General features: G+C 70.0%; 57 protein-coding genes and 3 pseudogenes (1 of these 60 cut by a window edge). 31 read left to right on the forward strand and 29 right to left on the reverse strand.

From position 1 onward, the window contains the following. Positions 1-208 carry the beginning of a TetR family transcriptional regulator gene (locus AB0L95_RS16655; protein ID WP_365162388.1) on the reverse strand. The gene continues 221 nt to the left of window position 1, outside the view, so the window shows 208 of its 429 coding nt (coding positions 1-208); its start codon is at positions 206-208; its stop codon lies off the left edge, out of view. Between the two features lie 101 nt (positions 209-309). On the opposite strand from AB0L95_RS16655, the gene AB0L95_RS16660 reads away from it, so the two are divergent. The 3 genes from AB0L95_RS16660 to AB0L95_RS16670 all read left to right on the forward strand — a co-directional run bounded on the left by AB0L95_RS16660 (position 310) and on the right by AB0L95_RS16670 (position 2,579). Continuing rightward, positions 310-1,293 carry an aldo/keto reductase gene (locus AB0L95_RS16660; protein ID WP_365162389.1) on the forward strand — a complete coding sequence of 328 codons (984 nt, stop codon included), beginning with the start codon at positions 310-312 and terminating at the stop codon, positions 1,291-1,293. Positions 1,294-1,355: 62 nt separating this feature from the next. Then, the gene (locus AB0L95_RS16665) at positions 1,356-1,481 is read left to right on the forward strand and encodes a hypothetical protein (protein ID WP_365162390.1); all 126 of its coding nucleotides are present in this window, start codon (positions 1,356-1,358) and stop codon (positions 1,479-1,481) included. Between the two features lie 141 nt (positions 1,482-1,622). Further along, on the forward strand, positions 1,623-2,579 hold the full coding sequence (locus tag AB0L95_RS16670) for an SDR family NAD(P)-dependent oxidoreductase (RefSeq protein ID WP_365162391.1): 957 nt from the start codon (positions 1,623-1,625) through the stop codon (positions 2,577-2,579). Positions 2,580-2,690: 111 nt separating this feature from the next. On the opposite strand, the gene AB0L95_RS16675 is transcribed toward AB0L95_RS16670, so the two are convergent. Next, on the reverse strand, positions 2,691-4,208 hold the full coding sequence (locus AB0L95_RS16675; RefSeq protein WP_365162392.1) for a GMC family oxidoreductase N-terminal domain-containing protein: 1,518 nt from the start codon (positions 4,206-4,208) through the stop codon (positions 2,691-2,693). 214 nt (positions 4,209-4,422) lie between these two features. On the opposite strand from AB0L95_RS16675, the gene AB0L95_RS16680 reads away from it, so the two are divergent. After that, entirely contained in the window at positions 4,423-5,313 is an 891-nt protein-coding gene (locus tag AB0L95_RS16680) for an oxidoreductase (protein ID WP_365162393.1), read from the forward strand. 18 nt (positions 5,314-5,331) lie between these two features. Here AB0L95_RS16680 and AB0L95_RS16685 read toward each other — a convergent pair whose 3' ends face one another. The 5 genes from AB0L95_RS16685 to AB0L95_RS16705 all read right to left on the reverse strand — a co-directional run bounded on the left by AB0L95_RS16685 (position 5,332) and on the right by AB0L95_RS16705 (position 12,042). Beyond that, positions 5,332-6,615 (reverse strand): low temperature requirement protein A, encoded by a 1,284-nt coding sequence (locus AB0L95_RS16685; protein ID WP_365162394.1) that lies wholly within the window; start codon positions 6,613-6,615, stop codon positions 5,332-5,334. 250 nt (positions 6,616-6,865) lie between these two features. After that, a complete protein-coding gene (locus tag AB0L95_RS16690; protein ID WP_365162395.1) occupies positions 6,866-7,936 on the reverse strand; it encodes an MBL fold metallo-hydrolase in 1,071 nt (356 codons plus the stop codon). Between the two features lie 91 nt (positions 7,937-8,027). Next, positions 8,028-8,825, reverse strand: coding sequence for an SDR family NAD(P)-dependent oxidoreductase (locus AB0L95_RS16695; RefSeq protein ID WP_365162396.1), 798 nt, complete (start codon positions 8,823-8,825; stop codon positions 8,028-8,030). Positions 8,826-9,073: 248 nt separating this feature from the next. Then, on the reverse strand, positions 9,074-9,571 hold the full coding sequence (locus AB0L95_RS16700; RefSeq protein WP_365162397.1) for a MarR family transcriptional regulator: 498 nt from the start codon (positions 9,569-9,571) through the stop codon (positions 9,074-9,076). Between the two features lie 164 nt (positions 9,572-9,735). Continuing rightward, complete coding sequence (locus AB0L95_RS16705; protein ID WP_365162398.1) at positions 9,736-12,042, reverse strand: polyprenyl synthetase family protein; 2,307 nt, start codon at positions 12,040-12,042, stop codon at positions 9,736-9,738. Between the two features lie 153 nt (positions 12,043-12,195). Between AB0L95_RS16705 and AB0L95_RS16710 the strand changes: the two genes are divergently transcribed. The 3 genes and pseudogenes from AB0L95_RS16710 to AB0L95_RS16720 form a co-directional block, all read left to right on the forward strand. After that, on the forward strand, positions 12,196-12,804 hold the full coding sequence (locus AB0L95_RS16710) for an ABC transporter ATP-binding protein (protein ID WP_365162399.1): 609 nt from the start codon (positions 12,196-12,198) through the stop codon (positions 12,802-12,804). Next, the gene (locus tag AB0L95_RS16715; protein ID WP_365162400.1) at positions 12,801-13,658 is read left to right on the forward strand and encodes an ABC transporter permease; all 858 of its coding nucleotides are present in this window, start codon (positions 12,801-12,803) and stop codon (positions 13,656-13,658) included. The genes AB0L95_RS16710 and AB0L95_RS16715 overlap by 4 nt, the downstream gene beginning before the upstream one ends. Positions 13,659-13,673: 15 nt before the next feature. Further along, positions 13,674-13,809, forward strand: a pseudogene (locus tag AB0L95_RS16720) (VOC family protein); the annotation flags it as partial. Positions 13,810-13,933: 124 nt separating this feature from the next. On the opposite strand, the gene AB0L95_RS16725 reads toward AB0L95_RS16720, so the two are convergent. Next, positions 13,934-14,980, reverse strand: coding sequence for an amidohydrolase family protein (locus tag AB0L95_RS16725; RefSeq protein WP_365162401.1), 1,047 nt, complete (start codon positions 14,978-14,980; stop codon positions 13,934-13,936). Positions 14,981-15,334: 354 nt separating this feature from the next. On the opposite strand from AB0L95_RS16725, the gene AB0L95_RS16730 reads away from it, so the two are divergent. Beyond that, positions 15,335-16,630, forward strand: a complete 1,296-nt coding sequence (locus AB0L95_RS16730) for a phosphatase PAP2 family protein (RefSeq protein ID WP_365162498.1) — start codon at positions 15,335-15,337, stop codon at positions 16,628-16,630. A 21-nt stretch (positions 16,631-16,651) separates the two neighbouring features. Here the strand turns inward: AB0L95_RS16730 and AB0L95_RS16735 are convergent, their stop codons facing one another. The 4 genes from AB0L95_RS16735 to AB0L95_RS16750 form a co-directional block, all read right to left on the reverse strand. Continuing rightward, positions 16,652-17,242 (reverse strand): AAA family ATPase, encoded by a 591-nt coding sequence (locus AB0L95_RS16735; RefSeq protein ID WP_365162402.1) that lies wholly within the window; start codon positions 17,240-17,242, stop codon positions 16,652-16,654. Positions 17,243-18,781: 1,539 nt separating this feature from the next. After that, positions 18,782-18,922: a hypothetical protein gene (locus AB0L95_RS16740; RefSeq protein ID WP_365162403.1), complete on the reverse strand. Its 141-nt coding sequence runs from the start codon at positions 18,920-18,922 to the stop codon at positions 18,782-18,784. Between the two features lie 242 nt (positions 18,923-19,164). Further along, the gene (locus tag AB0L95_RS16745) at positions 19,165-19,842 is read right to left on the reverse strand and encodes a hypothetical protein (RefSeq protein ID WP_365162404.1); all 678 of its coding nucleotides are present in this window, start codon (positions 19,840-19,842) and stop codon (positions 19,165-19,167) included. Continuing rightward, a complete protein-coding gene (locus AB0L95_RS16750) occupies positions 19,833-20,408 on the reverse strand; it encodes a sigma-70 family RNA polymerase sigma factor (RefSeq protein ID WP_365162405.1) in 576 nt (191 codons plus the stop codon). The genes AB0L95_RS16745 and AB0L95_RS16750 overlap by 10 nt, the downstream gene beginning before the upstream one ends. Before the next feature lie 213 nt (positions 20,409-20,621). On the opposite strand from AB0L95_RS16750, the gene AB0L95_RS16755 reads away from it, so the two are divergent. From AB0L95_RS16755 to AB0L95_RS16790, 8 genes and pseudogenes are all read left to right on the forward strand, one after another. Further along, positions 20,622-21,104: an Asp23/Gls24 family envelope stress response protein gene (locus AB0L95_RS16755; protein WP_365162499.1), complete on the forward strand. Its 483-nt coding sequence runs from the start codon at positions 20,622-20,624 to the stop codon at positions 21,102-21,104. Positions 21,105-21,183: 79 nt separating this feature from the next. Continuing rightward, the gene (locus AB0L95_RS16760) at positions 21,184-21,351 is read left to right on the forward strand and encodes a hypothetical protein (RefSeq protein WP_365162406.1); all 168 of its coding nucleotides are present in this window, start codon (positions 21,184-21,186) and stop codon (positions 21,349-21,351) included. A 227-nt stretch (positions 21,352-21,578) separates the two neighbouring features. After that, on the forward strand, positions 21,579-21,761 hold the full coding sequence (locus tag AB0L95_RS16765) for a hypothetical protein (protein WP_365162407.1): 183 nt from the start codon (positions 21,579-21,581) through the stop codon (positions 21,759-21,761). 92 nt (positions 21,762-21,853) lie between these two features. Next, complete coding sequence (locus AB0L95_RS16770; protein ID WP_365162408.1) at positions 21,854-22,510, forward strand: DUF6286 domain-containing protein; 657 nt, start codon at positions 21,854-21,856, stop codon at positions 22,508-22,510. A 27-nt stretch (positions 22,511-22,537) separates the two neighbouring features. After that, positions 22,538-23,146: an alkaline shock response membrane anchor protein AmaP gene (locus AB0L95_RS16775; RefSeq protein WP_365162409.1), complete on the forward strand. Its 609-nt coding sequence runs from the start codon at positions 22,538-22,540 to the stop codon at positions 23,144-23,146. Between the two features lie 134 nt (positions 23,147-23,280). Continuing rightward, the gene (locus AB0L95_RS16780; RefSeq protein WP_365162410.1) at positions 23,281-23,436 is read left to right on the forward strand and encodes a DUF6131 family protein; all 156 of its coding nucleotides are present in this window, start codon (positions 23,281-23,283) and stop codon (positions 23,434-23,436) included. Positions 23,437-23,615: 179 nt separating this feature from the next. Further along, the gene (locus tag AB0L95_RS16785) at positions 23,616-23,966 is read left to right on the forward strand and encodes a transposase (protein ID WP_365162411.1); all 351 of its coding nucleotides are present in this window, start codon (positions 23,616-23,618) and stop codon (positions 23,964-23,966) included. Continuing rightward, a pseudogene (locus tag AB0L95_RS16790) lies at positions 23,942-24,178 on the forward strand (transposase family protein); the annotation flags it as partial. The gene AB0L95_RS16785 and the pseudogene AB0L95_RS16790, both read left to right, overlap by 25 nt. A 166-nt stretch (positions 24,179-24,344) precedes the next feature. On the opposite strand, the gene AB0L95_RS16795 reads toward AB0L95_RS16790, so the two are convergent. From AB0L95_RS16795 to AB0L95_RS16805, 3 genes are all read right to left on the reverse strand, one after another. After that, on the reverse strand, positions 24,345-25,166 hold the full coding sequence (locus AB0L95_RS16795; protein ID WP_365162412.1) for a hypothetical protein: 822 nt from the start codon (positions 25,164-25,166) through the stop codon (positions 24,345-24,347). Between the two features lie 77 nt (positions 25,167-25,243). Then, positions 25,244-25,891 carry an RNA polymerase sigma factor gene (locus AB0L95_RS16800; protein ID WP_365162413.1) on the reverse strand — a complete coding sequence of 216 codons (648 nt, stop codon included), beginning with the start codon at positions 25,889-25,891 and terminating at the stop codon, positions 25,244-25,246. A 952-nt stretch (positions 25,892-26,843) separates the two neighbouring features. Beyond that, a complete protein-coding gene (locus tag AB0L95_RS16805) occupies positions 26,844-27,287 on the reverse strand; it encodes an Lrp/AsnC family transcriptional regulator (RefSeq protein ID WP_365162414.1) in 444 nt (147 codons plus the stop codon). Positions 27,288-27,440: 153 nt separating this feature from the next. Between AB0L95_RS16805 and AB0L95_RS16810 the strand changes: the two genes are divergently transcribed. The 3 genes from AB0L95_RS16810 to AB0L95_RS16820 all read left to right on the forward strand — a co-directional run bounded on the left by AB0L95_RS16810 (position 27,441) and on the right by AB0L95_RS16820 (position 30,196). Next, the gene (locus AB0L95_RS16810) at positions 27,441-28,625 is read left to right on the forward strand and encodes an aminotransferase class I/II-fold pyridoxal phosphate-dependent enzyme (RefSeq protein ID WP_365162415.1); all 1,185 of its coding nucleotides are present in this window, start codon (positions 27,441-27,443) and stop codon (positions 28,623-28,625) included. A gap of 49 nt (positions 28,626-28,674) precedes the next feature. Further along, positions 28,675-28,812, forward strand: a complete 138-nt coding sequence (locus AB0L95_RS16815; protein WP_365162416.1) for a hypothetical protein — start codon at positions 28,675-28,677, stop codon at positions 28,810-28,812. A gap of 85 nt (positions 28,813-28,897) precedes the next feature. Beyond that, on the forward strand, positions 28,898-30,196 hold the full coding sequence (locus AB0L95_RS16820; protein WP_365162417.1) for an amidohydrolase family protein: 1,299 nt from the start codon (positions 28,898-28,900) through the stop codon (positions 30,194-30,196). Positions 30,197-30,561: 365 nt separating this feature from the next. Here AB0L95_RS16820 and AB0L95_RS16825 read toward each other — a convergent pair whose 3' ends face one another. The 7 genes from AB0L95_RS16825 to xylB all read right to left on the reverse strand — a co-directional run bounded on the left by AB0L95_RS16825 (position 30,562) and on the right by xylB (position 38,940). Continuing rightward, a complete protein-coding gene (locus AB0L95_RS16825; protein WP_365162418.1) occupies positions 30,562-31,527 on the reverse strand; it encodes a DUF1152 domain-containing protein in 966 nt (321 codons plus the stop codon). Positions 31,528-31,614: 87 nt separating this feature from the next. Continuing rightward, positions 31,615-31,818 (reverse strand): LamG-like jellyroll fold domain-containing protein, encoded by a 204-nt coding sequence (locus AB0L95_RS16830; RefSeq protein ID WP_365162419.1) that lies wholly within the window; start codon positions 31,816-31,818, stop codon positions 31,615-31,617. Between the two features lie 277 nt (positions 31,819-32,095). Then, positions 32,096-33,619, reverse strand: a complete 1,524-nt coding sequence (locus AB0L95_RS16835; protein WP_365162420.1) for an aldehyde dehydrogenase family protein — start codon at positions 33,617-33,619, stop codon at positions 32,096-32,098. Between the two features lie 153 nt (positions 33,620-33,772). Then, positions 33,773-35,053: a GAF domain-containing protein gene (locus tag AB0L95_RS16840; RefSeq protein WP_365162421.1), complete on the reverse strand. Its 1,281-nt coding sequence runs from the start codon at positions 35,051-35,053 to the stop codon at positions 33,773-33,775. 161 nt (positions 35,054-35,214) lie between these two features. Further along, complete coding sequence (locus AB0L95_RS16845) at positions 35,215-35,829, reverse strand: N-acetylmuramoyl-L-alanine amidase (RefSeq protein ID WP_365162422.1); 615 nt, start codon at positions 35,827-35,829, stop codon at positions 35,215-35,217. A gap of 439 nt (positions 35,830-36,268) precedes the next feature. Next, the gene (locus AB0L95_RS16850) at positions 36,269-37,477 is read right to left on the reverse strand and encodes an ROK family transcriptional regulator (RefSeq protein ID WP_365162423.1); all 1,209 of its coding nucleotides are present in this window, start codon (positions 37,475-37,477) and stop codon (positions 36,269-36,271) included. A 17-nt stretch (positions 37,478-37,494) separates the two neighbouring features. Further along, on the reverse strand, positions 37,495-38,940 hold the full coding sequence (gene xylB, locus AB0L95_RS16855; RefSeq protein WP_365162424.1) for a xylulokinase: 1,446 nt from the start codon (positions 38,938-38,940) through the stop codon (positions 37,495-37,497). 195 nt (positions 38,941-39,135) lie between these two features. Between xylB and xylA the strand changes: the two genes are divergently transcribed. Together xylA and AB0L95_RS16865 are read left to right on the forward strand one after the other, a co-directional pair. Next, positions 39,136-40,302, forward strand: a complete 1,167-nt coding sequence (xylA, locus tag AB0L95_RS16860) for a xylose isomerase (RefSeq protein ID WP_365162425.1) — start codon at positions 39,136-39,138, stop codon at positions 40,300-40,302. A 137-nt stretch (positions 40,303-40,439) separates the two neighbouring features. Continuing rightward, the gene (locus AB0L95_RS16865; protein WP_365162426.1) at positions 40,440-40,853 is read left to right on the forward strand and encodes a hypothetical protein; all 414 of its coding nucleotides are present in this window, start codon (positions 40,440-40,442) and stop codon (positions 40,851-40,853) included. A 105-nt stretch (positions 40,854-40,958) separates the two neighbouring features. Here AB0L95_RS16865 and AB0L95_RS16870 read toward each other — a convergent pair. Beyond that, positions 40,959-42,295, reverse strand: a pseudogene (locus tag AB0L95_RS16870) (esterase-like activity of phytase family protein). A gap of 284 nt (positions 42,296-42,579) precedes the next feature. Between AB0L95_RS16870 and AB0L95_RS16875 the strand changes: the two are divergent. Continuing rightward, positions 42,580-42,762: a hypothetical protein gene (locus AB0L95_RS16875; protein WP_365162427.1), complete on the forward strand. Its 183-nt coding sequence runs from the start codon at positions 42,580-42,582 to the stop codon at positions 42,760-42,762. Here AB0L95_RS16875 and AB0L95_RS16880 read toward each other — a convergent pair. The 4 genes from AB0L95_RS16880 to AB0L95_RS16895 form a co-directional block, all read right to left on the reverse strand. Continuing rightward, positions 42,759-42,920, reverse strand: coding sequence for a hypothetical protein (locus AB0L95_RS16880; protein ID WP_365162428.1), 162 nt, complete (start codon positions 42,918-42,920; stop codon positions 42,759-42,761). The two genes, AB0L95_RS16875 and AB0L95_RS16880, sit on opposite strands and share 4 nt — an antisense overlap. A 428-nt stretch (positions 42,921-43,348) precedes the next feature. Beyond that, a complete protein-coding gene (locus AB0L95_RS16885) occupies positions 43,349-44,212 on the reverse strand; it encodes a hypothetical protein (RefSeq protein WP_365162429.1) in 864 nt (287 codons plus the stop codon). Positions 44,213-44,344: 132 nt separating this feature from the next. Then, positions 44,345-44,605, reverse strand: coding sequence for a hypothetical protein (locus tag AB0L95_RS16890; RefSeq protein ID WP_365162430.1), 261 nt, complete (start codon positions 44,603-44,605; stop codon positions 44,345-44,347). Then, a complete protein-coding gene (locus AB0L95_RS16895; RefSeq protein WP_365162431.1) occupies positions 44,592-45,131 on the reverse strand; it encodes a PadR family transcriptional regulator in 540 nt (179 codons plus the stop codon). The genes AB0L95_RS16890 and AB0L95_RS16895 overlap by 14 nt, the downstream gene beginning before the upstream one ends. Before the next feature lie 138 nt (positions 45,132-45,269). On the opposite strand from AB0L95_RS16895, the gene AB0L95_RS16900 reads away from it, so the two are divergent. After that, positions 45,270-46,031 (forward strand): alpha/beta hydrolase, encoded by a 762-nt coding sequence (locus AB0L95_RS16900; RefSeq protein ID WP_365162432.1) that lies wholly within the window; start codon positions 45,270-45,272, stop codon positions 46,029-46,031. 3 nt (positions 46,032-46,034) lie between these two features. Here AB0L95_RS16900 and AB0L95_RS16905 read toward each other — a convergent pair whose 3' ends face one another. After that, positions 46,035-46,634 carry a class I SAM-dependent methyltransferase gene (locus AB0L95_RS16905; protein ID WP_365162433.1) on the reverse strand — a complete coding sequence of 200 codons (600 nt, stop codon included), beginning with the start codon at positions 46,632-46,634 and terminating at the stop codon, positions 46,035-46,037. A 152-nt stretch (positions 46,635-46,786) separates the two neighbouring features. On the opposite strand from AB0L95_RS16905, the gene AB0L95_RS16910 reads away from it, so the two are divergent. From AB0L95_RS16910 to AB0L95_RS16930, 5 genes are all read left to right on the forward strand, one after another. Then, positions 46,787-47,560 carry an MHYT domain-containing protein gene (locus AB0L95_RS16910; RefSeq protein WP_365162434.1) on the forward strand — a complete coding sequence of 258 codons (774 nt, stop codon included), beginning with the start codon at positions 46,787-46,789 and terminating at the stop codon, positions 47,558-47,560. 49 nt (positions 47,561-47,609) lie between these two features. Beyond that, complete coding sequence (locus AB0L95_RS16915) at positions 47,610-50,114, forward strand: ATP-binding protein (RefSeq protein ID WP_365162435.1); 2,505 nt, start codon at positions 47,610-47,612, stop codon at positions 50,112-50,114. Continuing rightward, a complete protein-coding gene (locus tag AB0L95_RS16920) occupies positions 50,111-50,548 on the forward strand; it encodes a roadblock/LC7 domain-containing protein (RefSeq protein ID WP_365162436.1) in 438 nt (145 codons plus the stop codon). The genes AB0L95_RS16915 and AB0L95_RS16920 overlap by 4 nt, the downstream gene beginning before the upstream one ends. 19 nt (positions 50,549-50,567) lie before the next feature. Continuing rightward, the gene (locus tag AB0L95_RS16925) at positions 50,568-50,981 is read left to right on the forward strand and encodes a DUF742 domain-containing protein (RefSeq protein WP_365162437.1); all 414 of its coding nucleotides are present in this window, start codon (positions 50,568-50,570) and stop codon (positions 50,979-50,981) included. A gap of 194 nt (positions 50,982-51,175) precedes the next feature. Further along, a complete protein-coding gene (locus AB0L95_RS16930; RefSeq protein ID WP_365162438.1) occupies positions 51,176-51,781 on the forward strand; it encodes an ATP/GTP-binding protein in 606 nt (201 codons plus the stop codon). A gap of 5 nt (positions 51,782-51,786) precedes the next feature. On the opposite strand, the gene AB0L95_RS16935 is transcribed toward AB0L95_RS16930, so the two are convergent. Further along, entirely contained in the window at positions 51,787-52,215 is a 429-nt protein-coding gene (locus tag AB0L95_RS16935) for a PPOX class F420-dependent oxidoreductase (RefSeq protein ID WP_365162439.1), read from the reverse strand. A gap of 94 nt (positions 52,216-52,309) precedes the next feature. Between AB0L95_RS16935 and AB0L95_RS16940 the strand changes: the two genes are divergently transcribed. The 3 genes from AB0L95_RS16940 (at position 52,310) to AB0L95_RS16950 (ending at position 54,459) form a co-directional block, all read left to right on the forward strand. Further along, complete coding sequence (locus AB0L95_RS16940; RefSeq protein WP_365162440.1) at positions 52,310-52,723, forward strand: roadblock/LC7 domain-containing protein; 414 nt, start codon at positions 52,310-52,312, stop codon at positions 52,721-52,723. A gap of 193 nt (positions 52,724-52,916) precedes the next feature. Then, positions 52,917-53,906, forward strand: a complete 990-nt coding sequence (locus AB0L95_RS16945; RefSeq protein ID WP_365162441.1) for a DUF6397 family protein — start codon at positions 52,917-52,919, stop codon at positions 53,904-53,906. Positions 53,907-54,039: 133 nt separating this feature from the next. Continuing rightward, complete coding sequence (locus AB0L95_RS16950; protein WP_365162442.1) at positions 54,040-54,459, forward strand: hypothetical protein; 420 nt, start codon at positions 54,040-54,042, stop codon at positions 54,457-54,459. Positions 54,460-54,507 lie beyond the last annotated feature (48 nt).

Consider the following 54,507-nt stretch of genomic DNA (forward strand, 5'->3'; position numbering starts at 1 on the left):
CCGACTCGGCACCCGCCGCCGGCGCGCGCTGCAGCACCTCGTCGAAGAGCTGCTCCTTGTTGCCGAAGTGGACGTAGATCAGCCGTTTGTTCACTCCCGCCGCCTCGGCGATCCGGTCCACACGGGCACCGGCGATGCCGTAGGCGGCGAACTCGGCGAAGGCGGCGTCCAGCAGCCGCTTCCTGGTGGCGTTGGAGTCCCGGGACATGTTCCTCACCTCGGCAAGTAACTATCTAGTTATTGACATCGCTGATCCATGGGCTTACGGTCGTGTATCTATCCAGATAGTTATGTGACAGGGGAACCCTTATGGAACACCGCGCACTGGGCAGCCAGGGCTTGACCGTCAGCGACCAGGGCCTCGGCTGCATGGGCATGAGCGCGTTCTACGGCGCCACCGACGAGACCGAGTCGCTGGCCACCATCGACCGTGCGCTGGAGCTCGGAGTCACCCTGCTGGACACCGCCGAGAGCTACGGCCCCTTCATCAATGAGCAGCTCCTCGGCAAGGCGCTGGCAGGACGCCGCGAGAGCGCCGTGCTGGCCACCAAGACCGGCATCGAGATCACCGACGACGGTCAGTTGGTCGATCTGAACGGTCGGCCCGAGTATGTCCGCCGGGCTCTCGAACGCTCGCTGCGGCACCTGGGTACCGACCACGTCGACCTGTACTACCTGCACCGGATCGACCCCAAGGTGCCCGTCGAGGAGACCGTCGGCGCCCTGTCCGAACTGGTCGCGGAGGGCAAGATCCGCCACATCGGCCTGTGTGAGGCGTCCGCGGGGACCATCCGGCGCGCCCACGCCGTCCACCCGCTCACCGCCGTCCAGACCGAGTACTCGCTCTTCGAACGCGGCATCGAACAGGACGGGGTGCGCGACACACTGCACGAACTGGGGATCGGCCTGGTCGCCTACTCCCCACTGGGGCGCGGCTTCCTGTCCGGTGCGATCACCAGCCCCGACGACTTCGCCGAGGACGACTGGCGCCGGACCGACCCCCGCTTCCAGGGCGAGAACTTCGACCGCAACCTGGACGTCGTCCGCGAGGTCCGCCGCATCGCCTCCGACAAGAACATCGCCCCCTCCCAACTGGCGCTCGCCTGGGTCCTGCGCCAAGGCGCCGTCGCCATCCCCGGCACCAAGCGCCGCCGCTACCTGGAGGAGAACGTCGCCGCGACCGAGGTGACCCTCACCCCCGATGACATCGCCGCGATCGAGGCGGTCGCCCCGCACGGCGTGGTCACCGGCGACCGCTACGCACCCGAGCTGATGGGGACGCTCAACGGCTGAGACCCAGCCTCTGGTGTTCTCCTCCGATTGCCTCCCGACCAGGCCCGACCGTGCGCGACCACATGCTCCAGCGACCGGACACCGTGATCGCTGCCGGGCACTTCACGGACGGCGTGTTCGGCCGTGTCACGACGGTGGGCGACGCGCACGCGTGGGCTCCCGTCGACGCTTCGCCCTCGTCCCGGTGACCCGACCGGCCAGACCATCCCGGGTGCGGCACCGCCGCGCCCTTTCGACCACGACCCCCTCTCGCCGGGGCGCCGAACGCAATCGGCAACCGAGCCACACACGTTGAGGCCCCGGCGTCCTCAAGTCAGGAGACACACCTCATGTCCGTACCCCAGGCACCCCACACGTTCGGGGCAAGCACCACCGCCGCCGAGGTGATCGACGGCGTCGAGCTGCACGGCCGCCGTGCCGTGGTGACCGGGGCCAGTTCAGGAATCGGGGTGGAGACGGCCCGGGCGCTCGCCGCGGCGGGCGCCGATGTCACCCTGGCCGTGCGCGACACCGATGCGGGCGCCCGCGTGGCGGCACGTCTGGAGGCAGAACTGCCGCCAGCATCCGGCAAGTTGACCGTGGGACGGCTCGACCTGGCCGACCGGTCGACGGTCGAGTCGTTCGTGGCCGGCTGGCAGGGCCCGCTGCACATCCTGGTCGGCAACGCCGGAGTGATGGCCCTGCCGGAACTCACCCATACGTCCGACGGCCGGGAAACCCAGTTCGCCGTCAACCACCTGGGCCACTTCGCTCTCGCCGTCGGCCTCCACCCGGCCCTCGCGGCGGCGAACGGCGCCCGCGTCGTCTCGGTGAGCTCCATCGGCCATCTCTTCTCACCGGTCGCCTTTGACGACCTGGACTATCGTTTCCGCCCCTACGACCCATGGACCTCCTACGGGCAGTCGAAGACCGCCAACATCCTGTTCGCCGTCGGCGCCGCCGAGCGATGGGCCGACGACGGCATCACCGCCAACGCGCTGATGCCGGGCAACATCGCCGACACGTCCCTCGCCCGGCACATGGACATGCAGCAGGTGGCCGACTTCGTCGCCTCGGGCGAACTTGCCCTGCCACCGCAGAAGACCGTCGAGCAGGGCGCCGCCACCTCGGTGCTGTTGGCCGCCTCGCCGACGGTGGAGGGCGTCACCGGCCGCTACTTCGAGGACTGTGCGCAGGCCGAGCCGGTCGCCCGACGGGCCGGTGCCATCGCCGGCGTCGCGCCCTACGCCCTGGATCCTGAGAACGCCGACCGGCTGTGGTCCGTATCCGAGCGCCTCATCGGCTGACGTCCCACGGCACGACGCCACGGCCTCCCGCCCGACCCTCGGCGCGGGAGGCCGTGGCGTGTGGCGCCCCGCCGCGGTCGTCGACCGGAGGTCCGCCACGGCATGGGCCGATCAGTCGCCGTAGACGCGATGGGAGATGCGTTCGGCGAGCATGATCGTGGTGAGGTTGGTGACGGTGGAGGGAATCCTCGGGATGATCGAGGCGTCCACGACACGCAGCGCGTCCACTCCTCGGACCGCTCCGATCGTGTCGACGACCGCATGGGGATCGCCGGGGCCGCCCATGGGGACGGTCGAGGTGGGATGCCCGTAGACGGCAAGGTTGGACTCGACGGCCCGCAGCAGACCGTCGTCGTCGGCGGGCAGCTCGTTCGGGATCAGCAGATCGCCCAGCAGTGGGGCGAGGGCCGCGTCGCGAGCCAGGTCGCGAGCGAGCTTCACACCTTCGAGCATGCGCCGCCGGTCGCGGTCGGTTCCCAGGTAGTTGTGGTCGATCAGGGGAGCATGCAGGGGATCGCGGCCGGCCAGGCGCAGGGTGCCGTGGGATTCGGGGTCGACGAGGGCGGCCGACAGGACGAAGGCTCCGCCGGTGGGGCTGAACGGGGCTTCGGTCGGGTGTGCGGCGACCACATGCAGGTCGAGGGTGTCACCGATCGCCTCGCTGGAGGCGGTCCACAACAGCGCCCCGAGGGCCGGGGTCATCGTGAGGTGCTCGGGCGCGAGGGCGTAGAGGGTGTGGAAGAACGGGTGGTCCTGCAGGCGCCGGCCGACCGGTAGCGCGGCGAGGACGTCGATGCCGAGGGCGGTCAGATCCTCGGTGGGGCCGATGCCGGAGCGCAGCAGGATCGCGGCACTGCCGTAGGCGCCGGCCGACAGGATCACCTCCCGGGCCAGGTGTGTCGTCCCGTCGGCGGTGACGACGCCCGTGGCGGTGGTGCCGCGGAACAGAACCCGGTCGACCGTGACACCGCCGTGGACGGTCAGATGGGGCCGGGCGCGCACCTGCGGGGGCAGATGGACGAGCGCCGTGTTCTGCCTCACGCCGTCGACCACGTTGACCGCGTGGCCTCCTGCGCCGTTCTGCTCGGCACCGTTGAAGTCGTGCACCCGCTTGTGGCCGCGGGCGACGCAGGCTTCGATGAACGCCCGCTGCGCGGGGGTGAGTTCGTCGTCGGCACGCTGGCGCACCGGCATCGGCCCGGTTCGGCCGTGATAGGCGTCCTCGCCGGTCGGGGTGTTCTCCAGGGCCCGGAAGAACGGCAACACGTCGGCGAAGGTCCAGTCGGCCAGATCGTGCTCGGCCCAGCGCGCGAAGTCGCTGGGCCGGGGGCGCAGGGCTGCCCCGGCGTTCACGGAAGAGCTGCCGCCGAGCACCTTGCCGCGGGGCGTGGCGATCTCGACGCTCCGAGCTCCGCCGCGTGAGGTGTAGTCCCAGTCGTGGTCGGGGTCGGCGATCCGGTCGGCGTCCAGCAGCGCCGCGGGGTACTCCGCCGTGGTGTAGGCCGGGCCCGCCTCCAGCAGGACGACGTGTCGGTCGGGGTTCTGGCTCAGGCGCGAGGCGAGCACCGCGCCGGCCGATCCGCCGCCGACGATCAGGACGTCGGCCGGGTCCGTGGGGGAATGAGACATGCCGTCACCTCTCTCAAGTTCGGTGATTCACTTTAATGCTCAAGTCATAGAAGTGTGCAACCGGTCGCGCTGAAACTCTGTGATCGGCGAGGTGGGCGGGCGGTGATATGGGGCGTGTGCACGGGTGAGGCCTTGAATGTTCACGCGGCTCCGGCTTAGTCTGTCACGTGAAGATTCAAGTCGTTCAAGTTGTCTTTGCGATCCAGGAGGAGCCATGCCGCAACCCGTACCGGGCATCGAACGCCCGGGCTCGTTTGCGCTGGGCGCACGGCAGGTGCGACGGATCGGGTACGGCGCCATGCAGTTGGCCGGTGACGGTGTCTTCGGGCCTCCGCGCGATCGCGACGAGGCACTGCGGGTACTGCGTGCCGCGGTCGACGGCGGCGTCAACCACATCGACACCGCACAGTTCTACGGACCCGGCGTGGTCAACGAGCTGATCCGCGAGGAGTTGTATCCCTACCCGAGTGACCTGGCGATCGTGAGCAAGGTGGCGGCCCGTCGCGACGCCGTGGGCAGGGTGCTGCCGTACGACGAACCCCATCAACTGCGGGCCGGGATCGAGGAGAACCTCACCACCCTGGGCGTCGACCGGCTGGCAGCGGTGAACCTGCGCCTCATGGACGGAGCGGTGCCGGACCGCCGGTTCGACGCGCAACTGGCCGCGTTGATCCGCGCGCGGGAGGAGGGGCTCATCGAGGGCGTCGGCCTGAGCAATGTCTCCCAGCGGCATCTGCTGCGCGCCGTCGACCAGACGCCGATCGTCTGCGTGCAGAACCTGTTCAACGTCGCGGATCAGCGCTCGTTCGACGTGCTCCAGGAGTGCACGGGCCGGGGCATCGCGTTCGTCCCCTTCTGCCCGCTCGGGGCGCCCGGCCCGGCACGCGCGCGGATCCTCGCCAGTCCGCTGCTCACCACCCACGCGGCACGACTGGCGGCCACCCCGGCGCAACTGGCCCTCGCCTGGCTTCTCGACCTGGCACCGAACGTCCTGCTGATCGCGGGGACCAAGACCCGTGAGCACCTGGCGGAGAACCTCCGGGCCGGCCGCGTGGAGCTGGACGACACGGCGCGCCAGGAGCTGACGAGGGCGGGCGTCCGCTGAGTTCGGGCCCCTTCTGCTTCAGTGGGCCGGTGACGGCTCGCCGGAGGACTCGTCGTGGCGGAGACGGTGGAGCACCGCAAGCCCCCAGGGGATGCTGAACAGGACGACGAGCGCCACCACGAGCAGCAGAGGCGACGGGCGGATCGCGCCCAGCCCCAGGGCCGCGGCCGTCGACACGGCGCAGGCCAGGCTGAGGGGCCGGTAGAGGCCGAACTTGCCGTGCCAGTCGCTCAGGCTGCCGGCCACCAGCATCGTGGTACCGAGGACGACGGCCGCGCCCCCGCACAGAGCCCAGGAGGCCGCGGTCGCGGTGCGGGCGGCGTGCGCGTGCTCGACGAGGCCGACCATGGCGGCGCCCATGGCCGCCACCGCTGCCGTCAACGGGAGGTGGGTGAGCATCCACTGCGTGGCAGCCGCCGGTGTGGGCCTCGGGGCGCGGTGGCCGGCGAAGTCGAAGTAGGTCCACCAGGCACCGAATCCGACCACGACGCACATCAGCGCGACGGCCAGGGTGCGCGCATCGAGCGGAGTGTGGCCCAGCCCGTCCACCACGCCGGTCACGGTCTCGCCGAGAACGATGATGAGGAGAAGCCCGAAGCGTTCGATGAGCGCGTCGGTGACGGTGAGCGTGGCGGTCGCCGCCGGGATCGCCGTGACGATGACGGTGAAGCCGGTCAGGTAGGCCGCGTCCAGCAGTCCCCAGGCCCCCACACGGGTGCCTGCGGGCAGCAGCGCGCTCGTCCCGAGCACGAGGGCGCAGACGGCCGTCCCGGTGATGAAGAGCGTGCTGGTGAGGCGGTATTCGGGCCTGTCACCTCGGGAGGCGAGCAGCCACAGCACGGCGAGGACCGAGAACAGGACGCCTGCCGAGACCGCGAAAGCGGCTCCGCGCGCGCCGCCGGCCTCTGGGATGAAGGCCCCCAGCGGGACGAGCACCAGGATCTGCAGCAGGAAGGTGCTGCGGGCGCGGGCGTCCTCGCGGCCGTGCAGCTCGTGGTGGAGGCTTCCGTTGACCCAGGCGATCCACACCAGAGTGAACACCGTGGCGTACTCGCCGATACCGCGCCAGGTGAGGTGACCGGCGAGATGGTGTGCGGCCCCCGCCACGAGTACGACGACGACCAGGTCGTAGAAGAGTTCCAAGGGACCCACGACCCGCTCCTGCGGCTGCTCGCCGTAGGGCCTCGGCGGCTGCCAGAGCTGGTGTCGAATCCGGTGCAGCAGCGCCGGCCGACCGGATGGGCGGGCGTGTCCGGTGCCGGACGGTGCTGACGGGTCGACGGGGTCCGGTTCAGTGCCCATCCGGGGTCGGCTCCCTGGGTGCCATGCGGCTCGACGAACGGATCACAGCGCGAACGACCATGCGTCTCGCCTCGGGCCGCCCGGGCCCTGCGCTCAGCAGGGTGAATCGCCCGCCTACTATATCTTGAACCTTCAAGCCATGCATGGGGTAGGGCGTCCATACGGTGCAACGCCCCACCCCCGGCTCTCGGTCCGCCTGCCCGGCCTCGTCGGCTGACGCTCCCGCAAGGCCGCTGGGGCCGGGGCCGCGTCAGGAGTGGACCTGGGAGCCGTAGCCGAGGTCGAGGCGGACGGATTCGAGGATCACGAAGGCGTTGCTGGCCGTGTAGACGTCGGCGGCGGCCAGGACGCCGGTGTACTTCTTGACGACCGGGCCGCTGGCGTAGTCGACGATCGCGTCCTGGTAGGTCTTCACGGCGGCCCAGGTGTTGTTGCCGTACTTGGTGAAGTACGGGGTCGGGTCGACGGTGTTCATCGCGGTCTTGACGTTGTCGACGATGTCGGTGACGTACTGCTGGTGGACGGCCATGTCGTGGCGCGAGCCGAGCCGGCCCATGTGTCCGGCGATGTGGTGGCGCCACGGGTAGGACAGGGCCTTGGCCGGGGCGGCGATGGAACCGGGGACGTCCTCGTTGAGGTTGAAGCTGTTGAACGGCACCCAGCCGGGCAGACTGATGTCGACGAGCATGAGCGTGTCGTGGTCGGGGAAGTGGATGTAGATGTTGTCCGGGGTGTGGTTGGTGCCCTGGTAGGCGAGTTCGATGCGCTCCCCGCCTATGTGCAGGGTCTTGCGGTCCTTGAAGGTGACGTCCGGCGCCGGACGCGTGGGGTCGTTGTCGCGCAGCAGCAGCCGACGGGTCTCGACATGACCGATGCGCTCCACGTCACTGCCGAAGAGGGACGAGGCGCCGAGGTGGTCGGCGTGGTGGTGCGAGTACACGATGTGGGTGACCTTGTTGGGCGAGCCGTTGGCGGCGGCGACCTCGTCGACGGCGCGCTGCAGATTGCCCCCGATGGTCGGCGGCGCGTCGAAGAGCACGACACCGTCCTTGGTGCTCAGGAACGCGGCCTGGTAGGTCCCGTCGGTGACCCAGTACAGGTTCCGTTCGATCAGCCCGACGTAGTAGCCCTGCGCGTTGACCGCGGGGCCGATGGCCGAGCGCGGGATCGGGTCGTAGTCCGGCAGGGTGGGGGAGTCTGCGGCGGAGGCCGGAGTGGCGGAGACGCCGCCCGCCAGGGCGGAGAGCGCCGGGACGGCGGCGACCGCCGCGGAGCGGGACAGGAACGAACGGCGGTTCGGGGAGGAGTCGAGCACGGACATGGTCGTGACTGCCTTTCGTGCGGCGTGGGTGAGCCGGTCGGTGGCGCGGTCCGGATGTGCCGGGCGCCGTGGACTCTTCGAGCGGGCTGGATCAGTAGTTGCGGGTGTAGCCGCCGTCGGCGGCGATGAACTTCGCGGTGACGAACGCGGAGTCGTCGCCGGTGAGGAACAGCACCGTGCCGACGATGTCCTCGGGCGTGGCGAGGCGCTTGATCGCCTGCTCGTCGGCGAGCAGCGCGTCGATGTCGGGCGGCATGCTGCCGTCGGCGACCGTCTCGTCGATCAGCGGAGTGCGGGTGAACGCAGGGGAGACGGCGTTGACCGTGATGCCGTAGGAGGCCAGGTCGTTGGCCAGTCCGCTGGTGAGCCCGAGGATCCCCGCCTTGCTCGCGAGGTACGGGGTCATGTCCCGGGTGTTGGTGTAGATCGCCGAAGAGCTCATGTTGACGATCCGTCCCCACCCGCGCTCGCGCATGTCCGCCGCGAACGTGCTGGACATCAGGAACTGGGAGTCGAGGTTGGTGGACAGGACGCGGCGCCAGTGGCCGAAGTCGACGTCCTCCAGCTTCGCCATCCCGGCGATGCCCGCGTTGTTCACCAGGATGTCGGCCGGCCCGCAGGCGGACCGTACTTCCTCGTGCAGCGCGCGGACCGCGGCCGGATCGGAGACGTCGGCGGTCAGCGGTAAGCAGATACCGCCGGCCTCCTCGATCTCCCGCCTGGTCTGCTCGGCCGCGGTCAGGTCGACCGCGACGACGGTCGTGCCCCGGCGTGCCAACCCGCGGGCGATGGCCGCCCCCAGGCCGCGCGCCGCGCCGGTGACCACCGCGACCCGTCCCCGATGGGTGGCCCACGGGGCGGGCTCAGTCGCAACTGACTCTTGTGGCATGGGAGTTCTCCTTGTGAGGGCGCAGCCGCGACCGAGGCCGCGCGTGCTTCCGGTGCACGGCTGCGCCGGGGACCGGCGATGCTTGCAAGGTCGGCTGCGCAGGGTCTTCAGGGCGATGGCTCCAGCCGGTCGAAGCCGGTTGAATCTTCAAGCCGAACCCTAGACCTCATAGACTTGAAGATTCAAGTCAAACTGGCGGGCCGACTCATGAGTGGCCAGATAGTGCGGACCGGTGCGGCCGGATCCCCTCAGCGGGCGGGTGAGTCGATACGTCCGAGGATGCGCTCGGCGTCCTGCCCCAGCCGGCGCAGCCGTTCGCCCGAGAGGTTGTCGATGACCAGATGGCGCACATACGCCACATGACCCGGGGCGGCCGACTCCAGTTTGCTCATCCCGGCGGGCAGAAGGATCGCATTGGTGAAGCGGCCGTCCGTCGGGTCCGGCTCGCGTCGTACGTACCCGCGGCCTTCGAGCCGCTTCACCAGGTGCGACAGCCGGGACAGCGAGGTGCTGGTGTGTTCCGCGAGCGTGCTCATCCGCAAGGTCCACTCGGGTGCGTCAGCGAGCATGGCGAGCGTCATGTACTCGACCATGCTCAGCTCCGCCTCCCGTTGCAGCTGGGCGTCGATCGCCCAAGGGAGGCGCGTGATCAGCCGGACCAGGGACATCCACGACGACAGCTCCGCGGGGGCCAACCACAGGTCGGCGTGCTCGCCAGCGGGCGGTGACGTGTCCGAGGAGGTCATTTCGCGAGCGTATCAGTGGTGCACACCCGGCGGCCGGGCAGCACTCGCCGCTGCCGACCGCCATGACCGGACATACATTCGGACGTATGGACGGGATGCCCGGCTGTCACGACTCCCTCCGGGAGGCCCGGGGGACAGTGGCTGCCGCCCGGTACGCGAGCCGTTCAGGGACGGGCCGAGGTCGGGGAGACATGGTCTGTTTCGCGTTGGGCGGCGTACCAGCCCAGCGCACGCACCAGGGCCTTGTGCGGGGTCGGCGGGAGCAACGCGGTGAGGGAGGCCCAGGTCTCGTCGACGAGTTGGCGGGCATCGGCCGCGCAGGCGTCGAGGGCTCCGCTGCGCATCAACAGGTCGGATGCCTCGTGTGCTCCGGCGTCCGAATGCCGCCGTAGGGCCTCGCGCAGGCGTCGGCGGTCGGTTGCGCCGAGGAGGCCGAGGGCGCGGGCCACAGGGTAGGTGACCTCACCGTTGCGGAGGTCCTCGGCGGGGGCGCGGGTGGTGATGCCCCGCTGGTGTTCGTCGGGGGTGCACAGCCCGTACAGGTCGGCGATGTCGTCGGTGATCTGGTAGGCGATCCCCACAGCTTCGAAGTACTGGCAGATCGCGGCGAGTTGTGTCTCGTCCGCGCCGCCGAGGATGGCGGAGACCTCGGCCGTGCTGCGGACGAGCATGCCCGTCTTGAGCCGGTGGGCGGTACGGATCTGGTCGAGAAGAGGCCGGACGTCACCGGATTCCACGGCTTCGTCGAATGCGGTGTGGTGCCCGGCGATGTCGAGAGCCTGGCCGGCGTGCGCCGCGCGCAGATCCCGTAGATAGAGCCGGTAGATGCGCAGCATGGTGCCCGGGTCGGCCTGCGGGACACGCCGGATGAGGGCGTCGAAGGTGTAGTAGCCGAGGGTGCCGGCGGTGATCGCGGGAGCGGTGCCGAAGACCTCGTGGACGCTCGGACGGCCGCGCCGGATCGGTGAGTTGTCCTGGATGTCGTCGATGACCAGGGCCGACAGATGGAGCAGCTCGGTGACCGCGGTCAGCGGCCGGTAGGGCTCGGGATCGGCGCCGAGCAGAGAGAGGACGGCCGCGGCGACGTAAGGGCGCCAGGAGCGTCCCGGGTTGTCCAGCAGATGCAGGAGGGGAGCGGCGACCGCCTGGTGGAGGCGGACACGGGCGGCGGCGTCCAGGTCCGATCGGCTGCTGGTGCCGGTGAGGAGACCCAGCGCGATGTCGTCGGCGGGGTCGGTGGAGTAGAGCGCGGCGGCCTCCGCGCGGGCGATGTCGTGGGTGCGGCGCATGTAGTGCTCGATGTCGCCGATGGTGTTGGCCGGGAGGGCCCGCAGGAAGGCCGTGCCGAGCGCGGGCGTGGTTCCCATGACGCCGTGCACGGTGGCGGGGCTGTCCCACAGCGCGAGTCCGGCCATCAGAGTACGCACCTCGCCCGTCGCGGCCGCGGCGACGACCTCGACATCCAGACCGAGGTCGGGGACGCGCACACGCACCGCGGTGGGGTAGGTGTTGAGGCTGGCCAGCGAGGTCCAGTGGCGCACGGGCTGCCACGTCAGGTCGTGGTGGCTGACGCTGCCGTCCGGGGCGACCGCCGTGGCGCGGCTCGATGTCGGCGTGGTGGCACCTGTGGCGGGATCGCTGTCGCCTGTGTGGACGCAGCTGATCTCCCAGCCGCTCGCGAGCTGGATGCCGGCCCACTCCCGGGCGTGGTCCGGTGCTCCCGGGGCCCGTTGGACGCCTAACCAGCTCGTGCCCCAGTCCTGCGCGAACCAGGCGTCCCCAGCCAACTGCCCCTCGGTGCCGTCCGCACGGTGCAGGGTTCCGTGGACGTGCAGCCGGGGCACGAAGTACGACGTCGCCGCGTTCGCATCCGCGTCGGCCGGAAGCCGCCCCGGAGAACGCCCCTGGACGTCGGACTGCGGTACCGCCGCCTTGGCAGGGGTGAGGCGGAGCTCGAAGCGATCCTTGTCCTGGAAAGCGAGGCGGTAGCCGCCGTCCTCCTCACGGCGCAGCGCGGCCAGGTCCCCGAAGGAGATGTCCAGGGTCTCGGCCGACTCCACCACCGGCTCGGACAGCAGCCGGTCGGGCAGCAGCGGACCCTCGGCCAGGTCCTCCGCCAGCGCCTCGCGGACCCGGCGGTCCAGCGCCGTGTCGCTGCGGAGCCCTTCGAGGACCGTGTGATGCAGGGTGGGGGAGACCCAGGCGCGGTGAGAGACCCCTGCCGGGCCCGAGTGCGTCACCACCAGGCCGTAGCCGGGACAGGCGGCACGGTCCCGCAGGTCGTGGTGTTTCAGAACGCAGATCATCCATGTGTGCTCGTCCCCCCACTCGTCGCGCAGACGCCCGTTGAGGTACCACCCTTCGGCGCCGGCCGAGGGGTGCGGCGAACCGAAGGGCGATGAGTCGACAGCCTGATGCGGTGCCGCCTGCGACGGGACGTGCGCCATGGGACGGGGGGAGGAGGTGGTCATGCCCGGAAACCTAGACGTTCGTGATCCGCTCCCGGGTGCTGTCGTAGCCGCCCCACCTCATCGGATGAAAACAAAGCCCGGACCACGGGACGCACCCGTGCCGTCGTCACCGTCGGCTCGTTATAGCGGAACGCCAAGGGGAGGAGGCCCTCGATGGAGGTGACCGGCGTGTACCACGCCTACGGCCGGCGTCCGGTGCTGCGCGGTGTCGACCTGCGACTGGAACCCGGCGCGCTGGCCGGAATCGTCGGAGAGAACGGCGCGGGCAAGACGACTCTGCTGAAGATTCTCTCGGGTGAACTGGCCCCCGATCGCGGCACGGTGCGCCACCACGGCCGGTTCGGGTACTGCCCCCAGGCCGCCGTCCTCAACGACGCACTCACCGTCCGCCAGCACCTGAACTATTTCAAGGTCGCCTACGGCCTGAGCGACCTGATGCGAGCCGAAGAGGTCATGGAGGCACTGCGGTTCAGCGAGTACGCCGACGAACGGGCCGGCGTCCTCAGCGGCGGGACCAGGCAGAAACTGAACCTCACCCTGGCTCTCATGCACGACCCGCGGATTCTGCTGCTCGACGAGCCCTATCAGGGCTTCGACTGGGAGACCTACCAGCGGTTCTGGGATCTGGCCGGCCGGCTGCGCGAAGAAGGCCGATCGGTCCTCGTGGTCTCCCACCTCGCCTACGACGCCGAACGCCTCGACGTGCTCTGGCGCCTGGACGGGGGCCATCTGTGCGAGCGGACCACCGAGGCCACCGCATGACCCGGCCCCCGGCCGTACGCCGCCACCGTACGCTCTTCCTCACCGCGGCCCGCTACGCGCTGATCGAGCATCTGCGCAACCGCTTCGCCATGGTCCTCATCGCCCTGTTCATTCCCGTGTGGACCGCGCTGGCGTTCTGGTCCGTTCCTGGCACCCCCACCCGCTTCCGCCTGCGCGCGACCGGACACCTGCTCACTCCCCATGGCAACCAGCTCACCGAGATCACCGGCGCCCTCAACGCCGTCACCCTGATCATCGGCTTCATGATGTTCGCGGCCTCCTACGCCGGCGGCCCCTTCGACCGCCGACTCGCCCTGGCCGGCTACCCCCGCGCCCATCTCGTCCTCGCCAAACTCACCTCGCTGGTGCTGGCCTCCACTGTCGTGGCCGCGTACGCGACCGCCGTCACCTGCACCTTCTGGACACCCAGGCAGCCCGCCCTGCTCGGCGGCGCTCTCTTCTCCGCCGGCATCACCTACGGCGCCCTCGGCGTCGCGTTCGGCTCCCTGCTGCGCCGTGAAGTGGAGGGCATGTTCGCCATCGTGATGACCAGCGTCATCGACCTCGCCCTGCAGAATCCCCTCTACAGCTCCGGCTCCGACGGCAGCGTCGTGCGCTTTCTGCCCTCCTACGGGGCGATGCAGGCAGCCACCGGCGCCGGGTTCTCCGCCACTCCGCTGCCGAAGTACCTGGCCGTTCAGGCCGGTTGGTTCACCGCTGCCGCGCTCGCCGGGCTCCTGGCCTTCCACGGCCGCACCCGGAACACCCTCAGCAAGACCGGACGCCCGGGCGTCGCCCGGCCACGCCGCGCCGAGGGCGCACCGTGGAAGCAGCGCAGCTCGTGTGATTCCTGAGCCATGGAGACCGAACCCCAGCAGATCCACCTCGACTTCGCGGTCGACGACCCTGGACGAGGCCGAGGCCCGGCTGCTGGAACTGGGCGCGGGCACACCGGATCACCAGCCGAACAAGGACAGGTGGCGGGTCCTCACCGACCCGGGCGGCCGTCTGAAGAGCTCGGGAGCGGGAGGGCGACACTCCCTCCGCGAGGGTCGGCGGCGGTCGTGCAGAGCCCCACGGAAAGCCGTCAGGGGACCGGTCTCGGCGCGGCCGAGGGGACTTTCTCGGGTCAGCGGATCACTCGGCCGCGCAGGATGATGCGACGGGGATGGGCCAGAACCGAGCTGTCGAGAGTCGGGTCGGTGTCATAGGCGACGAGGTCGGCGGGGCCTCCGTCGACCAGTCCAGGCAGACCCAGCCAGGCTCTGGCCGCCCATGACGCCGCCCCCAGCGCCGTCTCAACGGGCAGGCCGGCGCGGACAAGCCAGTCGACCTCGGACGTGACCCTGCCGCACGGGAAGCTGTCGGTGCCTGCCAGCACGGTGACTCCGGCCTCGTGGGCGGCCCTGACGTTGGGCAGCATGGCGTCCCAGCCGCTCAACCACCAGTCGCGACGGGTGCTCGGCTCCTCGGCGCGTCGTCGATCGGCTCCGGCGCCGAAAACGCTGAGCGTCGGTACGAACGCGGTGCCTTGGGAAGCCATCCGGTCGATCAGCTCAGGAGCGAGGTGCATGCCGTGCTCCAGGCTGTCGACGCCTGCTTCCACGGCGTGGCGACTGCCCTCGGCAGTCTGGCAGTGGGCGGCTACGCGACCGCCGACCGCGTGGACGGCTTGAACGACGGCGGTGAGAACGTCCTGAGGCAATGCCGGCTCATCGTGCTTCCAGTCCGCGATGACCTTGCACCAGCCCGAGGACGCCTTCGCCTCCTCGACAGCCGCCTGTACCAGGTCCGCTTCCCTCACATCACGCCCGAAGCCGGGGAAGAAGCGTCCGGGAGTGGCCAGCCAACGGCCGGCTGAGCGAACCCGCGGCATCCCAGGATCCTCGTCCACCCAGCTCGGTATGCGCGCGGCAGACCCGGGCGTCCGGACCAGCAGTACGCCGGCGTTGCGATGGTCGGTCAGGTGCCGACGGAGCGTCTCATCGCGGAACGGGTCGTCCAGGTGCTCGGTGCCCGGGTGCGTGTGCACGTCGACCAGGCCGGGCAGCAGCCACCCGCCGTCGACGACGAGATCCGCGCCGGGGACCGGTTCGGTCCGCAGTCGGTCGCCGTCGATCCAGAAGGAGCGCTCTTCCCGCTCCGGCAACACGACGCCGCGCACCTGGAGTACCACCGGCCGGCGCCCCCTCGTATCCCGGTGAGCCGATTCGTTGATCGTACTGGTGCGTCGCCAAGACGGAACTGATCTCTGCATTGGGCGTGTTGGCGATCGGCGCTGGACGGGCTGACCTCCACCCCACCCATGACGACCGAAATCCACCCGCACCGCTCCGATAGCATGATCGGATCACGATGAGCGCCCTCATCGCCCGTCCCTTCACCGGAAAACCAGGCTATACGGCACGAAGAGCGACCTAAACAACTAACAACTAACAAATCGGCCAAACAATTGATACCTAGAGCATCGCGGGTGTTTTCGCGAAAAACCTTCAGAACTGCGTTTGCCGCGTGGCGTCAACCACGGGCCATGCTGTGGACCGCGGCAGGTGTGGTGACCCTCGGGTTCCTCATCGCGCTGGAGATCGCCGCACGTCGCTACGGCCTGCCGGGGCCGATCGCCAGCCAGGTGCGAGAGGTGATATTCCCCCCTAAATCCGGCTTTCTGCTGTACGCCAGCCTGGCGTTGACGATGGTCGTGCTCACCTGGCGGGAACGGTTCATCGCGGCTGGTGTCGCGATCGGTATCGACATCGCCATCGCGGCGGTGCGGTGGGCGGTCGGCGCCAAGGTGACCGACGGCCACCCCTTCGGCAACGGCGCGTTGTGGGTGATGTTGGGCTGTGCGGTCATCGCTGTCACACGCCGCACAGGGCAGGAACGGGTCCTGCTGCTGAAGGGCGTCGGGCTGGGCCTGCTGCTGGTGGCCGGCCGTAAGACCGGCGACACCTGGCTCCTCATCACGTCGAAGACCCGCCCGGCGGTGCTCGACCAGTATGTGGCCATCGCCGATCACGCGCTGGGCAACCCGTCGTGGGTGGTGGGCCGGATGGTCGCGGCCACCGGACCGATCGGCGACCATCTTCTCGACTTGGTCTACGGTCAGCTTGCGGTGGCCGCGGTCGCCGTCGCGATGTACCAGCTGCGCAACGTGGCGGCCGAACGTCGCTTTCCGCGCCATCATCTGGTGCGCACCTTTCTGGTCATCGGCCTCCTCGGGCCGGGCATCTACATGATCTTCCCGGTGGTCGGACCGGTCTTCGCCTACGGCGCCGACGGCGGGCACTGGGCGGTGGCCGGCATATGGCCGCACACACCGCCGCACCTCGGTACCCCGCACCACATGCCGTTCGACGAGATCACCCCGCGCAACTGCATGCCGAGCCTGCACACGGCGTGGGCCACCGCGATTTTCCTTCATTCCCGCAAGGGCCCGCGGTTTCTGCGGTTCGCAGGTGCCTTCTGGCTGATAGCCACGCTCGGCGCAACGCTGGGATTCGGCTACCACTACGGCTCGGACATCATTGCCGGCGTGGTGTTCGCGGTCACGATCGAGGCAGCGCTGCGCTCGCTCGAACGTGGTTGGGATCGGTCGGGAATCCAGCTTGTCGCCTACGGCGCAACGGTGTTCGTCGCGCTCCTGGTGTCATATCGCTATCTGCCGGTGGAGATGACCAGACATCCTTGGGTGTTCGGACCGCTTCTCATCCTGGCGATGGCCTCGGTGGTCAACGGCTACGTACGGACCGTCAAGTTGTGGGAGCCGAAGGCCGTGCCGGCGCTGTCACCACCGGACCGGCAACCCGAACTGAGAGCTGCCCCGTGATGATCTGGCTGCCGGCTCGCGTCAGCTTTCCGTCTCGTGTCCGGGCGATGCGCCGTCGCGGGCCCACGCGCGTGCGAAGGCTGTGATGTCCCGGAGGCTCGGCCGGTATCCGTTCGAGGTGTCCACGGTCAGGGTGGGGACGTCCAGGGAGATCGGCACGAAGGACTGGAGCGAGTGCTCTCCGGCGGCGATGGCTTCCAGCAGGTCCTGGTCGCCGTGAGCTGCCCGGTGAGCGTCTTCCTCGGTGCGCCGGACGATACGGTCGTGAGCGACGTCGGCAGCGGTGGTGCACCGGATGACGCGGAGGTGTGCGAGGCCGGTGAGCGGCTCGAGGTTCGGCCGCCACAGCCGGTCCTGGAAGGCGGCTTCGGCGACCAGCGTGACCTGGGCTTCCAGGAGCACTTTCAACGTGCCGAAGAAGGCGCCGAGGGCGGGGCGGTTGAGCGGATCGTCGCCGCCGCCCCGGTAGCCGGGGTGGGACATGACCATGCCCTGCTTGATCTCGTCGCGGATGACCGCGGGGCAGCCGAGGGAGCGGGCGAGTTCGTGCGCCAGCGTGGTCTTCCCCGTCCCCGGGCCGCCGCTCACGACGATCAGGGTCGGTGTGCTCATCGCGCCTTCTCGCAAGTCAACATGAGGTTCCCCTTCGTGGCGTCGTCCTGTCAGGGCGGGGCGGAGGGCGTGAATCCAGGCTCACGGAACAGTTTGACGCATGTACAGGGTCTCCAGGCCGGAACACCCCCGCGCCTGCGGGGAGGACACCGGGCGAGCCCACCGCGCGACACAACCCGAAGGAACACCCCCGCGTCCGACCGTCGTCGGCGGCATGCGGATCTTCTCCGCCGAGCTGGCCCGGCACCGACCCCGGCGGCGAGCATCACGACGGCTGGCTCGGCACCGACCCGTCCACGCCTACGGGGCCGCCGCCGCGGCCGACCGCACGGCCTGGCACTGCGCGGCCACCACCGACGTCGATCTCGCAAAGGCGACGGTCCGACTCGGATTCGGCCCCCGTCCCCGGGCCGATGGCGGCGCTGATCCACCTCACCGAGGTGCTCGTCCACGGGGCGGATCTGGCGATAGCCGCCGGCCGGACGGCCTCGTCGACCAGCTACTGTGCGACGACCTGATCACGCACATGCGTCACACTGGCATGGACGCCTTCCGCCGGCCCGGCATGTTCGGGCCGGAGAAAGCCGGTGCCGGAGGGCGCGGCGGCGCATGTGCGGCTGCTGGCGTTCCTCGGTCGGCAGGTCTGAGACGAGACGGCAGTGTTGCGGTGGCGGCGCACCTGCAGATGCCCGTGGCCTGCGTCTTCTGGGCGGCTCCTGGCCACTGGCCGGCTCGCCCATCGCACGCGCCGACCAGCCTCTCATCAGCGCACGCGCGCTGAGATGGTCGCACTGGCGTAGGCGACGCCAAGCCGTCGCCCGCCGCTGTCACTATCAGCGGCGGCTGCACACGATCGAGGGGCGGCCCGGGGAAGAAAGCGCTGCTGGAGTACTTAAGGGCAGCCACACCTGTGACGGCGAATCCGACGGACGACCGCCAATGGAGGAGCGACGGATAGATCGGCAGAACGGCTGAGAAGGGGTCATGATGCATCACGACGTGCTGGGCATCTATCTGAACGATCATTTGGCCGGAGCCACCCTCGGCGTCGACCTCGCCTAGCACGTGGCCCACCGGCACCGCCGTACCGTCCACGGCTCCCGCCTGCAGCACATCTGGAATAAGGCCGAGTCGGCCGTGGCGATGGTGTCCGGCCGCCTGCCACCGGCTTGTGGCCGCGCGGTCGTCGGCAATCGACACACGTTCGTCGCCATGGAGAGGGACGGCCGACCACGCGGTGACACACTGCCCCCGGGCGACCTCGCGGCAGTGATGTGTGCAGGGCGCCGAACGCGGCCGGATCCGTGCGCCGCCGTGGACGAAGCCGCGGCAGCCAGCCACCGGGTACGCCGGGTGCGCTCGCTGCGCGTCATGCACCAGCCCGCGGTCACGCTCGGGCGGATGGGGCGATCAACAGAGCGTGCACGGGGCGGTTGTCCGGGCAGGCCGTTCCCGGGGGTAGCGGCGTGGCGGCATGTCGGCATCATCGGTGCTCGACCCGACACACAGGAGTCGGCGCTGGGCCGTCGCGTGTCGCGCTCAGGCTGTGCGGTCCCCGGTGGCGATACGGGTGACCGTGACCGTGACGGTGACGGCGACCGATACCGGGGCGCCGTGTGCGGCGAGGTAGGAGAGGGCAGCGGCCCGTACCTGGTCGTGGACGTTCCGGGCAGTGTCCACCGCTCTGTGGCCTTCAGCCAGGACGCAGCGCACCTCAAGGTGCCATCCCGAGCCGTCAGGCGCCCGGTCGATACGGACGCCGGCCTCGGGCGGGGTGCGTTGAGCTGATGTCTCTGGCACTGCGGGCGAGGCGGCTGCCGCAAGGCGTTGGGCCAGGCGGGGCTGCAGGCCGGCCACGCCCGGAACTGCGAGGGCCGCTGCGGCCGCGACGCTGAGGGGAGGGGCCGCTCCGGCGGCAGCCATCACGCACCACCGCCTGTGGTCTGCCCAGAGCCCGCAGAGCCAAGGGGCAAGGGCGGCTCCAGGACGTCGACCACGATGATGTCGACGGCCGTCACGGCCAGCCCCAGGGCTTGTTCGGCGGCATTGATGATCGCCCGGCGTACCTGATCGACCCTGTCCGGCAGCGGGCGGTCGAGGGCGGCAGCCAGGGTCATGGTCACCTGCACGCCGATGCCGCCTGCGGGTACGAGCCGGCAGCTTACGGCCCTTGTCCCGGGAACCGAATCCGCGGCCTGCCGCAGCACTTTCGCCGCAGCACTCTCGGCGATCCGCAGATCCAGGACCGTGTCGGCCAGCGGAAGCAGCCGTCCCAGCCGGACCTCGGCCCTGACAATGCTCATGACGCGATCCATGAGTACCTGCAAGCCGGGAGGGTCCTTGGCGCGCAGCGCCCGCGTGGCCGCGTTCAACGTGGCCAGCCCCTCGACAGCCTCGCGGCACAGGGGACATGACATGGTGTGCGGATCCGCAGCCTGCGTCGCGTCCTCTGCCTGTTCCCAGACCTGGCTGAGCAGGCGGCCGCAAGCCAGTACGTCGTCACCGGAGAGCGGGGCCGCGTCATCGATGGCCGGGTGGTTCGCAGGCCCATCGTTCCCGGGCGGTTCGGAAGGCTGCGCGTGCGGGTCGTCTAGCGCCATGGGGCCATCGTCTCCTTCAAAGACCGGCGTGCTCTGAACAGCCTGCCGCGCACCGTCTGCTCACTGGTCTGTGTCACGACGGCGATCTCCTTGTAGGGCAGGCCCTGGAGTTCCCGCAGGATCCAGCAGACCCGCTGCCTGGCGTCCAGCTCGCCGAGCGCGCAGGTCAGGGCGGCCGCCTCTGCGTCCTCCTCTGCGGCTCGGGCGGGCGAGTTCCACTCATCGCCCGTTGCGGGTTCGGTGACGACGTCCAGGGGGAGGGGCGGCAGTCGGCGGCGTCGCGAGTTCAGGCACCGATTGACGGTGATGCGGTACATCCAGGTGCGGAACTCCGCATCGTGGCGGTATTCCGGCAGCCGCCGCCAGGCGCTGACGAAGGCGTCCTGAACAGCCTCCTCGGCGTCCTGGGCATTGTCGAGCATGCAGCAGGCCAGGCTGAGCAGAGGACGGCTGTGCCGCCGGACGAGGACAGCGAAGGCGTCCTCGTCACCCTCGGCAGCCCACACGGTCAGCAGCCCATCCGGGAGATCGCCTCTCAGTGGTGAAGAACCGGTCCGTTCGATCATGCTGCTCCCTGCTCCCTGCTCCCTGCTCCCTGCTCCCTGCTCCCTGCTCCCTGCTCCCTGCTCCCTGCTCATGGTGCAGGGCGATCGTGTACCCATTCTCAACCCATGTGATGCACATCACATAAAATGTCCGTGAGGAGACTATTGCCTAATGTGTCCAACTTTTCGACGGGCATCATGCAGGTGTCCGACCGACCGATCGAGGCGACCGCCATGACGGAGAACAGCACCAGCGTCGGCGGATATGGCCGGCCCGATGGAGGCGAGGGCGCGCTGAGGGGCCGTACCGGGGTCGGGGCTCCGGCTGAGACACGGGGGAAGACCACCATCGCGGACGACGTGGTGGCCAAGATCGCGGGCATGGCCACCCGCGAGGTACCGGGCATCCACAACCTCGGGGCGGGGATGGCCCGCGCCATAGGCGCCATGCGGGACCGCGTCCCCGGCGGCGGCAGCGGCGTCACACAAGGGGTGAAGGTCGAGGTCGGGGAGAGCCAGGCCGCCGTGGACCTCGATGTCGTAGTCGAGTACGGCGTCTCCATCGTCGACGTCGCCGGCGCAGCGCGCACCAACGTGATCAGCGCTGTGGAGCGAATGACGGGACTGGAGGTCGTCGAGGTGAACATCGCCGTCGATGACGTCCACCTCCCCGACGAGGGAGAAGAGTCCGAACCGGATGAGGGCCGTGTGAGGTGACCCTCCGTGACCCACCGCCCGCGTCCCGGCGCGAGCGGGTGACCACTTCGACGGCGCTCGCGAGACGGGTGAGTGAGTGATGAACATTGCAACTACGGGCCTCGCGGCCGGTATGGCGCTGGGCTTCGCCGGATATTTCGGCGGCTTCTGGGCATTCCTGCTGGTTCTGGTCCTGGGCACGGCGGGATTGATCGTCGGCCTCGTCCTGCAGGGCGACCTCGACCTTCGCGCACGGAGGCAGCGGTGAGTGCCCTGTTCGGCTCCGCCAGACCCCGCGATACTCGGTCGGGCCCACCGGCGCAGCCTGTCGGCCTGCCACCCCCGGCTGAGCGAGGCGCCACCATTATTCCGGACAAGGTCGTCGCCCGGATCGCTGCCCAGGCCGCACGTACGGCTCAGTCCCGCCGCGCCGCCCTACTGTCCGACAGGAGTTTGGCAACGCCAAGCGCCTCAGCGGCCTCTCACACCGGGTCGGTGCGTCTGCATCTGGCCCTGGACCTGCCCTATCCCACCGATATCACCCACGCCTGCGAGCGGATAAAGCACGACGTCGCCGAGCGAGTGGCTCAGCTGACCGGCCTGCACGTGGGAGAAGTCAGCTTCACCATCCGGCGCCTGGTGACCGGCGCGGGTGCGAACCGGAGACGGGTCCGGTGAGCTCTGTGCCCGTTCAGTCCGGCGCCCGCACACGAAGGAGGACCGGAATGACACCCGACCCGGGCCCTCCCAGCCCAAGCCCCACTCGGCCGGTGCACCGTGAGACGGCGTCGCCGACGAAGGTGCCGACGGGGCCCGCGCCGCCCGAACGCGGTGCGTCCCTGCCGGGCACGGCAGCGGGCGGCCACGACAGAGACCAGGCCACTCACCGTCCGTGGTCCGCGCGCCGCCTTCCGGCCGCGCTGGTCGCCCTGGTGATTGTCGCGGCGGCAGGCGTGGCACTGGTCGATGTCATCTCCGTACGGGCAGGACGCCAAGCGGCTGGTTGGCGAAAGCGCCTGGCCGAGGAGCTGGCCACCCGGCCGGTGGACGACGTGTGGATGCTCACCGGAGCCGCGGTGGCTGCTGCCGTCGGCGTCTGGCTGATCGTCCTGGCGCTCAGTCCGGGCCTACGTCGCCTGCTGCCCCTGCGATCGCCTGCCGGCTGTCCCCGGTCCCAGCTCCGCGCCTCACTGGACCGCGACGGCGCCGCTGCTGTACTGCGCGATGCCGCCATGCGGGTTCCAGGCGTCAGCACGGCGTACATCCGGGTCGGTCGCCACCGCATCAAAGCCCTCGCGGACGTCCGTTTCCGCGATCCGCAGCAGGTGAAGGCCGACCTCGCCGCGGTCCTCAACGAGGAACGCGACCAACTCGCGCTCTCCCGTCCCCTCCGCATCGCCGTACGTGTGCGGCAACGCTCTGCCTGACCGACGCCCAGCATCGGAGCACCCACCATGACGCCGCGACACCTCCTGAACCGCGCCTTGCTGGCCCTCATCGGAGTGATACTTCTCGGCGGCGGCCTGCTGATCATCGTCGCCGGGCTCGACCTCTACCGGAGGCAGGACCTGGCACCCCCCGTCGGCTGGCCCCTGACCACCCCGGACGCCATCCTGCTCAGCTCCGCAGACCGGACCCGCTGGAGCAGCCAGGGCTGGTGGTGGCCCGCAGTCATCGCCGCCCTCACTCTCATCACCGTGCTCGCCCTGGGATGGTTGCTCGCCCAACTGACCCGGCGTCGTCACCCCGGCACGATCCCCCTCGGCGGCAGCCCCGAGCAGCAAAGCGTCGAACTACGCAGCCGCGCGCTCAGCGACGCGATCGCCTCCGAAGCCGGCGCCCTGCCCGGCGTCCAGCAGGCACATGTCCGCATCACCGGCCGACCTACCCGCCCTCATGCCGACATCAGCCTCACCCTCACTCCTCAGGGAAGACCCGCCGCAGTCCTCCACTCCCTTTGCGAAGGCCCGCTGCACGCCGCACACCAGTCCACAGGTGCCCCACACATGCCCACCCAGGCCCACTTGTACGTTGCCCGCCACAAACCCCACCGCACGCAATAGATCCGAGGAAACCGATGGGAGCTGGACATGGCCCTGAGCTACCGATACGGGAAGTCGAACATCACAATTTCCTCTTCCCTCCAAGGCTTTCTTCGCAAAGCAATGAATAGGCGCTACTCCCAAGGGAATGCATCATGATCATCCTGGGCATCATTCTGCTTGTCGTCGGCTTCGTCACCGGCCTGTCCATCCTGTGGACCATCGGGATCATCCTGGCAGTCATCGGAGCGATCCTGTGGATCGTCGGCGCGATGGGACACGCAGTCGCAGGGCGACGCCACTACTGGTGACGGGCTCAGTGCTTGCAAAAAGCCAAAACGCGGCTTTGAACATGTCGCTGAGTGTCCGGCGGGTCATGCCGCGAACTCGGGGTGCTGCCGCGCGCGGGGTGTGAGGGGGCCTTGCGTTCTGATATCAGATCCTCAAGATATGGATCTTGAGGATCTGAGCACGGACAGACCTCGTGGTCATGAAGCACTACCCCGCCGAGTTCAAGGCGCATGCGGTCGTGCTGGTGACGGTCAAGCAGGCCGCTGCTGATCTGGGGGTCAACGCGGAGACGCTGCGCAACTGGATACGTGCGGCCGGAGCGAGCCGTCCACGGGGACGACGGGCGCAGGCTCTGGTGCAGCCCTTTGCGCTGCTGGAGGCCGAGTTGGCCGCCGCGCGGCAAAGGATCGGATCCGCGAACTGGAAGGGGAACGCGAGACCTGAGCACCAGATGGGCTGGACGTTGCAGGTTCCCATGCGACGTGCCGCCGAACGCGACGAGGCTGCCATGAGCCGACCAACAGCGGCCCGGACGCCGACCCGGCGGTGATCACCGGCTACAAGGCCGCCCGGAACCGGCCCCTGACCCGCGGCCAGAAACTGTCCAACAAGGAGCTGGTCGCGGTCCGGGCCCCGGTCGAGCACGGCTTCGCGCACCTGAAGAACTGGCGCGTGCTCGGAAAGGCGCGTACCGGCCTGAAGCGGGCGACCGCGCTGGTGCGGGCCCTGCTGGTCCTGACGAACTGCGAAGTCGCTCGCTGACCTGACCGACGATCTTCACGAGAGTCATCCGCCCGTGACCAGCCCGAGTATCCCCAAGCCCACGCACACAGCCCACTTGACCTGCAGCTTTCACGATGAAACACCACTCAGGGGGCAGTCCCGGGCACATCGCCGGGGCAGCAATGAGGTCGGTCGAAAGGCCGATTTACTGCTTGTCGGTGAACTGCGGGTCCTTCTTCTGGTTGTAAATCTCCGCGCCGGATGCGTTGTAGGCATGGACGTAGGGGCTGGGGCCGCCATAGTGCGGGCCGGGGTCGTCGGTGGAGAGAGCCGCCGCGTAGACGAACGCGCCGCCTGCCATGACCGTCGGGTACTGCTTCGGGTTGTCGCCGTAGCTGATGGTGATCTTGGCGATGTCGGATGTGTAGTGCCCGGCGCCCAGCATGAGGTACTGCCTCTTGCCGGAGGGCTCGCGGATGGAGTCGAAGTACTCGATCATGTGACCGGTGCCCCACAGGCGATTGTTGATGAACGTGGGCGGGGAGTCCTGACTGTTGCCCTTGTCGCCCTTTGACTCGCATTGCACGTACTGATCGGCGGAGTCGACGGCGATGACCACGCCGTCCCAGTCCTGCGAGGCGATGGGTGCGCGGACCGCGACCACCGCGTGGAATCGCGATGCATCCGAGCCCAGGCAGGAGGCCAGGATCTTGACGGCGGTCCCGGCGTCGATCGGGGTCGTCGTCCCGCTGGTGATGGAGAATGCGTCCGGGGCGGAACTCGCGCGAGCCGAGGACGACGCCGAGCCGGCTCCGGCCGACGTGGAGCCGTGCGTTGTGCTCGGACTCGGTGACGCGGCGGCGCTCGTCGGGTTTCCGGCGGGGTCGGCGAGAAGCGGCTTGGCATCCCCTATCCCCCTGACGGCCACGGCCGCGACGCTCATCGCCGCAACGCCGGTGGCGACGCCTAGCGGCACTCCCCACCTGCGTCGCAGCGAAGCACGGTTGTTCTCTGGGCCGATCTTCATCAGTAGCTCCTCTCGGGTCCGCCGGTGGTTCGGCAGATCACGATCGGAAGGAGCCGCAGGAATGCCCTGCGTGTGATTCATCGTGCGACCTCTTCCGCGTTGACGGGATTCTTCGAACTGAATGACGCCGGAGTCGCTGCTCCGTCAACGAGGTCGGCCCCCAGCCTCCGCCGCGCCCGGTGCAGTCTGGACTTCACGGTTCCGACCGCCACCCCTAGCGTTGCCGCAGCCGCCTGCTGATCCAGGCCCGACCACACGCAGAGCTCGACGACGTCGCGTTCGTGGCGCGGCAGCCGAGCCAGCGCCCGGTGGATTTCCGACATGCGACGCTCGTCGTCGACCAGGCCGACGACGCGGTCCGCGTGGTCGCCCACCGGCTCGTCATGCGAGACGAGCCGGCGCAGCAACGCCTCGGCCCGCCTCAGTCGCCGCCTGGTGTTCGACAGCAGGCGGTCGGCGATGCCCAGCAGCCACGGCAAGGCCGAGTCGCGGTCCAACACCGTCTCCGATCGCCGACGCCAGGCGTGCAAGAACACGGTCGACGTGAGGTCTTCAGCTTCGGACCAGTCGGCCGTGCGCCGGAACAGGTGGTTGTAGACGGTCTTCCCATGACGGTCGAAGATCCGACCGAACGCCTCGCGGTCGCCGCCGACGGCCCTCGCCCACAGCTCTCGGTCAGATATCCCTCCGACCGGTACGGCGGGACCAGCGTCGTTCAGTTCCATGCTCTACACGTGTCCGGCAACCGGCCGAAGGTTCCCGCTGAGCTAGCTCCGCTTTGACGGACGGATCTGGCCCTGCTGTGAAGACCCGTCTTCAGTCGATATGGCATCACTCGAGTCCATTTGGATGCTTCGGCCTGCCCCCCTGGAGGCGCTACTCCTTCACGCGGAATGTATCGGGCTGCCGATGACGGGGTCCTCGCCGGGGCGACGGCCCCACTGCGTCTGCGGCACTGGGCGGCGGGGCGGCGTCGGGGACTGCGCGGGCGAACCTGGTCCATGGGCGGCGGCAGCCAGCGCGGCAGCTGGGCGGCCGAGGAAACCAGGGCGGCGGCCCGCGGCGATGGCGCGTGCCCGTTCACGTCTGCGTGGGCAGGGCCGCTTCCAAGGGTTCTACGCTGCCAAAGGCCAGGGCCAGGGCCAGGGCCAGGGCCAGGGGCTCGTGGGTCTGTGGCTCTCTGCCCACCCCCGACTACCGGATCATCGAGAAACGCGCTCTCACTGCCTGCCGCGCGATCTCACCTTCAGCTACACCGCCTACTATGGCTGGCCGATCGGCGATTGGCTGGCACGGTCAAGTCAAAAGTTGCTGGTCAGATACGGTGACGGAATGACCGAGAGCCTGCCTGCTGACGTAGTCGACGTGCTCGCGGCAGTCCCGAACGCGGACCATCCGGTTCATGTCTGAACGCCGCCGTCGGGCAGTGGCTCACCTCCACCGGCGCCGCACCCTCCGCCCACCGGGTCTCCCAGGGCGCGAGGCTGGGACGGGCCGCAAGCATCGAGATCGCGGCCGCTGCGGACGGCACCGCCTGGGTCAGCGGCGCCGCCGTCATCTGCATCCGCGGCACCATCCCTCTTTGGCCGCCCCACCGGCCGCGCTCCGGCAGCAGTTGCTGGGGCGAACAGCTGTGCGGCGTCCATGTGCCGGACCACCGGGGCCGGGACGGGACGGTCATGGGGTGTCGGCGGAGAGCGTCTTCATGGTGACGTAGCTGGTCACCGTGGCCACGCCGGGCAGGCTGGCCAGCTGGTTGGCGTGGAAGTCCTCGTAGGCGGGCAGGTCGGCGACCTCGACCTGGAGCAGATAGTCGAAGTTGCCTGTGATGTGGTGGCTGTGGACCACCTCGGACAGCCGGGTGACCGCGCTCTCGAACGCGACCACGTCCGCGCGGGTGTGCCGCATCAGCCGCACCCCGGCGAACACCCGCAGGCTGCGGCCGACCGCGGCGGGATCGATCAGCGCCCGGTAACCGCGGATGACTCCGGCTTCCTCCAGTTGCCGCACGCGCCGCAGGCACGGTGACGGCGACAGCCCGACCCTGGCGGCGAGCTCGGCGTTGCTGATGCGACCGTGCTGTTCGAGCACGGCCAGAATCGACTGGTCTACCTCGTCCATGGTGGCAGATTATTGCTCTTGTGGATTGAGTACCACAATCCAGTGCCTGCTCTGAGCGCAACTTGCTGCCAAAGTTGCCGGGACTCGCCCACATCGGAGCGATAGTCGGTCACGCTTCATGACGTCAGACCGACGGTCCACGGAAGGGCAGCCATGACGGGCAACAGCACCATTACCGTTCACGCCGATCGCGAAGTCCATCCCAGCCGCGCCGTGGCACCGCCCATCTATCAAACGGCGACGTTCTGGGCCGAGGACGAGGAGACGTTCGCGCAGGTCGCCGTCGACCCGCGGGGCAAGGACTTCTACACCCGCTTCGGCAACCCGAACCACGCACAGGTCGCGGCCGTCGTCGCGGAGCTGGAGGGCACCGAGGCGGCCATGGTCACCGCGTCCGGGATGGCCGCGCTCACCACCGCTGTGCTGGCGCTGGTGTCCGCCGGTGACCACGTCATCGGGCAGAAGTCCACCTATGGGGGCACGGGCTCGGTGCTGCTGAACCTGTTGCCGCGCCTCGGTGTGTCGACCACCTTGGTGGACCAGACCGACCCGGAGGCGTTCGCGAAGGCGCTGACCCCACAGACCCGCCTGATCTTGGTGGAGTCGCCGAGCAATCCGCTGCTGCAGATCACGGACCTGCGCGCCGTCGCGGAGCTGGCCCGTGCGCTCGACGTGCCGACCATGGCGGACAACACCTTCGCCACTCCGCTGAACCAGCGTCCGGCGGACCTCGGCATCGACCTGGTCTGGCACAGCGCGACCAAGTACCTCAACGGCCACTCCGACGTCTCCGCCGGAGTGCTGGCCGGGCCGGCCGAGCTCCTGAACCGGATCTGGGACGTCGGCCTGCTCACCGGTGCCACCCTCGGCCCCATCGACGCATGGCTGCTGCTGCGCGGCATGCGCACCCTGCCACTGCGAGTGCCGCGGCACAACGCCAACGGCCAGGCGCTCGCAGAGGCGTTGAACGGGCATCCAGCCGTGGCGAAGGTGCACTATCCCGGTCTGGCGTCCCACCCGCAGCACAAGCTGGCCGTCGGCCAGATGAGCGGTTTCGGCGGGGTGCTCGGCATCGAGTTCGCCGGTGGTTTCGAGGTGGCCGACGCGTTCCTCGGCCGGCTGCGCTACCCCCGCCGGTCGGCCAGCCTCGGCGGCGTGGAATCGCTGGCTGTACATCCGGCGTCCATGTGGCGCGGGATGCTCAGCGAGGAACAGATCGCGGAGTCGGCTCCGCTGGGCCTGGTTCGGCTGGCCGCGGGCACGGAGGACACGGCCGACCTGGTCGCCGACGCGCTGGCCGCGGCCGACGCGGTACACACCACGGCGGCGAGTGCCTGAACCCCCGAGAGAGCGCGGGCCGCACGGTGCGGCGACGCCATCCACCCGTGTGCACACATATGACCGGCGCGGTTCTCGACACAACCGGCCCCTGGGAGTCCAACTGCTCAATGAAGAGGTGCATCGGGCGCTGGCCCTCTCCCTCGTCGGCTACCTGCGGCAGAAGGCCCTGACCGACCACGGCTGATCTGCGCGGCCGCGAGCAGAGCCGCGGCGGGTCGCCACAACATGATCTTGAACAATCTGAAAGCGTCTGTGAAGGAGTTCACCCGATGAAGACCCTGCTCACCGGCGGCACCGTGGTCAGCATGGACCCGTCTGTCGGAGATCTCGACCTCGGTGATGTGCTCATCGAAGACGGTGTGATCGTCGAGGTGGCCGAACGGATCGACGCGCCGGACGCCGAGGTGATCGACGCGACCGACCGGATCGTCATGCCCGGCTTTGTCGACAACCACCGCCACACCTGGCAGACCGCGTTCCGAGGCGTCGGCGCGGACTGGACATTCCCCGAGTGGGCGGTGGCCATGCACGGCACGGTCAAGCCCCACTACCAGCCCGAGGACGTCTACGCAGGCACCCTGCTCGGCCGCCTGGAGGCCCTGCACTCCGGCGTGACCACGATGCTGGACTGGTACCACGTCGCGCAGAGCCGCGAGCACGAGGACGCCGCCGTCGCGGCGCTGCGGGAAGCGCCGGGGCGGTCGATCTTCTGCCTCGGCGCCGGATGGGGCACCCCCGACCCCGTCGACGCCGCCATCCGCCGCGTCCGCGCCGACCTGGCCGGGGACGGCCTGGTCACCATGGCGCTCGGGCTGCGCGGGCCCGAGGCCACCAGCATGGACACCGTCGCCCGGGAGCTGAAGCTGGCGGCCGAACTCGGCCTGCGCACCAGCCTGCACATCGATGCCGGCGGGACGCGGCGCCCGGTCGCCGAGTTGCGCGAGCACGGTCTGCTGCGGGACACCACCACGTTCGTGCACGCCAACGGGATCATCGACGAAGAGCTGCGGATGCTCGCCGACGCGGGCAGCTCGGTGTCCATCAGCCCGGACGTCGAGCTGAAGATGGGGTTCGGCTGGCCGATGACAGGCCGGGTGCTCGCCGCGGGCCTGCGCCCGACCCTGTCCATCGACGACGTCCCGTCGGTCGGCGGCGACATGTTCTCCACGATGCGTACCGCTTTCGCCGTGCAGCGTGGCCTGGACGGCGGCCTGCGCTCCCGGGACCTGCTGGAGTTCGCCACCGTCGACGCCGCCCAGTCGTGCGGGCTCGACGCCCGAACGGGCAGCCTCACGCCCGGCAAGGACGCCGACATCATCCTTCTGCGCGCCGACGACCTGACCGTGTTCCCGGTCACCGACCCGGCCGCCACTATCGTCAGCGCCGGCCACCCCGGCCTGGTGGACACAGTCCTCGTCGCCGGCCGCGTGGTCAAACGCGACGGCGTACTGGTGGACGTGGACCTCCCGGCGTTGAGGACCCGACTGGTCGCATCACGCAACCGGATCGCGGCGGCCGCCGGCATTCCGCTCGACGGCACATGGCGCCCACGGCCGGAAGCGGAGTAACAGCACTCAGGGAATGCAAACGGTATGGCCATCCCGGGTGAGGCGCCTCAAGAGGCATTTCGTATTCCTCAGCCCTGTCCACGATCTGTCGCGCGCGTCGCAGGACGGGTTCGTCGATCACGTGGCTGTTGTGTGCGCTCACACCGGCTGTTGATGAATCCAGCAGGTCACGCGCCCACCGGATCTCCGCCGTGGACGGGCTCATGTGCTCGGCGACCGTGCTGACTTGGGACGGATCGGGACGTGGAGGTTGATCCTCGGGAGCGGACACCGGGCTTCATGCGGCGAGTGACAGCGTGGCCTGGTTGAGGGAGAGGGTCGGGACCTCGCTCGTCGGCACAGAAGCCTTCGTGCTGCTGCCGGGCTCAGTGCGGGAAGGCTCGGGGTGGTCGCTGCCGGGGCAGCTCCTCGCGGAAGCTGGAGATGGCCGAGCTGATCTGGCGCATCAAAACCGTGCCCTCCAGCCGGTCCAGATAGAGGTTCGCGCGCGCCAGGACGGGCAGGTCTACGCAGAAGTACAGAGCCATCAGCGGGTTGACGAACAGTTCGCTGCCACGGGTGCGCTCGGTGAACCGTACGTCGCCGAACTCCCCCCGGACGGCGGCAGCGACGGATCCGTGCACGATGCTCGGATGACTCGCATGGCAGCGGTGGGCGTGGGCCACCGCGTCGAGGTAGGCGGCACCCTCAAGGCTTTCGCGGGGAAGCGAGAACGCACCCAGATAGCCTCCAGCCCGGTCCAAGCCGGCCAGATTCTCCAGTACCAAAGAATGGTTCACGCCGTGATAGGCGTCCACACCGAAGCCCACACAGGCCACGAGCCGGTGCGGGACTTCGTCCAGCCCGGCGACGGCTGCCAGGCTGGCCATGTCCTCCTCCGGAGTGCCGAGCCCGTGTTCGTCCCCATGCATCAGGATGTCGGTCCCGCCGTCCACCAGCACGACCGCATCCGCCCCGCCGACGTGCTCGAGCAGTGCCCGGTAGGCGGCACGCAACGGCTGGACACCCGTGCGGGGAAAGGCATACACAGTGTCGGGCAGTTCCTGCGAGTGGAGCCAGCGGGCGAGAGAGCGCTCGGGGAAGTAGTCGCCATGCAGCTGAGTGTCTGGGCGGACGGCGGCGACGTCTTCCGCGACCCACGAGTCCAGGTCCAGGGCGTACAGGTCGGAAAAGGACAGGCTGGCCAGGTGGACATCGGCACCGGCCGACCGCAGCGCGAGGGCCAGGGGCAGCCCCGCGTAGACGTCGAAGCCACCGCCCGCACCGGCGACGAGGACCCGGCGCGCTTCGCGCAGGCGGGTGAAGAAGGCGGGCTCGCGGAGGGTGATCACCACTCGACCCTAACCTCGCAGTGGTCGCGCGCAAGGCTCGGTCCATTCAAAGCGCTACCGCAGGAACGCTGAGTGACCAGCGGTGGTTCAGTGCAGAGAGCCGACCTCGGTCGCCGACAGCGTGCGCGGGTAGACATGGACGTCGGCGACGGAGCCGGGGAATGCCAGGTAAGGGGCCGTGGCAGAGGCAGCGTTGACGCAGCCGCCGATGGTCAGGGGCATGGAGGAGTCGTACTGGGGGCTGAGGTCGGTGGCGGTCCCGATCAGAGTGCCGTTCTGGTAGAGGGCCATGTTGCCGGTGCTGGAGTTCCCCGGGGCCGGTGCCTAGCCATGCTCAAGACCTGTGGATCGAGCTCGGGTGCACGCGAAGGGCGTACCTTCCCGAGTGATCGACTGATGGTCATCGGGTAGGCCAGTGTTCGCAGCACCGGTCGGGAAGGCACGCCTGTGCTCAGCCTGGTCAACGACGACGGCGGGGGTAAGGGCGTGTTTCGACTCGCTGGTCAGATGTGCGCCGAGAAGGGCGCCTGCCGGGCATCTGCCCTGGTCAGGCGCCCTTTTTCTGTGTCTAGAAGAAGCCCAGCTTCTTCGGCGAGTACGACACGAGGAGGTTCTTCGTCTGCTGGTAGTGCTCCAGCATCATCTTGTGGGTCTCGCGGCCGATGCCCGAGCCCTTGTAGCCGCCGAACGCGGCGTGTGCCGGGTACGCGTGGTAGCAGTTGGTCCACACCCGGCCTGCCTGGATGGCGCGGCCCGCGCGGTACGCGGTGTTGACGTCCCGCGTCCAGACGCCCGCCCCGAGCCCGTAGAGCGTGTCGTTGGCAATCTTGATGGCGTCGTCGAAGTCGTGGAACGACGTCACCGACACCACCGGGCCGAAGATCTCCTCCTGGAAGATCCGCATCCGGTTGTCGCCCTCGAAGATCGTCGGCTGGACGTAGTACCCGCCCTTCAACTCGCCGTCGTGCTCGATGCGTTCGCCGCCCGTGAGGACTTTCGCGCCCTCCTGCCGGCCGATGTCCAGATACGAGAGGATCTTCTCCAGCTGGTCGTTCGACGCCTGCGCGCCGATCATCGTCTCCGTGTCCAGCGGGTGCCCGGTCTTGATCAGCTCCGTGCGGGCGACGGCCGCCTCCATGAACTCGGCGTAGTGGCCCCGCTGGACCAGCGCCCGCGACGGGCACGTACAGACCTCGCCCTGGTTCAACGCGAACATCGTGAAGCCTTCCAGCGCCTTGTCGCGGAAGTCGTCGTTCGCCGACCAGATGTCCTCGAAGAAGATGTTCGGGGACTTGCCGCCGAGCTCCAGGGTCACCGGGGTGATGTTCTCGGAGGCGTACTGCATGATGAGCCGCCCCGTCGTGGTCTCGCCGGTGAACGCGACCTTGGCGACGCGCGGGCTGGAGGCCAGCGGCTTGCCCGCCTCGACGCCGAAGCCGTTCACGATGTTCACCACACCCGGAGGCAGCAGGTCGGCGACCAGGCTCAGCCAGTAGTGGATGGACGCCGGGGTCTGCTCGGCCGGCTTGAGGACGACCGCGTTGCCGGCCGCCAGGGCCGGCGCGAGCTTCCAAGTGGCCATGAGAATGGGGAAGTTCCAGGGGATGATCTGCGCGACCACGCCGAGCGGCTCGTGGAAGTGGTACGCCACCGTGTCGTCGTCGAGCTCGCCCAGCGAACCCTCCTGGGCCCGGATGGCGCCCGCGAAGTAGCGGAAGTGGTCGATGGCCAGCGGGATGTCCGCGGCCAGGGTCTCCCGTACGGGCTTGCCGTTCTCCCAGCTCTCGGCGACCGCGAGCTTCTCCAGATTGGCCTCCATCCGGTCGGCGATCTTCCGGAGGATGTCGGAGCGCTCGGTCGCCGACGTACGGCCCCAGGCGGGCGCGGCGGCGTGCGCCGCGTCGAGCGCGCGCTCCACGTCCTCGACGGTCCCCCGAGCAATCTCCGTGAACGGCTGCCCGTTGACCGGAGTCGGATTCTCGAAGTACTGGCCGCGGGCCGGCGGCACGTACTCACCGCCGATGAAGTGGTCGTACCGCGCCTGGTAGGAGACGATCGCACCCTCGGTGCCGGGCGCTGCGTAACGGGTCATACGGGTCTGCCTCCCGGGAAAGCGCTGCCCGCCGTTGGGCAGCTCTCGGCGCGAGGTTAGGCACGCGCACGTTGCGAGCACGTTGCGTCCCGGCCGCGGCCGTCGCGTGTGCGGGCGCGAGGCCTGCCGCACGGTGCGCGGCCGCCCAGCGCCTCAGCGAGGTGCCGCCGGACGTGCCCAGCCCACCGGTGCCGCCAACTCCGACTCCAGCTCGTCGAGGCGCGCCCGTACCGCCGCTGTAGGCCGAACCGCCGCGAGCGCCCGCCAGGCGTCGAGGTCGTCCTCCCCCCACGGTGCGTGCGCCCAGCCGGCCAGCAGGTCGGGGTCGCGGCGGGCGATGAGCGCCGTCCGCAGCCCGTCGGCCAGCCTGCGCCGCAGCAGCGCCACCGCCGGTGCGAGCGAACCCGGCAACAACGGTCCCGGGTAGGCGCCCGCGGCCTCCGCGAGCGCGCCCGCCGCCAACCGGCGCTCCATGACCGCGACATCGGACTCGACCGGAGCCGTCAGCCGATAGGGACGTGAGGCCAGCAGCCCGGGCCCGAGTATCCGGCGCAGCCGTGCCAGCTCGGCGCGGAGCGTCACCGGTGTCACCGACTCGTCCTCGTACAGTGCGCACAACAGCTCGTCCCCGCTCAGTCCCTCCGGATGCCGGGCCAGCAGCACCACGATCTCACTGTGGCGGCGACTGAGCCGGATCTGCCGGCCGCGTGTGCGCAGTCGCGCCTCATCGCGGCCGAGCGCGGTCAGCTCCACCATGTCCGCCGGTGCCTCGGTCGGCGCCAGCAGTGCCAGCTGGGACTCGGCGGCCCGCGCCACCGCCTGGACGAAGCCCAGGCTGTGCGGGTGCGCGAGCCCGTCCCCACCGGTGATGTCCAGCGCGCCGAGCACCCGCCCGGTGCGCGGATCGTGCACCGGCGCCGCCGCGCAGGTCCAGGGCTGGACCCGTCGGATGAAGTGCTCGGCCGCGAACACCTGCACCGGCCGGTCCACCGCGACGGCCGTCCCCGGCGCGTTCGTCCCGACCGCCGACTCCGCCCAGCGCGCTCCCGGCACGAAGTTCATGCGGTCCGCCCGCCGCCGTGTCGCCGGGTCGCCCTCGACCCAGAGCAGCCTGCCCTGTGCGTCGCACACCGCCAGCAGGTGTTCGCCGTCCGATGCGAACGGGCCCATCAGTTCGCGGATCAGCGGCATCACAGGTGCCAGCGGGTGCTCCGCCCGGTAGGAGCCGAGGTCGCCGTCCATCAGTTCCACGGGTGCGGTGCCGTCCGGTCCCACGCCCGCCCGAGCAGAACGCCGCCATGAGTCGGCGACCACAGGGCGCACCTTCCGCGCGACCGTGCCCGCCGCCGTGAACGTCTCGTGTGCGCGACGCAACTCCCGTACCCGCTCGACGGGATCGGTTCCCGGCTCCAGCGCCACCCACGGATCGGTCAATGCGGCCTCCCGGGACGTCGATGGGGTCGGGGACATCGTCACTCCCGACGGGGTCGCCGACAACCGTCTCGACAGGCTTCCGCCCAAACGAGGCCGGGGGAGCCCCCCCGGACCCGGACCCGTGTCCCTGCGCCCTGAAGTCCCACGGCGCTGCTTGCGGTTCAGGCGAGGTTCACGAGTCTCATGTAGCGCGTCCAGTCCCAGTTCGGTCCAGGATCCGTGTGGTCCGTTCCGGGGACCTCGTAGTGGCCGATGATGTGGGCCCTGTCCCTCGGGATGCCATACCGCGTGCAGATGGCCGCCGTGAGTCTCGCGGACTCCTCGTACAAGGCGTTCGTAAAGTAGCCGGGCTGTTCCACCCACCCTTCGTGCTCGATGCCGACGCTGCGTGTGTTGTACTCCCAATTTCCCGCGTGCCAGGCGATGTCGTGCTCGCGGACGCACTGCGCGATGTGCCCGTCCGCCGAGCGGACGACGTAGTGCGCGGACACTTTCTTCCTCGGGTTCTTGAAGATGCCCAGGGTGTTGGTGTACGTCGCCTGCGTCACATGGATGACGATGCGATCCAGCGGCTGGCTCACGGGCCGGTCCGCGGCCGTGTAGTTGGCGGAGGCCGCCGAGAACCAGTCGGCGAAGGGGTGATCGACGGACCGGGGCCGGGCGCGGGCCGGAGCCGAGGGGAGTAGTACGTAGGGCACGGCGGCCAGGGCCGCGCCCTTCAGCAACCGCCGTCTGCTGGTGAATGAGTTCGTTTGCTGCGACTCGGCTCGTTCCACGAAGAGAGCGCCTTTCATATCCAGAGTTCCGAAATGTATCGATCTCGTGCTTCGTGTACTCAACGCCTCGGCATAGCTGTCGTTTCGCGCGACCCGATAATGGATCTCGCCCATCTCGCCCATCTCGCTTCGCGCCACGTGTGCGGCCGGTCGCGCGCGGCGCCGAGCAGTGGTCCCGCACAGCGCGACTTCCGTGCGTGCCGTCGCCGGTAGGGACGTGAACCGTCTCGCCCGTCATCTGAACCCCCCGATTCCACTGGCGTGCAGCCGCCGCCCGACGGCTGCGTCGTGTGTGCATCACGTTACGGTGCCAAGTGGTCGCGCAGCGGAGGCGCGGTGTCCGCGGTGGACAACGGCACAACTGTGGATATCTCCGCCACCCGTTGGAGGGAAGGCGAGCGGGCCGAGGTTCCGGGCGGTAGCGGCTCGGGTGATTCCCTCACCTCTTCCCGGCCACTCCCACCGGATCGTCGAGTACCGCCCGGACCACCGAATGCGCGGCGCCGAGCAGCGGTCCCTCGGACCCCAGACGAGAGACGGTCACGGTACACGCGGGGCCGGCCGTGCGGCGCGCCAGTTCCCGTTCCAGGGACGGCAGCAGCCAGGGCGCGAGCGCGGCCAGTGCCCCGCCGAGCACGACGGCCCCCGGGTCCAGCAGATTCACTGCCCCGGTCAGCGCGATGCCGAGCGCGGTCCCGGCGCCGCGCAGGGCGCGGCGTACGTCCGGGTCACCCTGCGCGGCGCGTTCGGCCAGCAGTTCCACTCGGTCCTCACCCGGCGACAGCCTGGCGGCACGCAGCACTGCTTCCTCGCCGGCGTACTGCTCCAGACAGCCACGCCCGCCACACGCGCACCGGGGCCCCTCCGGGCGTACGGGCACATGCCCCAGTTCGCCCGCGAAACCGCGGGTGCCCCGCAGCAGCCGCCCGTCCACGACGACCGCACCACCGATGCCGATCTCCGCCGAGACATGAAGGAAGTCCCGTGGTGTGTCGTCGCCCAGCCAGAGTTCCGCGAGGGAACCGAAGTTGGCCTCGTTGTCCACGCTCAAGGGCAGTTCGGACGGCAGCAACCGGCCCAGGTCGACGTCGTGCCAGTCGAGGTTGGGGGCGCGGACCACGGTCCGGGCGTCGCTCGCGACCAGGCCCGGCACCGCGACCGCCAGGCCCGCAGGCCACAGCCCTTCCCTGTCGGCCTCGGCGGCCACCTGCCGTACCAGTTCGGCCAGTTCGCCGAGTACCGGCTGCGGGAGCCGGCCCCGGTTCGTTCCGTGCCGCACCGCCCTCGCCCGTATCTCCCCGCGCAGATCCACCGCACACACCGCCAGGTGGTCCACCCCGATCTCGGCACCGATCCCCGCCGGACCGCTGCCGCTGACGGCCAGGGCGGACCCCGGGCGCCCCACCCGGCCGGGACGCTCCGGCCCCAGCTCTTCGAGCAGTCCCGACCGGATCAGTTCGTCGACCAGGGTGGAGATCGCCGCCCGGGTCAGTCCGATCCGGGAGGCGACCGCGGCGCGCGAGAGGGGCCCCTCGGCGCTCACGGTGTGCATGACGCGCGCCAGATTACGGCGGCGCATGCCCTGCTGGGTGTCGGGGACCCGGCTGCCAGGGCCGCTCGGATGGGCTTCGTGCAGCGGTGCGGTCATGCCTCCCTCGGATCCCGTCAGTGCTGGTCCGGCTCCCGCTTCAGCAGCGGTGCCGCGTCGGAGAGTACCCCGGCGATCCTGGCCAGGGTCGCCCCGTCCCGCTCCACGGCTTCCAGTACCGGGCCGCGGGCGGTGTTCCAGCGCCGGGCGACGGAGGCCGGGTCCTCACCGGTCAGCAGTCCGGCGGCCTGGGCGGCGGCGCCCAGGGCGACGAGTTCCCTGGCCTCGGGCACCTGCACGGGACGCCCGGACAGCCGTCGTACGGTCTGCTGCCAGGCCGTTCCGCGCGCGCCGCCGCCGATCAGCAGCAGCGGGGCCGTGCGGTCCGCGTCTTCGTCGAGCACCAGGTCGAGGGCGCCGAGCAGTGAGTGCACCGCGCCGTCGTACGCAGCCTGCAGCAGCTGCCCCGCGGTCGTGTCGTGGCGCAGGCCGTGGAGCAGGCCCGAGCCGTGCGGGAGGTCCGGGGTGCGCTCACCGTCGAGGTAGGGGAGCAGTGTCACCTCCGCACCCGGTTCGACCGCCTCACGGTCCAGGCCCAGCAGGGTGGCGATCCGGTCGACGGCGAGCGTGCAGTTCAGGGTGCAGGCCAATGGCAGCCAGTCGCCGTGCGCGTCCGCGAAGCCCGCGACGGTGCCGGTCGGGTCCGCGGGCCGCCGCTTCGAGATGGCGTACACCGTGCCGGAGGTGCCGAGGCTCAGCACCGCAGTCCCGGGCCGCAGCCCGAGGCCCAGCGCGGCCGCGGCGTTGTCACCGGTGCCCGGAGCGACCAGGGTGCCCTTGGAGAAGGGCAGGTCATGGGCGTCGCGCACGGTGCCCGCCACCTCGCCGGGCCGGACCACGCGCGGCAGCAGGGCCGGGTCCAGGCCCGCGAGGGCGAGGATCTCCTCGTCGTACGACTCGGTCGCGGAGGCCCACCAGCCGGTGCCGGACGCGTCACCACGGTCCGTCGTGCCCTGCCCCGTGAGGCGCTCGGTCAGATAGTCGTGGGGCAGCCGCACGGCCCTCGTCGCGCGAACCGCCTCGGGCTCGTGCTCGGCCAGCCAGGCCCACTTCGTGACCGTGAAGGACGGGCCGGGCACGCTTCCCGTGCGCTCCGCCCAGACCTTGGGGCCGCCCAGTTCCTCGACCAGCCGGCGGGCCTGCGGCGCGGAGCGCACGTCGTTCCACAGCAGGGCCGGACGCACCGGGTCGCCGTGCGCGTCCAGGGTGACCAGACCGTGCTGCTGGCCGCCGATGGACACCGCGGCGGCCTCGTGGGCCGCCTCGCCGCACTGGTGCAGGGCCTCGCACAGGGCGTCCCACCACTGGCGGGGGTTGCTCTCGCGGCCCGCTCCCGACGAGACGGTGTGGGGTGCCTGGCCGGCGGCCACCACCCGTCCGGTCGACGCGTCGACGACCAGGACCTTGGTGGACTGGGTGGATGAGTCCACCCCGACGACGAGCGGACCCTCGGCTGCTGACATCGGGCTCTCCCTCTTCCGCGGCTCGCGGGATCTGGCCTGTTGGCGGGGCGTGCCGGGACCGGCGCGGCCCGGGGCGCCCCTCGTCACCGTACGCAGTCCCCGTACGAGGACGCATCGTCTCTTCCCAGGGATGCCTCCGCATACTAATTTGTTAAGCGCCATGACGAAATAGTCTCAGGAGCAAGGAGCGACGGCATGAGCTACCAGCCCACCCCCGAGGACAGGTTCACCTTCGGCCTGTGGACCGTCGGCTGGCAGGGAAGGGACCCGTTCGGCGACGCCACCCGGCGCGCCCTGGACCCGGTCGAGTCGGTACAGCGCCTTGCGGAGCTCGGCGCCTACGGTGTGACCTTCCATGACGACGACCTGATCCCCTTCGGGTCCTCGGACAGCGAGCGCGAGGCGCACATCAAGCGCTTCCGCGAGGCGCTCGACACGAGCGGGATGACCGTGCCGATGGCCACCACCAACCTCTTCACCCACCCCGTCTTCAAGGACGGCGCCTTCACTGCCAACGACCGTGACGTCCGTCGTTACGCGTTGCGCAAGACCATCCGCAACATCGACCTGGCGGCGGAACTCGGAGCCAGGACGTATGTCGCCTGGGGCGGCCGGGAAGGTGCCGAGTCCGGGGCGGCCAAGGACGTGCGCGTCGCACTCGACCGCATGAAGGAGGCCTTCGATCTCCTCGGGGAGTACGTCACCTCCCAGGGGTACGACCTGCGCTTCGCCATCGAGCCCAAGCCGAACGAGCCGCGCGGCGACATCCTGCTGCCCACGGTCGGTCATGCTCTCGCCTTCATCGAGCGCCTGGAGCGCCCCGAGCTGTACGGCGTCAACCCCGAGGTGGGGCATGAGCAGATGGCCGGGCTCAACTTCCCGCACGGCATCGCGCAGGCCCTGTGGGCGGGCAAGCTCTTCCACATCGACCTCAACGGCCAGTCCGGCATCAAGTACGACCAGGACCTGCGCTTCGGAGCGGGCGACCTTCGGGCCGCCTTCTGGTTGGTCGACCTCCTGGAGAGCGCCGGTTACCGCGGGCCTCGCCACTTCGACTTCAAGCCGCCGCGGACCGAGGACCTCGACGGCGTGTGGGCGTCGGCGGCGGGATGCATGCGCAACTACCTCATCCTGAAGGAGCGTTCGGCCGCCTTCCGTGCCGACCCCGAGGTCCGGGAGGCCCTGCGCGCCTCCCGGCTGGACCAGCTGGCGCAACCGACCGCAGCGGACGGGCTGAAGGCGCTGCTGGAGGACCGCAGCGCCTTCGAGGAGTTCGACGCGGAGTCGGCCGCCGCGCGCGGAATGGCCTTCGAGCGCCTGGACCAGCTGGCCATGGACCATCTGCTCGGCGCCCGAGGTTGATCACCGCGCCACGTCGGCGTGTGTCGGGATCCACATGGAATACCGCGGAATCAGACCATCCATGACATGAGTCCGTATCAACTGCCGTGCGAGGGTGGCGCGGTGGCGGTCTCAAGGCGACTCTTGACGGTATGGCCATGCCACCCATGCCACCCCGGCCGCCGGGAGACACACCGCCTTGGGATGCCGGCGGGTTCGGTCCGCCGCCCGGAGCGCCCGGTCCGCGCCGCCCCGCCGTCCTCCTCGTGCTCGCCGTGATCGTGGCGCTGGGGATCGTCGCCGTTGTTCTGGTGGTGAACAACGGCGGCGGATCCACGGAGCAGAAGCCGTCCCCCGAGAGCAGCGGGAATACGAGCAGCCCGGCCGCCCCGTCGCTGGGCATCCCCTCCGGCCTGCCCACCGCACTGCCCTCACGGCTGCCCTCGAGCCTGCCGACGAAGCTTCCCTCGGGCTTCCCCACCAAGCTGCCCAGCGGCTTTCCGAGTGTCCTGCCGAGTGGGCTCCCGAGCGACATCGAGTCGCTCTTCGCGAACCCCGCCGCGACGCCGTGAGCAACCGCGTGCCGGTCGGGCGGCGGCGTGGGGCACGCGTGTGTGCGCCACGCGCGCGTGCACCCGAGGCGGGGAGCACACGCGCGTGGCGGACGGTGGCGCGGCTCAGAAGTCCTCGGGCAGCCGCACGTACACCACCGTCGTCTCGATGCCGCTGTCGACGAGCCGGCCCTGCGCGTCGAACGCGCCCGAACCGTCCGTCATCCCGAAGTCGTTGTCATTGATGAGCGCGAGTGTGTGGTGATCCACGCGGGCGATGCCCTCGATCTTCCCGGGCACTCCCTTGACCTTGCCGAGATCGACGACCAGTCGCTTGTCCAGCACCGGAACATCGGAGGCGGCCGGGTCGTCGAGGTGCTCCAGGGAGGGAGAGGTGGTGTCGTCGTCGTAGCGTCCGCCCAGGATGTCCGCACTCCGCGTGAGCCGGACCAACTGGAGTCGAGCCGCCCTGTCGGTGCGCTCCTCTACGAGCAGCCGGTCGCCCCCGACGGCTACCACGGACGAGATCTTCAGCTCGGACGTGTCGTCCTCGCCCGGGTCCACCACGTCCACCGGGTCGAACCGGTACGCGTACTCCGCGGTCACGGCCCGCTTCTTCGGGGAGAAGCGCAGCAGACGGGTGGTGCGCGAGGCGGCCCCCGCGTCCCCGTCGGGGAGGGACAGCGGGCTCTGCAGGGCCATCACCAGGTCACCGCCGGGGAGTTGGGCGAGTCCCTCGAAGCCGCGGTTGATCGTCCGGTGCAGCAGGACGGACGGCAGGGCCTCGACGACCGGGTAGTCGGTGCCGGACAGGTTCAGCCCCTTGGGCACGTACCTCGTGAGGACCTTCCCGCGTGCGGAGACGTGGATCAACGACGGCCCGTACTCGTCGACGAGCCAGAAGCTGCCGTCCTCGGAGCGCACGATGCCCTCAGTGTCGAGGCCGTTCGGGTTGTACGCGAGCGTCTTTTGAGCGTCGTAGGAGTACGGCGCCTCGTCCCGGCCCTGCTGGTTGGACAACCCGGTGACGGGCTTGCCGGAGGAGGTGGTGACCGGGATCGCGTCGAGCACCGTCACGGTGTCACCGCAGACACGGATCTTCACGATCGCCGGGTCGAACCCGGGCACCGGGAAGGTCCGGCGCTTCTTGCCGTCCACCTTGATCTGGCCGTTGGGCCCCCGGTCCGTCACGGCCAGAACTCACCCTTGCGGCCCGCCGGGTAGATGTCGCTCCCGATGCCGCCGACATCGATGCCGTGGTCGTCGTCCACCGTGCCGTTCAGCAACGCGTTGCTGAACGCACCCAGCGGGATGTCCCCCAGCGTGGCGGTGCGCGTCACTTCCGGCTGATCGTTGTGGGCACTCGCAGTGCCGGAGACCGCGAGGGCGGCCAGGACCGCGAGCGGTACGCTCGCGGCGACAGAGCGGTGCACACGGCGTCGACCGGCTGCATGCGGGGACATCGGGACCTCCTGGGCGCAAGTTCGTTGACAGCGGCTAGAGTTGGCCCCGGCATCGAACGCCGAGCGACGGCTCGGTGAACGCGGGACGACGGCCTTGGATCGGGCCGACGCCCGCCCGGGGAAACGCCCGGCTCATGGGCGGGTCGAGCGGCGGTGGCGGAGCATGCCTCTCAGGGATGAGTGAGGGGCGGCTCAGGGTCGTCTCAGGGGCACGGTCGGAACCGTGCGCGGGACGCATCCGTTCTCATAGCAGAGAGCGGCACTGGCCGCGAAGGAGGCGACACATGTCGAAGAACGCGAAGATCGCCGCGGGGGGAGCGCTGGTCGGGCTCATCCTGTTGATATGGCTCCCCTGGTGGGCCGCCCTCCTGATCATCCTGGGAGTCCCCACGGCCGCGTACCTCACGCTGGACCCCTCCCAGCGGCGCAGGCTGCGGCGTGCGACACGCAAGGAACTCGGCCGCTAGCGGTCCGCCGCCTGCCCCGCCAGAGCGCAGGAGTCGACCACGTCGCCACCCGCGGGCCTGCCGACGGTACGGTCCGCGGGCGGTCGCTCGCCCCGCTCCAGCCCCGCGGTGAGGACGGCCCGGGCCGCCGCGCGGTGCACGGACGAGGGCCGCTTCACACAGTCGTAGGCCGCGTCCGAGGCGCAAGGGAAAGGATCGGGTCTGCAGTGCACCCGGCGGACGAACCCGGACGGGCGGCGTCGTACGAGGGGTAGCCCCGGCCTGGTCAGCCATGTCCGTACACAGAGTGCCCGCCGGCCCGGATGCCGTCAGGTCATCCAGACAGGCACTCCGCTGGAGCGCCGCACCCGGCACCCGCACCGGTTCCTGCCGTGCGTAGTGGCCGCCGCCGGTCGCCGCCGCGGGGCCGGGGAGGGTAGAGGCCGGCAGAGCGGCGGCGAGGAGCGCGATGCTTCGGGACAGGCGCATGGAGGGCCTGCGGGGCGCGACGGGAGTGGGATGGCTGCCCACGCTGCGACCACAGAAGCCCACCGGCTATGGGGGTGGGCCATATGACCGGTCCACCCACTTCGCCCGGGCTGCCGCCTCAGGCCGGGCGGACCGCCAGTTTGTCCAGTGCCTCGAGCAGTCCGGGCAGCTTCGGGCCACGGCCCACGGGGAGAACCTCGCCGGGCTTTTCGTCGAGCAGCACGAACGCGATGTCGTCGGTTCTGGCCACCATGGACCAGCCGGGTCCGTCGGCACGCAAGGTGCGCGCGTCGCCCGGAGCGAACGAGGAGCGGATACGCCCCAGCGGCGGGGGAGCGTCGACGTAGGCGTGAGCCTCCGCGAGGACACGGCGGACGCCGACCGGGGACTTCTCATCGCCGCTCTCCCCGGCGTTCTCCGTTCCCTCCCCAGCCTTCTCCGCCGCCTCCCCGGCCGCTGTCCCGCCGTCTGCGGATGCGAAGAATGTGTCGTCGAGCTGCTCGCGCCACATCGCCCACTGGAGTGCGATCTCGTCGGCTCCCAGGCGCCGTTGCGCCGGGCCCCAGGTACTGGTGTCCGGCGGGGAGAGCGGCTCGCGGTCGGTGTGTTCGGGGGCGGGGTCGTGCGGCGCGGGCAGACCCGGCGCCGCGACGGCTACCGCCAGCGGCCAGCCCGGCAGCGCAGCGACGACCGTCCGCTCGTCCGGCGACAGCTCGTACTCCATGCCGCAGTCCCAGGACGCGATGGCCACGGCCACCAAAGACACGTCGTCGATGACAACGGTCCAGCGCGCACCGTCGCCGTCCTGACCGAGCACGAGGCCGTACCCGTCGGCCATGGGCGGCAGGTCGAGCGCCGCACAGGCATCCGCATAGTCGTCGCCCAGCACGCTCGGGAACTGCGCGGGCGTCAGCAGAGCCGCCGTCAGCACATACAGCGCGTCGTCCTCGGCGGCGACGGCGTCCTCGTCCGTCCCGGCCATGCCACCCTCCCTGTGGTTCGTCCGTCGGCGCACCCTAATGCCCACGCGAGCCGGTTGTCACGAGTGCGAATCACACGAGAAAGCGCAGTTCTCCGGCGGGATCGGGGCGAAACGGCCGAGCGGGCGCGGGTCTCAGTGCGCGGGCGGACCGAGCAGCGTGCGAGCGACCACCGACGGCGACTCGTCGCGGTCCCGAGCCAGGGCGATGACGGCCCGGCACGCCAACTCGTTCACGCCGAACGACAGAGCCTCCGGCGAAACCCACGGCACGGCCTCGTCGATGCGGTCCTGGTCCAAACTTCGGCGGCACAAGAGGGACCAGACGGTGAAGAGTTCGAGCGACTCGAACCGCGCCGCGTTCCGCCCCCTCGACGCCCTGTCAACCAGTCGCACCGCTCCCCTCGAGTGAGTCGAGTGTCGTGCGCAGCCAGGTCAGCTCGGCCCGGCTCGTGGCCCGCGCGATCGTGAGGATGCCGCGTCTGAAGGGGTCGTTCAGTTCCTCCGCGCGCAACGGCCGGTCGTCCTCGTAGAAGAAGCTCGAGGGCTCCTCCAGGAAGGCGAGCCGACGGCGTAGGACGGTGGCTTGGGCCGCCGGGTCCTCCAGGTGCCTGAGGAAGGCGAGCACGGTGAACCAGCGGTTCTCGTCGCTGATGTCGCGCTGCGCGGGTTCCGTGAGCCGGTGGCGCAGCGCCTGTCTGCCCTCGTCGGTGAGCGTCAGGACGTGACGCGGAGCGGCCACGGAGCCCGGCTCCGTCGTCCGGGCCAGCAGTCCGGACTTCTCCAGCCGCTTGATCGCGGGGTAGAGCGTGCTCTCGGCGACGGGACGCACGTGGCCCGTCAGCGCGGTGATGCGTTTGCGCAGCTCATAGCCGTGCAGCGGGGCCTCGTAGAGAAAGCCGAGGATGGCGAGTTCCAGCATGCCCGTATTCTGCCGCGTCCCCGCAATACATCCAGTGCGTAATGCATCCATGCCGTAATACATCTGCGGTGCAATACCTCGTAACCGATGTATCCTGTCGGGCAGGTGGTGACCTACAGAAACGCAGAGGAGAGACCGATGCAGCAGGCCGAGTTCGACGGCAACGGGAGCCTGATCCGCTGGACCGAGACACCCGGAACGCTGCCCGCACGCGTGTATGTGCACGGGCTGGGGGCGGCCTCGACGGTGTACAACGCGCACATAGCGGCACGGCCCGAACTCGCCGGACGCCGGACCCTCTTCGTCGACCTTCCGGGACATGGGATCAGCGACCGTCCCGCGGACTTCGCGTACACCCTGGAGGGCCATGCCGACGCGCTGGCCGCCGCACTGGACGAGGCGAAGGTCACCCAGGCAGAACTCGTCGCGCACAGCATGGGCGGTTCCGTCGCCATCGTGCTCGCCCACCGCCGGCCCGATCTCGTCTCACGGCTGGTGCTTCTGGAGGCCAACCTCGATCCGAACCCGCCGATCGGCGCGGGAAGCAGCGGCATCTCTCGGTACACGGAGGACGAGTACGTTGACAACGGCGGCCACGCGCGTGTGCTCCGCGACATCAGCCCCACCTGGGCGGCAACCATGCGCCTCGCCGACCCGCGCGCCCTCCACCGCACGGCCACGCACCTCGTGCGCGGTACGAACCCCACCATGCGGCGGCTGCTGGAGGCGCTGACAGCGGACCGGGTCTACCTCCAGGGGGAGCTGAGCGGCGAACTCCACGGCAGGGAGGCCCTGGAGGCTGCGGGCGTCCGGGTGGTGACCATCCCCGGTGCCGGACACAACATCATGTTCGACCACCCAGACGCTCTGGTCGCAGAGGTCGCGGAGACCACCCGCTGAGGCTCAGCCGTCGCGGACGGCCAGGGCGAGGAAGCGGGCGCCCTCGTCGACGTACGACGTCATGCGCCAGCCGGAACCCGCCAGCAGGGGACGGAGGTTGGGCTCGGCGCGCAGGTCGTCGGCGGTGATCTGCCGGCCCTGGCGGGCCGCGAGGGCCGCCCGGCCGATCGGATGGAAGAGCGCCAGCAGGCCGCCGGGCCGCACCGCGCGGGCCAATTCCCTCAGGTTCCGGGCAGGCGCGGGGAGATGGGCGATCAGACCCGCCGCGAAGACCGCGTCGAGGGATTCCGTGCGCAACGGCAGCGCGGCCACGTCGGCCAGCAGCAGTCGTCCGTCGCGGTCCCGCCCGGCCCGTACGGCGGCCTCCAGCATCGCCGGGGTGAGATCGGCCGCCAGGACCACTCCCGACGGTCCCACGGCCGCGCGCAGCGGCGGCAGAGCCCGCCCCGTGCCGCAACCGGCGTCGAGCACGCGGTCGCCCTCGTGCAGTCCGAGAGCCTCGACCGCTGCGGCGTAGGCCGGGCCGTCGTCGGGGAACCGCGCGTCCCAGTCGGCCGCGCGCGAAGTGAAGAACTCCTGGACGTATGTGTGGTCGTTGCTCATGTTCCGCATGACTCCTCACCTCCATCGGGGATGCCTCTGTGCGCATGTACGGACGAGAGGCGATCGTTTCTGGAGCCGCTTGGGCCAGATTGCAACACTTTTCGAAATGCGCCCCCTATGCGCTCCCTCGTCAGGGCTAACGTCCCCGGGCCATGGGACACCTGGACCATGCCACATTCGGCTGGCTGACCCCCGTACTGTCTTACGTGATGGCGTGCATAGGCGCCGCCCTCGGGCTGCGCTGCACTGTCCGGGCGCTCGGCGCCACCGGCACAGCGCGTCGCAACTGGCTTCTGACCGCTGCCTCGGCGATCGGCACCGGCATCTGGACCATGCACTTCGTGGCCATGCTCGGCTTCGGCGTCAGCGGCACAAAGATCCGCTATGACGTGCCACTGACCATACTGAGCCTGCTCGTCGCCGTGGTCGTCGTCGGCGCGGGCGTCTTCGCCGTCGGCTACAGCAAGGACCGGGGCCGGGCGCTGCTGCTGGGCGGCCTCACCACCGGCCTCGGTGTGGCGAGCATGCACTACCTGGGCATGGCGGCGCTGCGGCTGCACGGGACGGTGCGTTACGACCCCGTGCTCGTCGCGGCCTCCGTCGTGATCGCGGTGGTCGCCGCGACCGTGGCCCTGTGGGCGGGCCTCAACGTCAAGTCGCCCGTCGCGGTCACCGTCGCCTCGCTCGTCATGGGGGCGGCGGTCAGCTCCATGCACTACACAGGGATGTTCGCGGTGAGCGTTCGCATCGCGCCGTCCGGCGAGGCCCTGCCCGGGGCCTCGGCCATGCAGTTCATCTTCCCCTTGGCCGTCGGCCTCGGCGCCTACCTCTTCCTGACCTCGGCGTTCGTCGCCCTGTCGCCGACCGCGGGCGAGCGCGAGGCCTCCGCCTCCGCCCAGCGACCGGCCGAGAACGCCGTCCGCTGACCTGTGGCCCGCAACGGCACGTTCAGCCCTCATCCCGAGCGAGGAGGCCATGCGTACACCCCGTAGGACCCCGACGGCCGCCGCCGGAGCGGCGGCCCAGCCACCGGTCCGGGGCCGGCGCGCGCACGCCGGTCCGCCGGCCGACGAGCGCGTCGACACCGGCGAGACCGGCCGCCCCGCGCCGTCCGCCCCGCCCAGACGTCCGCAGCGGTGGCGTGTACGCCCCCGTACCGTCCGGGCCAAGGTCGTCTGCCTGCTGATGGTGCCCGTGATCTCGCTGCTCGCCCTCTGGGCGTACGCCACCGTGAGCACCGCTCAGGACGTCGCCGGGCTGCGCCGGCTGCAACAGGTGGACGCCACGGTGCGCGCCCCGCTCGCGGACGCGGTCGCCGCCCTCCAGAGCGAACGCGCGGCAGCGGTGCGCTACGCGACCGACCCCGCGGCCGAACAGCAGAGTGATCTCAAGGCCTGTGCGGTGCGGACCGACCGTGCCGTGGCCAAGTTGCGGCTCGGCGACCACAACACCGTCGCCGACGGCACCGACCTTCCCTCCGGGGTGCCTGCTCGCCTCGAAGCCTTCGTCACCGAAGCGGAACACCTGGGCTCCCTGCGCGGCGATGTTCTCGCCCACCGGGTCGGCTGGGACGAGACATACGGCCAGTACACGGGCACCATCAGCACGGCCTTCTCGGTGGGCGGCGCGCTCACCGGTGTCCAGGACGCCGGACTCGGCTCCGACGCGCGCGTACTGCTCGAATTCTCCCGCGCCGCGGAGTCGCTCGCCCAGGAGGGCGCGATGCTCTCCAGCGCCCGTCTGGCGGGCACTCTGGACGGCCAACGGCTGCGACTGTTCACCGGCGCCGCCGACACGCGCCGCACCCTGACCGCCTCCGCCGTCGCCGACTTGCGCGGTGGCGAACGCGCCGCCTGGCACCGGCTTGCGCAGGACGCCGCATACGCCGAGGTCGGCGCTGCCGAGGACAAGATCCTCGCCGCCCGGCCGGGCAGGGCGGCCGTCCAGGCCGCTCCCGAAGGCGTTTGGAACCCGGCCTACGCGCGCGTGCAGGACGGCATGCGGACCATCGAGGCGGACGCGGGGCGAGGCATGGCGCGCCGGGCCGACCCGTTCATCCGCGGACTGCTCACCCCGGCCGGCGCCGCCGTCCTCCTGGGGCTCGTCGCCGTGTCCGCGTCGCTCGTCATCTCCGTGCGCATCGGACGGGGACTCGTCGTCGAACTGGTCAGCCTGCGCAACAGCGCCCTGGAGATCGCCCGGCACAAACTCCCGCAGGCCATGCGGAAGCTGCGCGCGGGCGAGGAGATCGACGTGGACGTAGAGGCGCCGCCCGGTCCGCCCGCCGAGGACGAGATCGGACAGGTCGCCGAGGCCCTGGGCACGGCGCACCGTGCTGCCCTGCACGCCGCCGCCGAACGCGCGGAACTCGCCGGCGGCATCTCCGGGGTCTTCGTCAACCTCGCTCGTCGCAGCCAGGTCCTGGTGCACCGTCAGCTCAACCTTCTCGACAGCATGGAGCGCCGCTCCGAGGACCCGAGCGAGTTGAGCGACCTCTTCCGGCTCGACCACCTGACCACGCGAATGCGTCGTCATGCCGAGAGCCTCATCATCCTGTCCGGAGCCGCACCGGGCCGGGCCTGGAGGATGCCCGTCCCCCTGACCGATGTCGTCCGTGCGGCCGTCTCCGAGGTCGAGGACTACGCGCGCGTGGAGGTACGACAACGTTCCGAGGCCTCGGTGGTCGGCGCCGCGGTCGCCGACGTCACCCACCTCCTCGCCGAGATCATCGAGAACGCCGCCCAGTTCTCGCCGCCCCACACGCGCGTGCGTGTCAGCGGAGAGCACGTCGGCAACGGATTCGCCATCGAGGTCGAGGACCGGGGACTCGGCATGGGGGAGGAGACACTCGCCGAGGCCAACCGGCGCATCGAGCAGTCCGAGGCCCTCGATCTGTTCGACAGCGACCGGCTGGGCCTCTTCGTCGTCAGCAGGCTCGCCTCCCGCCACGGCATCAAGGTGCATCTGCGTACCTCGCCCTACGGCGGCACGACCGCCGTCGTCCTCCTGCCGACCGCCCTGCTGCACGGTGGTGCGACGGAACACTCCCCTCGTCCCTCCGACGCCGAACAACACGAGGAACGCCGGTACGCGCGCGTGCCCGCGAGCGCGACCCCCAAGGAGGCCGTCGAGCAGACCGCGGAACGGCCCGCGCTGGCCCGGGCGACGCCCCAGGCGCCGGCCGGCCCCCCGCCCGCAGTCGCTTCCCTGCGGTTGCGCCGGGCCGCGGACGACTCCGCTGTCTCCGAGGATCTTCCGCGCCGTGTGCGGCAGGCAAGCCTCGCCCCTCAACTGCGCGAACAGCGCGCCCCGGAGCAGAGCACGGGCGCTCCCCGCGTACGGCGCGATGACGAACGCGCCCCCGAACTGGTAAGGGACCGCCTGACGGCCTACCGCGACGGATGGGTACGCGGCGGCGGCCGTCCCCCCGGCCGCACGGCAGGCCCCCTGGGTGACAGCAGCGAAGGAGACCCCGCATGATTCATGACTCGAGTACCAGGGCCACCCAGCGGTCGGGGGAACTCGACTGGTTGCTGGACGACTTGGTGCTGCGTGTGACCGAGGTACGGCACGCCGTGGTGCTCTCGAACGACGGCCTGGCGGTCGGCGCCTCGACCGACCTCAGCCGCGAGGACGCCGAGCATCTGGCTGCTGTCGCGTCCGGATTCCACAGCCTGGCCAAGGGCGTGGGACGCCACTTCGGTGTCGGCGGAGTGCGCCAGACGATGGTGGAGATGGACGAGGGCTTCCTGTTCGTGGCGGCCGCGGGCGACGGCTCCTGTCTCGCCGTTCTCACCGTCGTCACGGCGGACATCGGCCTGGTGGCCTACGAGATGGCCCGGCTGGTCAAACGGGTCGGCGAGCACCTCCGCACAGCGCCCCGGACGGCCGAGCATCCGACGGCCGCCGGATGAGAACAGAAGGCGGTCGGGGATGACCGAGGACAGCACAGACATACGGCATCGGCCGGGCAGCCAGTGGTACGACCACGAGGCGGGGCCACTCGTCCGTCCATACGCGGTGACGGGCGGCCGGACCAGGCCGGGGCCCACCGGCGTGGCCTTCGACCTTATCGCCCTCGTCTCGCTGGAGACTGGCGCCCCTGATGGCGCCGACGACACCTCACTGGGCCCCGAGCACCGCGCCCTGCTCGACCTGTGCCGCATCGAGACACAGTCCGTCGCCGAACTCGCGGCCGAGGCGGATCTGCCCGTGGGTGTCATCAGAGTGCTCGTCGGGGACCTTCTGGAGATGGGCCGCGTCAGGGTCAACCGTCCCGTGCCGCCGGCCCAACTGCCCGATGAACGCGTACTGCGCGAGGTCATCGCGGGACTGAGGGCGCTGTAGACGATGAGTCGTCCTCACACGGTCCGCGTAGACGCCGAGTTGCGCACTCGTTCGGACGTCGAACGAACGAGAACCGATCAGATCGGTCAAATGACCGCTTAGCACCACGAAGTCCGAACGTAGTTGTCATGATACTGAACCCGCACAGATGTACTGAAGTCGACCGATGTCGGCACACCCGAGAGAAGTGATCGATGGTCTCCGAGTTCCCCGACGCCCCCGGGGCCGAGACGGCCGCCTTGGCGTTGAAGATCCTGGTCGCCGGCGGATTCGGCGTGGGCAAGACGACCCTGGTGGGCGCGGTCAGTGAGATCCGGCCGTTGCGCACCGAGGAGTTGTTGAGCGAAGCCGGCCAGTCCGTGGACGACACCGACGGCGTGGACCAGAAGGTCACGACCACGGTCGCCATGGACTTCGGACGCATCACCATCCGGTCCGGGCTCTCGCTTTATCTCTTCGGCACACCGGGCCAGGACCGCTTCTGGTTTCTGTGGGACGAACTCGCCCAGGGCGCCCTCGGTGCCGTCGTCCTCGCGGACACCCGGCGGCTCGAGGACTGCTTCCCCGCGGTCGACTACTTCGAGCACCGGCACATCCCGTTCGTGGTCGCCGTCAACTGCTTTGCGGGAGCCCGCGCCTACGGCGCTGAAGACGTGTCACGCGCCCTCGACCTTGACCGGGGCACGCCCGTGGTGCTCTGCGACGCGCGGGACCGGGACTCCGGGAAGGAGGTGCTGATCCGCCTCGTCGAGTACGCCGGGCGGATGCACACCGCCCGGCTGCTCGACTCCGTGAGCTGACGGCGTTATTCGGCTACGGCCGTGTACGCCAGCACCTTCTCGATCCGCACCCGGACGAGGAGTTCCCCTTCGACGCCGTTGCGGGCCCCGAAATCCTCGGCCCGCTCCTCGCCCATGTACCGGGCACCGAGCCGGGTCGCCCAGTGCCGCACCTCGTCGAGGTCCTCAGACAACTCGGCCCGCCCCTGCACCACGACGAAGTCATACGGAGGACGGTCGTCGTCCACGCAGAGAGCGACCCGGCCGTCCCTGGTGAGATTGCGCCCCTTCACCGTCTCCTTCCCGGTGTTGAAGACCACATCGTCGCCATCCAGCAGAAACCAGATCGGCGCCACATGTGGACTGCCGTCGGCGCGGACGGTGGAAAGCTTCCCCGTGCGGGTGCCGTGGGAGACGAAGGCCCGCCACTGTTCGTCGGTCATCTTCTGTGCCATGTGTCCATCCTGCTTGCCGCGAGCGCGGCTGTGGTGAAGGCTGGCTGATCGGATCCTCCCGCCAGGGGGAGTGACATCACGGGGAGAGAGGACTATGACGCAGAACACCGGACTCAGCTGGCTACTGGACGATCTGACCGGGCGCGTGGAGCACATACGGCATGCGCTGGTGCTGTCCAGCGACGGACTGGTGACCGGTACGAGCACCGGGCTGCGGCGTGAGGACGCCGAGCATCTTGCCGCGGTGTCGTCCGGGTTGCACAGCCTGGCCAAGGGCTCGGGCCGCCACTTCGGAGCGGGCCAGGTCCGCCAGACCATGATCGAGTTCGATGACGCGATCCTGTTCGTGACGGCGGCCGGTCCTGGAAGCTGTCTGTGCGTGCTCAGTGCTGCCGAGGCCGACATCGGGCAGATCGCGTACGAGATGACGCTGCTGGTGAACCAGGTCGGCGAGCACTTGGCGGTGGACGAGCGGCAGCGGGACCACACGCCGACCGTGGATCTCTGACCACGAGGCGGACATCGGCCCGGATCTTGGGCGGCCGATGCCCCGCCCTGCGGCCGTTTGGTGTGTGACCTGCGGAAACGAGCTGCGAGCGGAGTTATCCACAGACGATCTCCGAGATCCGGCGATCGGGCTACGGTTTTTTCCGCAGCGGATGCACACGGCGTCCGCGAGGCAATCCACGGGGGAGACCGCCATGTCCGGACACACGATCACACCCACACGCGCCGAAGCTGCCGGAACCGTCGCGGGCCGCACCTTCCGTCGGCCGTCGCTGGCATTGAGCCGCGCCGCACGAGAACTGGACCTCAGGCGGGGCGAGTTCGATCTCGCCGTCCGGCTCGGCCGCGTACGGACCGTTCCGGACGAGGGGGGAGGGGGCCGCCGCGTCACACGTGCGGAGATCGACCGCGTGCGTGCGGAGGACGGATTCCCCGAAGCGCTGCGGGGGCGGGTCGAGACCATGGGCACCAGGGACGGCGCGGCCCTGATGGGAGTGACCCCGAGCAGGTTCACCCGGTTCGCTCGCCTCGGCCTGGTGGTCCCGGTGAACTGGTACGTGAACCGCTACCGGGTCGTGGTCTGGCTGTATCTCGCCGATGAGGTACGGCAGTTCGCCTCCGAACCGGAGAACGCGAGGATGCTGACCGGCAGGACACCGGAGGGGCTGCGTGGCCAGCTGGAGGCGGGCGTGGATCTGCGGCCCCGTAACTGGCGCGGACGCCACTTGGGATTCGAACTGCGCCAGGCGGAGGACCCATGGGCGAAGGCCGCCGTCGTGGCGTCCCTGCTCGATCCGGTCCAGACGGTGGAGATCGTCCGTGATCCGTACGAGCGGGCCCATCTGGAGCGCCTCCGGCCCGTCCGGCCGGGGCAACCGGCGCCCGAGTCGCCCGCAGCCTCGATCGCGGCACGGATCATGACGGCGCAGGACTGCGACGAGATCGACTGGCTCCGGGCCGAGCTGGCACAGACGCTGATCGAGGCCCGCCGGCACCGGCCTGCTCCGAGGCCGACGCCGGGGCCGCCGGACGGACAGCCCAGCATGCCTGGCCCCCCGCCCGCGGCCTGCGGTGAGGCCGTGGGCGTACCCGAGGACGCCCTACTCGATCAGACCTCGGCCACGCAGCCGGAACCGACGCGGCCGCGAAGCATGCTCGGGTGGCTGCGTCGCAGAGACGCCTGACCGCCCGGTGCGGACGGCCAGGCGCTGAAGTTTCCCCTGGCCGTGGACAGAGGGTGGTTACGCTGCGGGGGTGAGGCCTTGGGTCGTCAGGGTCCGGGTTTCGACCGAGGTGACGTAGCCGTACTCGGGGTGCTTGCGCAGCCCTGTGCGGTTGTATTCGACCTCGACCTTCCTCTGGGATCTTCCGTCCCAGTATCAAGCTGTCCAGGTCAGAGGAGGAGCTTCACTCGACAACCTCACCTACTCTGCCATCGCCCGCTATCTGGACTACCGACACGGCAGATGGCCACGGACGGCCAATCCGCACCTGCTGATCACCCAGCAAACCGCCCACAACACCGAGCCCGTGAATAGGGTCTGGCTCCGGTATGCCGTGCGTGACAGGCAGGCGACCCTCAGCGGACTGCGCCAGGACCGTATTCTCGACGAAGCCGAAGCCGTCGGGATCCCGGATCCACTCCACGTCGCCGCCATCTTCGGACTGCATCCCGACACCGCTCAGCGCTACGTCGACGCCTTCTATGGCCGTGCTGATCGCAGCGCCCCCGAGTAGTGGCGCACGAGGGAGAGCCGACAGCGCCAGAGGTCATTCCGTCGTGCC

The organism is Streptomyces sp. NPDC052036 (assembly GCF_040680495.1).
In the GTDB taxonomy this organism is placed as follows: Bacteria; Actinomycetota; Actinomycetes; order Streptomycetales; family Streptomycetaceae; genus Streptomyces.

Bases quoted from the DNA above. Each gene is read 5' to 3' on its own strand.
- AB0L95_RS16660 (WP_365162389.1), top strand. From the start codon at position 310: ATGGAACACCGCGCACTGGGCAGCCAGGGCTTGACCGTCAGCGACCAG.
- AB0L95_RS16665 (WP_365162390.1), top strand. From the start codon at position 1,356: ATGCTCCAGCGACCGGACACCGTGATCGCTGCCGGGCACTTCACGGAC.
- AB0L95_RS16670 (WP_365162391.1), top strand. From the start codon at position 1,623: ATGTCCGTACCCCAGGCACCCCACACGTTCGGGGCAAGCACCACCGCC.
- AB0L95_RS16675 (WP_365162392.1), bottom strand. From the start codon at position 4,208: ATGTCTCATTCCCCCACGGACCCGGCCGACGTCCTGATCGTCGGCGGC.
- AB0L95_RS16680 (WP_365162393.1), top strand. From the start codon at position 4,423: ATGCCGCAACCCGTACCGGGCATCGAACGCCCGGGCTCGTTTGCGCTG.
- AB0L95_RS16685 (WP_365162394.1), bottom strand. From the start codon at position 6,615: ATGGGCACTGAACCGGACCCCGTCGACCCGTCAGCACCGTCCGGCACC.
- AB0L95_RS16690 (WP_365162395.1), bottom strand. From the start codon at position 7,936: ATGTCCGTGCTCGACTCCTCCCCGAACCGCCGTTCGTTCCTGTCCCGC.
- AB0L95_RS16695 (WP_365162396.1), bottom strand. From the start codon at position 8,825: ATGCCACAAGAGTCAGTTGCGACTGAGCCCGCCCCGTGGGCCACCCAT.
- AB0L95_RS16700 (WP_365162397.1), bottom strand. From the start codon at position 9,571: ATGACCTCCTCGGACACGTCACCGCCCGCTGGCGAGCACGCCGACCTG.
- AB0L95_RS16705 (WP_365162398.1), bottom strand. From the start codon at position 12,042: ATGACCACCTCCTCCCCCCGTCCCATGGCGCACGTCCCGTCGCAGGCG.
- AB0L95_RS16710 (WP_365162399.1), top strand. From the start codon at position 12,196: ATGGAGGTGACCGGCGTGTACCACGCCTACGGCCGGCGTCCGGTGCTG.
- AB0L95_RS16715 (WP_365162400.1), top strand. From the start codon at position 12,801: ATGACCCGGCCCCCGGCCGTACGCCGCCACCGTACGCTCTTCCTCACC.
- AB0L95_RS16730 (WP_365162498.1), top strand. From the start codon at position 15,335: ATGCTGTGGACCGCGGCAGGTGTGGTGACCCTCGGGTTCCTCATCGCG.
- AB0L95_RS16735 (WP_365162402.1), bottom strand. From the start codon at position 17,242: ATGAGCACACCGACCCTGATCGTCGTGAGCGGCGGCCCGGGGACGGGG.
- AB0L95_RS16745 (WP_365162404.1), bottom strand. From the start codon at position 19,842: ATGGCGCTAGACGACCCGCACGCGCAGCCTTCCGAACCGCCCGGGAAC.
- AB0L95_RS16750 (WP_365162405.1), bottom strand. From the start codon at position 20,408: ATGATCGAACGGACCGGTTCTTCACCACTGAGAGGCGATCTCCCGGAT.
- AB0L95_RS16755 (WP_365162499.1), top strand. From the start codon at position 20,622: ATGACGGAGAACAGCACCAGCGTCGGCGGATATGGCCGGCCCGATGGA.
- AB0L95_RS16760 (WP_365162406.1), top strand. From the start codon at position 21,184: ATGAACATTGCAACTACGGGCCTCGCGGCCGGTATGGCGCTGGGCTTC.
- AB0L95_RS16775 (WP_365162409.1), top strand. From the start codon at position 22,538: ATGACGCCGCGACACCTCCTGAACCGCGCCTTGCTGGCCCTCATCGGA.
- AB0L95_RS16780 (WP_365162410.1), top strand. From the start codon at position 23,281: ATGATCATCCTGGGCATCATTCTGCTTGTCGTCGGCTTCGTCACCGGC.
- AB0L95_RS16785 (WP_365162411.1), top strand. From the start codon at position 23,616: ATGAAGCACTACCCCGCCGAGTTCAAGGCGCATGCGGTCGTGCTGGTG.
- AB0L95_RS16795 (WP_365162412.1), bottom strand. From the start codon at position 25,166: ATGAAGATCGGCCCAGAGAACAACCGTGCTTCGCTGCGACGCAGGTGG.
- AB0L95_RS16800 (WP_365162413.1), bottom strand. From the start codon at position 25,891: ATGGAACTGAACGACGCTGGTCCCGCCGTACCGGTCGGAGGGATATCT.
- AB0L95_RS16805 (WP_365162414.1), bottom strand. From the start codon at position 27,287: ATGGACGAGGTAGACCAGTCGATTCTGGCCGTGCTCGAACAGCACGGT.
- AB0L95_RS16810 (WP_365162415.1), top strand. From the start codon at position 27,441: ATGACGGGCAACAGCACCATTACCGTTCACGCCGATCGCGAAGTCCAT.
- AB0L95_RS16820 (WP_365162417.1), top strand. From the start codon at position 28,898: ATGAAGACCCTGCTCACCGGCGGCACCGTGGTCAGCATGGACCCGTCT.
- AB0L95_RS16830 (WP_365162419.1), bottom strand. From the start codon at position 31,818: ATGGCCCTCTACCAGAACGGCACTCTGATCGGGACCGCCACCGACCTC.
- AB0L95_RS16835 (WP_365162420.1), bottom strand. From the start codon at position 33,619: ATGACCCGTTACGCAGCGCCCGGCACCGAGGGTGCGATCGTCTCCTAC.
- AB0L95_RS16850 (WP_365162423.1), bottom strand. From the start codon at position 37,477: ATGACCGCACCGCTGCACGAAGCCCATCCGAGCGGCCCTGGCAGCCGG.
- xylB (WP_365162424.1), bottom strand. From the start codon at position 38,940: ATGTCAGCAGCCGAGGGTCCGCTCGTCGTCGGGGTGGACTCATCCACC.
- xylA (WP_365162425.1), top strand. From the start codon at position 39,136: ATGAGCTACCAGCCCACCCCCGAGGACAGGTTCACCTTCGGCCTGTGG.
- AB0L95_RS16865 (WP_365162426.1), top strand. From the start codon at position 40,440: ATGCCACCCATGCCACCCCGGCCGCCGGGAGACACACCGCCTTGGGAT.
- AB0L95_RS16875 (WP_365162427.1), top strand. From the start codon at position 42,580: ATGTCGAAGAACGCGAAGATCGCCGCGGGGGGAGCGCTGGTCGGGCTC.
- AB0L95_RS16885 (WP_365162429.1), bottom strand. From the start codon at position 44,212: ATGGCCGGGACGGACGAGGACGCCGTCGCCGCCGAGGACGACGCGCTG.
- AB0L95_RS16895 (WP_365162431.1), bottom strand. From the start codon at position 45,131: ATGCTGGAACTCGCCATCCTCGGCTTTCTCTACGAGGCCCCGCTGCAC.
- AB0L95_RS16900 (WP_365162432.1), top strand. From the start codon at position 45,270: ATGCAGCAGGCCGAGTTCGACGGCAACGGGAGCCTGATCCGCTGGACC.
- AB0L95_RS16905 (WP_365162433.1), bottom strand. From the start codon at position 46,634: ATGAGCAACGACCACACATACGTCCAGGAGTTCTTCACTTCGCGCGCG.
- AB0L95_RS16910 (WP_365162434.1), top strand. From the start codon at position 46,787: ATGGGACACCTGGACCATGCCACATTCGGCTGGCTGACCCCCGTACTG.
- AB0L95_RS16915 (WP_365162435.1), top strand. From the start codon at position 47,610: ATGCGTACACCCCGTAGGACCCCGACGGCCGCCGCCGGAGCGGCGGCC.
- AB0L95_RS16920 (WP_365162436.1), top strand. From the start codon at position 50,111: ATGATTCATGACTCGAGTACCAGGGCCACCCAGCGGTCGGGGGAACTC.
- AB0L95_RS16925 (WP_365162437.1), top strand. From the start codon at position 50,568: ATGACCGAGGACAGCACAGACATACGGCATCGGCCGGGCAGCCAGTGG.
- AB0L95_RS16930 (WP_365162438.1), top strand. From the start codon at position 51,176: ATGGTCTCCGAGTTCCCCGACGCCCCCGGGGCCGAGACGGCCGCCTTG.
- AB0L95_RS16935 (WP_365162439.1), bottom strand. From the start codon at position 52,215: ATGGCACAGAAGATGACCGACGAACAGTGGCGGGCCTTCGTCTCCCAC.
- AB0L95_RS16940 (WP_365162440.1), top strand. From the start codon at position 52,310: ATGACGCAGAACACCGGACTCAGCTGGCTACTGGACGATCTGACCGGG.
- AB0L95_RS16945 (WP_365162441.1), top strand. From the start codon at position 52,917: ATGTCCGGACACACGATCACACCCACACGCGCCGAAGCTGCCGGAACC.